Below are 57,671 nucleotides of genomic sequence, written 5' to 3' on the forward strand. Positions count from 1 at the left end.
TTGGAAAATATCGCTGATCTTTGGGAAAAAGCATTGTCCGTGATTGAAAAAAAGATCAGTAAACCCAGCTTTGACACCTGGCTGAAATCGACGAAGGCATACTCGCTCAAAAACGATACGTTTGTCATTTCCGTGCCGAATGAATTTGCCAGGGATTGGCTGGAGGGCCATTATATTCCGCTCATCACAACGGTCTTGTACGACATAACCGGAGAAGAGCTTGAAATTAAATTCGTTATTCCGCAACAGCAGGACAGTGATGAACCGGAACTGTTCCCGTCCCCGAAAAAATCAGCGGAAAAATTGAATGATACCCGCGACTATCAGAGTATGTTGATTCCAAAGTATACATTCGATACCTTTGTCATTGGTTCCGGTAACCGTTTTGCACACGCTGCTTCCCTTGCCGTTGCCGAAGCGCCGGCGAAAGCCTATAACCCGTTATTTATATACGGCGGCGTGGGCCTTGGAAAAACGCATTTAATGCATGCAATCGGGCACTATGTACTGGAGCATAATCCAAAAGCCAAAGTGGTGTATTTGTCTTCTGAAAAATTTACGAATGAATTCATCAATTCCATTCGAGACAATAAAGGAGGCGAATTCCGGAACAAATACCGGAATGTGGATATCCTTCTGATAGATGATATTCAGTTTCTCGCCGGAAAAGAATCCACGCAGGAGGAATTTTTCCATACCTTTAATGCGCTACATGAGGAGAGCAAGCAAATCGTCATTTCAAGCGACCGGCCCCCGAAAGAAATCCCGACGCTTGAAGAAAGGCTGCGTTCGCGGTTTGAGTGGGGATTAATTACGGACATCACGCCGCCTGACCTTGAGACACGGATCGCCATTTTGCGAAAAAAGGCGAAAGCGGACGGTTTAGATATCCCGAACGAAGTCATGCTTTACATCGCGAATCAGATTGACACGAACATTCGTGAACTAGAAGGGGCATTAATCCGTGTTGTCGCCTATTCTTCGCTTATTAACAAGGATATCAATGCCGACCTTGCTGCAGAAGCGCTGAAAGATATCATTCCAAGTTCCAAGCCGAAAACGATTACGATTGAGGACATCCAAAAAGTGGTCGGGGAAGAATACCATGTAAAAATGGAAGATTTTAAAGCGAAAAAGCGCACAAAATCGGTCGCATTTCCGCGCCAGATTGCCATGTATTTATCAAGGGAACTGACGGATTTTTCACTGCCGAAAATCGGGGAAGAATTCGGCGGCCGGGATCATACAACCGTCATCCATGCCCATGAAAAAATCGCCAATTTGATTCAAACGGATACGCAATTTCAAAAGAAAATTGAAGAACTGCAAAATTTGCTGAAAAACGGGTAGTCCACGTTTTAAAAGCGGGCTTGAGCATATTGTGCATAACAACGGATCATGTATGAACAGTCTGTCCACATGTGGATAGACTGTATTTCATTGTACCAGCAACGTTATCCACATGTTCACAACCTCTATTACTAGTACTACTGTTTTTTTAAAAAAAGATTAAGTATAAGTATATGCGTCACACGATGGAGGAATAACCATGAAATTTTCTATTTTGCGGAACCGCCTGATCGAAAGTGTCCAAGATGTGTCAAAAGCCATTACGTCCAGAACCACGATTCCGATTTTAACCGGTATTAAAATTACTGCTTCAGAAGAAGGCATTACTTTTACGGGCAGTGATTCCGATATTTCCATTGAGTCATTTGTGCCAAAAGAAGAAGACGGGGATGAAATGGCTGTGATTCAGCAAACAGGCGGCATTGTGCTGCAAGCAAAGATTTTCGGGGAACTGGTCAAAAAGCTGCCGATGGATATTGTAGAGATAGAGGTTGTCAATCAATTCCAGACCATCATTCGCTCAGGCAAATCGAACTTTAATTTAAACGGGCTTAATGTGGAAGAGTACCCGCATTTGCCGCAAATTACAGAAGACAAAGTGATCCGGATTCCGGCAGATATTTTAAAAAATTTGATCCGGCAAACGGTATTTGCCGTCTCCACCGCGGAAACCCGCCCGATCTTGACAGGTGTAAACTGGAGCATTAAAGGTAGCCGGCTGAACTGTATTGCAACAGACAGCCACCGCCTGGCGCAAAGGACAGCGGAAATCGAAACGGCTGCAGATGCCGAGTATAATATTGTAATCCCGGGGAAAAGTTTAAATGAGTTGAATAAAATTTTGCCGGATTCGAATGAACCAGTGGAAATTGTGATAACGGATAATCAGGTTTTATTTAAAGCAAAGCGTTTATTGTTTTTCTCGCGGCTATTGGAAGGAAATTACCCGGATACATCACGGCTGATCCCGACAGATGGAAAAACGGAAATCGTGGTGAATACAAAAGAGTTTTTGCAAGCCATTGACAGGGCGTCGTTACTCGCAAAAGAGGGGCAAAACGCAAATGTTGTGAAACTTTCATCCGTTACGGATATGCCGGGCACGATTGAAATCACCTCCAATTCGCCCGAAATCGGGAAAGTGACGGACAGAGTAAACTGCAAATCGATTGAAGGGGAAGAAGTAAAGATCTCGTTTAGTTCAAAATATATGATGGACGCGTTAAGAGCGCTCGAGGGAACGGAAATCACGATCCGTTTTACCGGTGCGATGAGGCCATTTGTCATCCGGCCGGTAAATGATGATACGACATTGCAGCTGATTTTGCCGGTAAGGACGTATTGATGAAAAATGCCTGTTGAAAAACAGGCTTTTTTCATCTCCGTTGCATGCGGAAAACAGCGGGCGGCAACGGGAATGCCTTGTTATGCTTTGTGTTTCTGCCTGATTTTTAGTAAAATAATATGTTAGTGAGTACATGAAAAGAGTGAAGAAATGGCAAAAAATGTAAAAATCTCAACAGATACCATTACGCTTGGCCAATTTTTAAAATTTGCGGATATCATTCAAAGCGGCGGAATGGCAAAATGGTTTTTAACCGAACATGAAGTGCTCGTCAATGGAGAACCGGAGCAAAGAAGAGGGCGGAAACTGAAAGAGGCGGACCGGGTTGAAATTGGCGGAATCGGTACGTTTCAAATTATCCGCGGTTGACCGGCGCTTTTTCCGCATAAAGGATGTTGGCATATGTACCTGCAGGAACTGGAACTTCACAATTACCGCAACTATGAAACATTGACCATTCCGTTTGAAAACAAAGTCAATGTGATCCTCGGGGAAAACGCCCAGGGAAAAACCAACCTGATGGAAGCCATTTATGTTTTGGCACTGGCGAAATCCCACCGGACGTCAAATGATAAAGAACTCATCCGCTGGGACGCAGAATATGCTAAAATAAAAGGGAGACTTCACAAAACGCATGGTTCTGTCCCCCTTGAATTGACCATCTCCAAAAAAGGCAAAAAAGCAAAGTACAATCATATTGAGCAAAAAAAACTAAGCCGGTATATCGGCAATATGAATGTGGTCATGTTTGCGCCCGAAGACTTGAATCTTGTAAAGGGGAGCCCGCAGGTCAGGCGCCGCTTTATCGATATGGAGATCGGGCAAATTTCGCCGGTTTATCTGTATGATATGAGCCGGTTTCAAAAAATATTGCAGCAACGGAACCATTATTTGAAGCAGCTGCAAATGAAAAAACAGACAGACCAGACGATGCTCGATATTTTAACCGAACAGTTGATTGAACAAGCCGCTAAAATTGTCATGCGGCGGTTTGAATTTGTGCGGATGCTCGAAGAATGGGCACGCCCGATCCACCATTCGATTTCCCGCGGCTTGGAACAACTTGAGATCCAATATAAACCCTCTGTGAATGTATCAGAAGAGCTCAATTGGTCAAAAATGATAAAATCATACGAAAATAAATTTGCTGAAATAAGGGAGCGGGAAATTGACAGGGGCGTGACGATGGCCGGCCCGCATCGCGATGATTTGGCTTTTGTCGTGAACGGCAGAGATGTCCATACATTCGGATCGCAGGGGCAGCAGCGGACAGCCGCATTATCTGTTAAGTTGGCTGAAATTGAACTGATTTATTCGGAAATCCGGGAATATCCGATCCTGCTACTGGATGACGTACTGTCGGAGCTGGATGACTACCGCCAGTCCCATCTGCTGAATGCGATTCAGGGAAGGGTGCAGACATTTGTGACAACGACAAGCGTGGATGGGGTTGATCATCAAACGTTACGGGAGGCATCCATGTATACAGTGAAGGCAGGACAAATTGTCAGGTGAGGTGTGCCTATGTATCTCCATCTCGCAGAAGATGTCATGATTCGAAGTGATGACATTATCGCTATTATGGACGAGAGATCGCTCAATAGCTCCGGGATCAACAAAGCTTATTTGCAGGCTTTCAAAAAAGCCACAGTCAATTTGGCAAAGGGCAGCTTTAAATCGGCCGTGATTACCCAAAATGCGGTCTATTTATCGCCTTTTTCCCCCGGCATTCTGTTCAAACGGGCAATCGGCCTTTCTCCGGCCGGGTTTATAACCGAACATTTTACCGGAAAACCGGTTTAACATACGAAAAAAAGCTGTTTTGTGATTCAACCGGTGGTGGCTTGTAACTTTAGTTATGAGTTGAACCGGCTTCATGCAAGGCGTGTTTTTTGGCACGTCTGTTTCCGGCTAACCGCAAAAAGTGGCGGGTGCAATCTGCCGGGATAACCAGTAGGTGCTAAAGTATCCGCAAATCCCGCAACATCCATCGTGAGCGGTTCAATTTAAGAGAGTGCAGGTGGTATAATTGGAACAAGAACAATTACAGAAGCAGTCTTATGATGCCGAGCAAATCCAGGTTCTTGAAGGGCTGGAAGCGGTGCGCAAACGTCCGGGGATGTATATTGGCTCGACAAGTGCGAGAGGTCTTCACCATCTTGTCTGGGAAATTGTCGACAACAGCATTGACGAGGCACTGGCCGGTTTTTGCGATGAAATCAATGTTTTTATTGAAAAAGACAACAGCATTACCGTGAAGGACAACGGACGCGGCATCCCGGTCGGCATCCAGGAAAAAGTGGGCAGGCCTGCCGTTGAAGTCATCATGACCATTTTGCACGCCGGCGGGAAATTTGGCGGTGGCGGATATAAGGTGTCCGGCGGTCTGCACGGGGTTGGTGCGTCTGTTGTGAATGCCCTGTCTACAGAGCTCGATGTCTATGTCCACCGCGACGGGCATATTTACTACCAAAAATACCGCCGCGGCAAACCTGCCTTTGACTTAAAAATCATTGGCGAAACGGATCGTACCGGCACAACGACTCACTTCAAGCCGGATCCGGAAATTTTTACGGAAACGACCGAGTTCGACTTTGATATTCTTACAACCCGGCTCCGTGAACTTGCCTTTTTAAATAAAGGGATCAAAATCACCATTGAGGACAAACGCGAAAAAAATCCGCGCAAACAAGAATACCATTACGAAGGCGGGATCAAATCGTACGTGGAGCATTTGAACCGCTCGAAAGAAGTGCTCCATAAGGAACCGATTTATGTAGAAGGCGAAAAAGACGGCATAACCGTTGAAGTATCCCTTCAATACAATGACGGGTTTGCCAGCAATATCTATTCTTTTGCCAATAATATTCACACCTACGAAGGCGGCACACATGAGTCCGGTTTTAAAACGGCTTTAACGCGCGTCATCAATGATTATGCCCGGAAAAACAATCTGATCAAAGAAAATGAAGCCAATTTAACGGGCGAAGATGTCCGGGAAGGCCTCACTGCGATTGTTTCCATCAAACACCCGGATCCGCAGTTTGAAGGACAAACGAAAACGAAGCTTGGAAATACAGAAGCAAGAACGATTACAGATGCGGTATTTTCCGAGACGTTTGAGAAGTTTATGATGGAAAATCCTCAAGTGGCGCGGAAAATTGTCGAAAAAGGGCTGATGGCTGCCCGGGCAAGGATGGCTGCGAAAAAAGCGCGCGAACTGACACGGAGAAAAAGCGCGCTCGAATCGACAAGCCTACCGGGCAAACTTGCAGACTGCACATCACGCGACCCGGCTGAGAGCGAGCTCTACATTGTCGAAGGAGACTCGGCCGGCGGTTCTGCCAAGCAGGGAAGGGACCGGATGTTTCAGGCGATCCTGCCTTTAAGAGGGAAAATTTTAAACGTAGAGAAAGCGCGTTTGGATAAAATTTTGTCAAATGCGGAAATCCGTACCATTATTACCGCGCTCGGCACAGGTGTCGGGGAAGATTTTGACATCTCGAAGGCGCGTTATCATAAAGTCGTGATCATGACGGATGCGGATGTCGACGGCGCCCATATCCGCACGTTATTATTAACGTTTTTCTACCGCTATATGCGCCCGTTAATCGATGCAGGCTATATTTATATCGCCCAGCCGCCGCTTTATAAAGTGCAGCAGGGAAAAAGGGTCGAATATGTATACAGCGACCGTGGCCTTGAGGAATTGCTTAATACGCTGCCCGCCCAGCCGAAGCCGGCCATCCAGCGTTATAAAGGCCTCGGTGAAATGAACCCGGAACAGCTTTGGGAGACGACGATGGAACCTGCCAACCGGACGATGCTGCAAGTGAGCCTTGACGATGCGATTGAAGCGGACGGCACGTTTGAAATGCTAATGGGCGATAAAGTGGAACCGCGGCGGAATTTTATCGAAGAAAATGCCATTTACGTGAAAAACCTGGACATTTAAAGAAAAGGAGGTTGCATAAATGGCTGACACACCTGAATCGAAAATTGTGGAAGTAAACTTAACCCAGGAGATGCGCACATCTTTTCTTGACTATGCGATGAGCGTCATCGTATCCCGGGCTATTCCGGATGTACGGGACGGATTAAAGCCTGTGCACCGGAGAATTTTATATGCGATGCACGATCTCGGGATGACCCCTGATAAAGCGTATAAAAAATCGGCGCGTATCGTCGGGGAAGTCATCGGGAAATACCACCCGCACGGCGATTCGGCCGTGTATGAAACCATGGTGCGGATGGCGCAGGATTTTAGCTACCGCTATATGCTGGTTGACGGGCACGGCAACTTCGGGTCTGTTGACGGCGACCCGGCTGCTGCCATGCGTTACACGGAAGCGCGCATGTCAAAAATTTCCCTTGAACTGCTGCGCGATATTAACAAAGATACGATTGATTTTCAGGACAACTACGATGGTTCGGAAAAAGAGCCGGCTGTCCTGCCATCCCGTTTTCCGAATCTGTTGGTGAACGGTTCCTCCGGGATTGCGGTCGGCATGGCAACGAACATTCCGCCGCATCAGCTCGGTGAAGTCATCGACGCGATTCTTGCTTTAAGCAAAGACCCGGATATTACGATTCAGGAATTGATGGAATATATCCCCGGGCCGGATTTCCCTACGGCCGGTTTAATTGTCGGAAGAAGCGGCATCCGCCGTGCTTATGAAACGGGAAGAGGCTCTATCACACTTCGCGCAAGGGTGGAAATTGAACAAAGATCAAACGGCAAAGAATCCATCATTGTGACCGAACTGCCTTACCAGGTCAACAAAGCCAAATTGATCGAACGGATTGCAGAACTTGTGCATGAAAAGCGGATCGACGGCATTACCGATCTGCGTGACGAGTCCGACCGCAACGGCATGCGGATGGTGATTGAAGTCCGCCGTGATGCAAATGCGAATGTGATTTTGAACAATTTGTACAAGCATACCGCCATGCAGACGACATTCGGTATCAACCTGCTGGCGCTTGTTGCAGGCCAGCCAAAAGTGCTGAATTTAAAACAGGCGCTTAAGTTTTACCTTGACCATCAGGAAGAAGTGATCCGCCGCAGAACGGCTTTTGAACTGAAAAAAGCGGAAGCGCGTGCCCATATTTTGGAGGGCCTGCGCATTGCACTTGACCATATTGATGCGATTATCCAGCTGATCCGTTCCTCGCAAACAACGGATATTGCCCGTACCGGCTTAATGGAGCAATTTTCCCTGTCCGAAAAGCAGGCACAGGCAATTCTCGATATGCGGCTGCAACGTTTGACCGGGCTGGAACGCGAAAAAATTGAAGAAGAATACCGGGGCTTGATCCAACTGATTGCAGAACTGAAAGCCGTTTTGGCAGATGAAGAAAAAGTGCTTGAAATCATCCGTGAAGAGCTGCTCGAAATTAAAGAACGGTTTAATGATGAACGGCGCACGGAAATTATAGCAGCAAGCGTTGACCAGATTGAGGACGAGGATTTGATCCCGCAGGAAAGCATCGCCATCACCCTGACCCATAACGGCTATATCAAACGCCTGCCGATTTCGACGTACCGGAGTCAGAAACGCGGCGGCCGCGGCGTGCAGGGGATGGGCACGAATGAAGACGATTTTGTTGAACATCTCTTAACGACATCAACACATGATACGATCCTTTTCTTCACAAATAAAGGAAAAGTCTATAAGAAGAAAGGATACGAAATCCCGGAATACGGCAGAACGGCAAAAGGCATTCCGATTGTCAACCTGCTTGAAATTGACAGGGATGAATGGATCAATACGATGATCCGTGTGGAAGATTTCGTAGAAGACTGGTTTTTATTTTTTACCACAAAAAAAGGCATTTCAAAACGCACGCCTGTAACTGAATTTGCCAATATCCGGACGAACGGCCTGATTGCCATTCATCTGAAAGAAGAAGATGAGCTGATTTCCGTAAAACTGACGGACGGCCATAAAGAAATCATTATCGGTACGAAGAACGGCATGCTGATCAGATTTCCCGAAACGGATGTCCGTTCAATGGGAAGGTCGGCAACAGGGGTAAAAGGCATTACCTTAAGCGGCGATGATGAAGTGGTCGGCATGGAGATTCTGGAAGAAAACGATGATGTGCTTATTGTGACCAAAAACGGCTATGGAAAACGGACAAAGGGAAGCGAGTACCGCATCCAGAGCCGGGGCGGAAAAGGTTTGAAAACCTGCAATATCACAAGCAAGAACGGCCCGCTTATTGCTGTGAAGACGGTAACGGGAGAAGAAGATGTCATGCTCATTACAGCGGGCGGCGTGCTGATCCGGATGGCTGTCGGGGATATTTCGGTGCTCGGCAGAAATACAATGGGCGTCAAACTGATCCGTCTTGGTGACGAAGAATATGTTGCCACAGTCGCAAAAGTGGAAAAAGATGAAGAAGAAAATCATGCTGATCCGGTGGAAGAAACCGGAGAGGAATAAGAAATCTCGGGAAGCATTGCACACAATGCTTCTTTTTTTTGATAAAATATGGGCAGCACAGTTGCTTGTTGACGGAGGGAGAAAAGCTTGAAGATAAAAGTATGCGATCTCGTCCCCGGCTATTGTTTGGCTGAGGATGTTATGGGGAAAACGGCTCACCCCATTATGCCAAAAGGAACCCTTTTAACGCAGAAAATGATTCATGTTTTGAAAGCATTCGGGATAGAAGAAGTGGATGTGGGCCGTTCCAATAGCCGTAAAGAGACGAAAGAGAGCACGAGGGAAGAAAGTCAGGAAACGGCAACAGTGCCAGAAGCATTCCGGGAGCAGTACACGGCTGCGGTTGGCAGTTACAAGAAAATGTTTCAAAGCTGGCAGTCCGGTTCCAAAGTCAGTGTAGGGGAAGTGAGGGATTTTTTTATTCCGCTTTTTGAATTGATCGAACAGGATCCCGGGAAAATCCGCATTATTCATCAATATGCAACAAAAGAGGAATACATCTATCATCATGCCGTCTCGGTCGGACTGTTAAGCGGCGCAATCGCCCAAAAACTGCAACTCGGGAAGGGAACTTGCTATCAGGCTGCATTGGCGGGCTGCCTCGCAGATGCCGGCATGGCAAAAATCCCTGCGCCTTTGCTGAGAAAATCAGCCTCCTTAACAGAAGAAGAATACGAAGAAATCAGGAACCATCCTGTATACGGGCTAAAAATGGTCCAGCACTCGCCCCTTTTGAAATCCGAAACGAAACTCGCAATTTTACAGCATCATGAACGTCTTGACAAAAGCGGCTATCCATTTGGTGAAAAACCGGACAGAATTCCGATCCTGTCAAGAATTGTGGCCGTTGCGGATGTATACCATGCCATCGTATGCGACCATATTTATAAAAAGAAGAAAATCCCGTTTCAGGCCATTGAAGAGCTGCTGGAGGATCACTTCGGAGAGTTCGATATTGCTGTGATCCATGCATTAATTAGCCTTGTTGCCCATTTAACGATTGGATCAAAGGTCTTTTTATCCAACAATGAAGAAGCAGAAGTGCTTTACATGAAACCGTCCGCTCCCATTAAACCGCTTGTAAAAATTTTTAGCAGCAATGAAATGGTGGATTTGGAAAGCCGGCCTGATTTGTTTATTACAGAATTAATCCGGTGAGGTTTGAAAAGCAGAAACCGGCCAAAATAGAAGCTTTATTATATTTTGTTTGGATAACCCTTAGACACCGATGCCGTATTTATTGTCGTACCAGCGGAAGCCTTCAGGAGAGATAAATTTATTACTTTATGTATTGCCAGAAACAATATCTATCCGGAGCATAATTGATTTTACGTAAAAACCTTAAGTTCAATTTATTTAGATTTTGTGCATTGTATAGGATTTTGTTGCGCGAACCGAAAAAAGTACTTGCAATTTACTGCATAACGAGTATAATAGAAATTGTGCTTTTTATGGTTGCTTGTTGATTTGCTTTTTTTGTTGACACAAGCTGCCGGATATGTTATGATATAAAAGTCGTCACAAGATGTGATTGTTCCTTGAAAACTGGACAAAACGAAACGTCAAATTCTTTTTGAGCTTTTATCAAACATCTTTACTGAGAGTTTGATCCTGGCTCAGGACGAACGCTGGCGGCGTGCCTAATACATGCAAGTCGTGCGGACCTTTTAAAAGCTTGCTTTTAAAAGGTTAGCGGCGGACGGGTGAGTAACACGTGGGCAACCTGCCTGTAAGATCGGGATAACGCCGGGAAACCGGGGCTAATACCGGATAGTTTTTTCCTCCGCATGGAGGAAAAAGGAAAGACGGCTTTTGCTGTCACTTACAGATGGGCCCGCGGCGCATTAGCTAGTTGGTGGGGTAACGGCTCACCAAGGCAACGATGCGTAGCCGACCTGAGAGGGTGATCGGCCACATTGGGACTGAGACACGGCCCAAACTCCTACGGGAGGCAGCAGTAGGGAATCTTCCGCAATGGACGAAAGTCTGACGGAGCAACGCCGCGTGAGTGAAGAAGGCCTTCGGGTCGTAAAACTCTGTTGCCGGGGAAGAACAAGTGCCGTTCGAACAGGGCGGCGCCTTGACGGTACCCGGCCAGAAAGCCACGGCTAACTACGTGCCAGCAGCCGCGGTAATACGTAGGTGGCAAGCGTTGTCCGGAATTATTGGGCGTAAAGCGCGCGCAGGCGGCTTCTTAAGTCTGATGTGAAATCTTGCGGCTCAACCGCAAGCGGTCATTGGAAACTGGGAGGCTTGAGTGCAGAAGAGGAGAGTGGAATTCCACGTGTAGCGGTGAAATGCGTAGAGATGTGGAGGAACACCAGTGGCGAAGGCGGCTCTCTGGTCTGTAACTGACGCTGAGGCGCGAAAGCGTGGGGAGCAAACAGGATTAGATACCCTGGTAGTCCACGCCGTAAACGATGAGTGCTAAGTGTTAGAGGGTTTCCGCCCTTTAGTGCTGCAGCTAACGCATTAAGCACTCCGCCTGGGGAGTACGGCCGCAAGGCTGAAACTCAAAGGAATTGACGGGGGCCCGCACAAGCGGTGGAGCATGTGGTTTAATTCGAAGCAACGCGAAGAACCTTACCAGGTCTTGACATCCTCTGACCTCCCTGGAGACAGGGCCTTCCCCTTCGGGGGACAGAGTGACAGGTGGTGCATGGTTGTCGTCAGCTCGTGTCGTGAGATGTTGGGTTAAGTCCCGCAACGAGCGCAACCCTTGACCTTAGTTGCCAGCATTGAGTTGGGCACTCTAAGGTGACTGCCGGTGACAAACCGGAGGAAGGTGGGGATGACGTCAAATCATCATGCCCCTTATGACCTGGGCTACACACGTGCTACAATGGATGGTACAAAGGGCTGCGAGACCGCGAGGTTAAGCCAATCCCAGAAAACCATTCCCAGTTCGGATTGCAGGCTGCAACCCGCCTGCATGAAGCCGGAATCGCTAGTAATCGCGGATCAGCATGCCGCGGTGAATACGTTCCCGGGCCTTGTACACACCGCCCGTCACACCACGAGAGTTTGTAACACCCGAAGTCGGTGAGGTAACCTTTACGGAGCCAGCCGCCGAAGGTGGGACAGATGATTGGGGTGAAGTCGTAACAAGGTAGCCGTATCGGAAGGTGCGGCTGGATCACCTCCTTTCTAAGGAAATTAAGGAAAACTTCGTTTTCCAAAATTAAGTTTGATGTTTCCGTTTTGTTCAGTTTTGAAGGTTCAATCCTTCCTTATATTTCCTTTCATTAAGGGCCTGTAGCTCAGCTGGTTAGAGCGCACGCCTGATAAGCGTGAGGTCGATGGTTCAAGTCCATTCAGGCCCACCATTCCTTAATGATCGGGGCCTTAGCTCAGCTGGGAGAGCGCCTGCTTTGCACGCAGGAGGTCAGCGGTTCGATCCCGCTAGGCTCCACCTTTATAAATGTGTTCTTTGAAAACCGGATAGGAGAAACAAACCAAGTAAACCGAGAATCGCTTATTTTTGGATTTAAACCTTTTTATGGTTAAGTTAGAAAGGGCGCACGGTGAATGCCTTGGCACTAGGAGCCGATGAAGGACGGTACAAACACCGATATGCTCCGGGGAGCTGTACGTAAGCTTTGATCCGGAGATTTCCGAATGGGGAAACCCCCTGTCTTTAATCGGACAGGATTCCTGCCTGAATCCATAGGGCAGGAAGGGCACACCCGGGGAACTGAAACATCTCAGTACCCGGAGGAAGAGAAAGCAATTGCGATTTCCCAAGTAGCGGCGAGCGAACAGGAAACAGCCCAAACCGGAAGGCTTGCCTTCCGGGGTTGTAGGACACTCATATGGGAGTTACAAAAGAACAGGTTAAGTGAAGCGGCCTGGAAAGGCCTGCCGGAGAAGGTAAAAGCCCTGTAACTGACACTTCGTTCTCTCCCGAGTGGATCCTGAGTACGGCGGGACACGAGGAATCCCGCCGGAATCCGGGAGGACCATCTCCCAAGGCTAAATACTCCCTAGTGACCGATAGTGAACCAGTACCGTGAGGGAAAGGTGAAAAGCACCCCGGGAGGGGAGTGAAAGAGATCCTGAAACCGTGTGCCTACAAGTAGTCAGAGCCCGTTAACGGGTGATGGCGTGCCTTTTGTAGAATGAACCGGCGAGTTACGGTCTCATGCAAGGTTAAGCTGAAGAAGCGGAGCCGCAGCGAAAGCGAGTCTGAACAGGGCGAAAGAGTATGAGGCCGCAGACCCGAAACCAGGTGATCTACCCATGTCCAGGGTGAAGGCAAGGTAACACTTGCTGGAGGCCCGAACCCACGCACGTTGAAAAGTGCGGGGATGAGGTGTGGGTAGCGGAGAAATTCCAATCGAACTTGGAGATAGCTGGTTCTCTCCGAAATAGCTTTAGGGCTAGCCTCAAGCGAAGAGTTTTGGAGGTAGAGCACTGTTTGGACGAGGGGCCCTCATCGGGTTACCGAATTCAGACAAACTCCGAATGCCAAAAACTTATGCTTGGGAGTCAGACTGTGAGTGATAAGATCCATGGTCGAAAGGGAAACAGCCCAGACCGCCAGCTAAGGTCCCAAAGTATACGTTAAGTGGAAAAGGATGTGGCGTTGCTTAGACAACCAGGATGTTGGCTTAGAAGCAGCCATCATTTAAAGAGTGCGTAATAGCTCACTGGTCGAGTGACGCTGCGCCGAAAATGTACCGGGGCTAAACGTATCACCGAAGCTGCGGATGGACACCGTATAGTGTCCGTGGTAGGAGAGCGTTCTAAGGGCGTTGAAGCCGGACCGGAAGGACCGGTGGAGCGCTTAGAAGTGAGAATGCCGGTATGAGTAGCGAAAGAAGGGTGAGAATCCCTTCCACCGAATGCCTAAGGTTTCCTGAGGAAGGCTCGTCCGCTCAGGGTTAGTCGGGGCCTAAGCCGAGGCCGAAAGGCGTAGGCGATGGACAACAGGTTGATATTCCTGTACCGCCTCTTCACCGTTTGAACGATGGGGGGACGCAGGAGGATAGGGCAAGCGCGACACTGGTTGATCGCGTCCAAGCAGTTAGGCCGGTGCGGAGGCAAATCCTTCGCGCCAAGGCGGAGCTGTGATGGCGAGGGAAATTTTAGTACCGAAGTTCCTGATTCCACACTGCCAAGAAAAGCCTCTAGTGAGGTGAAAGGCGCCCGTACCGCAAACCGACACAGGTAGGCGAGGAGAGAATCCTAAGGTGAGCGAGAGAACTCTCGTTAAGGAACTCGGCAAAATGACCCCGTAACTTCGGGAGAAGGGGTGCTTTTTGGGGTGTATGCCCCGGGAAGCCGCAGTGAATAGGCCCAGGCGACTGTTTAGCAAAAACACAGGTCTCTGCGAAGCCGCAAGGCGAAGTATAGGGGCTGACACCTGCCCGGTGCTGGAAGGTTAAGGAGAGGGGTTAGCCGTAAGGCGAAGCTCTGAACTGAAGCCCCAGTAAACGGCGGCCGTAACTATAACGGTCCTAAGGTAGCGAAATTCCTTGTCAGGTAAGTTCTGACCCGCACGAAAGGTGTAACGATCTGGGCACTGTCTCAACGAGAGACTCGGTGAAATTATAGTACCTGTGAAGATGCAGGTTACCCGCGACAGGACGGAAAGACCCCATGGAGCTTTACTGCAGCCTGATATTGAATTTTGGTACAGCTTGTACAGGATAGGTAGGAGCCTTGGAAACCGGAGCGCCAGCTTCGGCGGAGGCATCGGTGGGATACTACCCTGGCTGTATTGAAATTCTAACCCGCACCCCTTACCGGGGTGGGAGACAGTGTCAGGCAGGCAGTTTGACTGGGGCGGTCGCCTCCTAAAAGGTAACGGAGGCGCCCAAAGGTTCCCTCAGAATGGTTGGAAATCATTCGCAGAGTGTAAAGGCATAAGGGAGCTTGACTGCGAGACTTACAAGTCGAGCAGGGACGAAAGTCGGGCTTAGTGATCCGGTGGTTCCGCATGGAAGGGCCATCGCTCAACGGATAAAAGCTACCCTGGGGATAACAGGCTGATCTCCCCCAAGAGTCCACATCGACGGGGAGGTTTGGCACCTCGATGTCGGCTCATCGCATCCTGGGGCTGTAGTCGGTCCCAAGGGTTGGGCTGTTCGCCCATTAAAGCGGTACGCGAGCTGGGTTCAGAACGTCGTGAGACAGTTCGGTCCCTATCCGTCGCGGGCGCAGGAAATTTGAGAGGAGCTGTCCTTAGTACGAGAGGACCGGGATGGACGCACCGCTGGTGTACCAGTTGTCTTGCCAAAGGCATCGCTGGGTAGCTATGTGCGGAAGGGATAAGTGCTGAAAGCATCTAAGCATGAAGCCCCCCTCAAGATGAGATTTCCCACAGTTTATACTGGTAAGATCCCTGAAAGATGATCAGGTTGATAGGTCCGGGGTGGAAGCGCGGCGACGCGTGGAGCTGACGGATACTAATCGATCGAGGACTTAACCAAATAGAAAAGCGAAGGGCGCCTTGAAAAAGGTGCACTGGAGCTAGACAATTCTCAAAGTTAGAAACGCGTTCTCCGTTTACAGTTTTTTCTCCCATCCGGTTTTCAGGGAACACATCCCAAAAATTATACAGGTCCGGTGATGATGGCGGAAAGGTCACACCCGTTCCCATCCCGAACACGGAAGTTAAGCTTTCCAGCGCCGATGGTAGTTGGGGGTTTCCCCCTGCGAGAGTAGGACGTTGCCGGGCCAAAAGAGAACCGCAGACAAATGGTCTGTGGTTTTTTTATTTCTTTTACCATCCTCGCTTCAATCGTATGAAGGACGTAGCCCAACGATAAGGGAAGATAAATGCCGAGTATATGTAAAATTTTACTCGGAGGGGCAGATAAGTGAAAAAATGGGAAGACACTCTATTATCTAAATGTACACCTTGAAATGAACATCTAGAGAGAGGTTTCCCATGGATATGATATTACGTACAGGAACGGGAATTTTTAGAGTAACGAAAGGAATTAAGAAAACATCTCAAAAAGTGCAAAAAGTAAATTGAACATAGAGCCCGTCTACGTTAAGGAAGCGTCGAAAAACGAAGGCCTTTCTTTACATAGAGCCCCTCTATGTTAAGGAAGCAAACAAAAACGAAGATCTTCCTTCACTTAGAGCGCATCTACGTTAAGGAAGCGCGGAAAAAAGGCGGTCTTTCTTTACATAGAGCGCGTCTACGTTAAGGAAGCAAGCAAAAACAAAGGTCTTCCTTAACATAGGGCGCATCTACATTAAGGAAGCGCGGAAAAAAGGCGGTCTTTCTTTACATAGAGCGCGTCTATGTTAAGGAATCAAACAAAAACAAAGGTCTTCCTTAACATAGGGCGCGTCTACGTTAAGGAAGCAAACAAAAACGAAGGTCTTCCTTCACTTAGAGCCCGTCTATGTTAAGGAAGCAAGCAAAAACAAAGGTCTTCCTTAACATAGGGCGCGTCTACGTTAAGGAAGCAAGCAAAAACGAAGGCCTTCCTTAACATAGGGCGCGTCTACGTTAAGGAAGCGCGGAAAATTGAGGGCCCTCCTTCACATAGAGCGCGTCTATGTTAAGAAAGCAAGCAAAAAAGACGGCCTTCCTTCACATATAGCCCGTCTACGTCAAGGAAGCAAACAAAAACGAAGGTCTTCCTTCACTTAGAGCCCGTCTATGGATTAAGTCCGTATAATTGTGTAAAAAGAAGGAGTCATTTTATCAACTCTTGGCAACACTGTTTTCAACGACGATAAACTAATGAAAAGAGGAGATAAAATGACTCACTTACAGTTTAACTTAAATTTGGATGTTTTAAAAGAAGCCATCATGACTTCCGATCTTGACGCGGTAATTAAATCAGCGGTTGTCCTCGTGTTAAACGAGTTTATGGAAAAGGAAAGGGATGACTATTTAAAAACGAGCCCTTATGAACGCGCTGTTGAACGCCGGGATTACCGGAACGGTTACTATGAACGCGAGCTGTTGATGAGCATCGGCAATGTTACATTAAAAGTTCCCCGGACACGTAATGGCGAATTCTCAACTACCTTATTTGAAAAGTATGCCAGATGTGACCAAGCTTTCGTCCTTTCTATGTTGGAGATGGTCATCAATGGCGTCTCTACCCGTAAGGTCACAAATGTCGTAGAACAGCTTTGCGGTAAGAATGTATCCAAGTCGTTTGTCTCTTCCCTTACGCAAAAACTGGATCCCATTGTGAATGCTTGGGCCGAGAGACCGTTGAATACAACCTACTACCCTTATGTGTTTGTGGACGCCATGTATATAAAAGTACGGGAGCACCATAAGGTCATATCAAAGGCTGTTTATATTGCGACTGCCATTACAGAGAAGAATACACGTGAAATACTGGGTTTAAGCGTTGACCATGCAGAAAGTTTGGAGAGTTGGAGTTCATTTTTTAAACAACTTAAATCACGTGGACTCCAATCACCAAAACTCGTTATTTCCGATGCTCACATGGGCCTTCAGAAAGCAATACAACGGGAATTCATTGGCACTGCTTGGCAAAGGTGCAATGTTCATTTTAAACGCAATATCATTGAAAAACTGCCCAAAAAAGATACTGCAGAAATCCGGGTGATGATTAAGCGCGTGTTTGAGGCCGTTACGATTGAGGACATACGCAAGTTTAAAGATGAATTAATAAACAAATTTGGTACAGAAGCAAGATTTGAAAAAGCTCTGGCCATTTTAGATGAAGGTTTTGAAGATACTATCCAATACATGAACTTTCCTGAGAATATCCGTATGCACATACGGAGTACTAATTCCCTCGAGCGGCTTAACCAAGAGGTTCGTAGAAGGGAAAGGGTCATTCGCATTTTTCCTAATACCCAATCTGCTTTTCGTTTGGTTGGTGCCGTTTTAATGCAGTATCAAGATACAGAATACTCGAAGAGGAAGTCACTTATGGGAAAGAATAGTTAGCAGCATTTTCAGCTTAACTTCCATCATGGATGATTTCATCTCCGGGAAGGGATGTCAAATTGAAAGGCATTTGACATCCCTTCCCGGAGATGAAGAAAAAAATCCATGGAAGTTAAGCCGAAAAAATGAAGGGGTGGTTGAAAACATTTGCCCATAAATTTACACAATAACCTGGACTTGACTCGTCTATGTTAAGGAAGCAAGCAAAAACAAAGGTCTTCCTTAACATAGGGCGCGTCTACGTTAAGGAAGCAAACAAAAACGAAGGTCTTCCTTCACTTAGAGCCCGTCTATGTTAAGGAAGCAAGCAAAAACAAAGGTCTTCCTTAACATAGGGCGCGTCTACGTTAAGGAAGCGCGGAAAATTGAGGGCCCTCCTTCACATAGAGCGCGTCTATGTTAAGAAAGCAAGCAAAAAAGACGGCCTTCCTTCACATAAAGCCCGTCTTCGTTAAGGTTTGCTGAACGAATCCGATTCTGAGTTTGTACCCAATTTGTCAGCAAGCTCTTTCTTATCGCGTTCTTTTGAGACATACACACACCTGAAAAACCGGCATACGATACCATACATCATTTCGCTTTCTCGTTGCAACATTTGAAAAAATCTCTTTGATTGTGAATAGTCCGCGGAAATGATGGCAATTATAATGAGCAGGGGGTGGAGCAGATGGATCGGAGTGCCCTGAGACATGAACCGGAAATGTGCATTGTTTGTGAGAAATTGAAACATAACGGCATCCATCTTTATACATCATTTATCTGCAGTGACTGCGAAAAGGAAATGGTCCGTACCGATACGGGAGATCCGCGTTATTCCTATTTTGTCCGACAGTTGAAAGCAGTTCAAAGCCCAAAATGTATACATGACCAAGCATATTAAAACAGGCTTGGTTATTTTTTTGTTCTGCCCGTGTAAATGCTACTCTATGAAAAGATACTCGGACAATCGGAAAAACTTCAATCACCCATTTCCTGCCCGCTTTTACCCGTTTATAGTAAAATAGAATAAGTAAACTCGGGGCCGGTTTTTACAGGCGGCTCCGTATGATAAGGGGTACGGAGATGGATCAAAATCGAATGCCATTATTTGAAGCGCTATGCCGCTATCAACATAAAAATCCCGTTTCGTTCCACGTGCCGGGGCATAAAAACGGCTTGTTGATTGAGCCGTTGTTAAAAGAAAGCGCGTCTTTTTTACAATATGATGCAACAGAATTGTCCGGGCTGGATGATTTGCACCATGCTGAAGGAGCCATTCAAGAAGCACAGGATTTGCTGGCTGCTTATTACGGCAGTGAAAAGAGCTATTTTCTCGTAAACGGAAGCACCGTTGGCAACCTCGCCATGATCCTTTCTGTATGCCGGCCGGGGGATCGTGTGCTTGTGGACCGGAACTGCCATCAATCGGTTTTGCATGCCCTCAGGCTTGCCAGGGCAAATCCGGTTTTTGTTTTTCCTGAAATCGATAAGGAACGCCAAATGCCGGCAGGATTTTCAGAAAGATTATTTGTACAGGCGTTCAGGAAATACCGGGACGTGAAAGCGTGTATTTTGACTTATCCGACTTATTATGGCATCACCTACGATTTGCGGGCTGTGGCTGACATCGCACATCAAAACGGCGCTTATGTGTTGGTGGATGAAGCCCATGGTGCGCATTTTCAGATTGGCTCCCCGTTTCCGGAGACGGCGCTTCACCAGGGGGCAGATGCCGCTGTCCAGTCTGCCCATAAGATGCTGCCGGCTATGACAATGGGGTCTTTTTTACATATCCGTGCGCCGCATTTTCCGTTTGAAAGACTTGGATTCTATTTATCGGCACTGCAATCGAGCAGCCCGTCGTATCCCATTATGATGTCGCTCGATTACGCAAGGTGGTATGCCGCCAATTTCAGCCGTGAAGATATCTGCTATACCCTGACACAAAGGGAGCAATTTTCCGCGCGGCTCAGCAAGATGTTAAAATGGGAGAAAAAGGAGGGGCAGGATCCGCTGAAATTGCTGGCGACATTTCCCGGCCTCTCCGGGTTCAAACTTCAGTCCGTGCTTGAAGGTGCCGGTGTGTACACAGAAATGGCGGATTTACAACGGGTTGTCTTTGTGCTGCCGCTTTTAAAAAACGGTATGCCTTTTCCGTATGAGGATGCTGCCGGGCGGATCGAAGCAGCACTGTCCGGAGTATCTCCACAAGCCGAGAATGAATCCCTGCTGAAACGGGTGGAGCAAAAACAGGCGTCCGGATATAGCCGGATGGAAACAGCAGGCTTGGACGTCCTGCATGGGTTAACGGAACTCCACCTTGCTTATGATGAAATGGAAGAAAAAGAGGTAGAATGGGTATCATTTGCAGAAGCGAAGGGGCGGATTGCGGCAAAAATGGTTACGCCGTATCCGCCCGGTGTGCCGCTTCTTGTGCCGGGTGAACAGGTTAGAGACGCCCATATTTACCAAATCCAACAACTGCGCGCTTGCGGGGCAAGGTTTCACGCGGATGCTCCGTTTTTTGAAAACAGGCTGGCAGTTTATAAATAGAGAGGGAGAGAACATGAAAGGAATTTTTATTACAGCAGAAGGACCTGAGGGTGCGGGGAAAACGACCATTACCGGGATGATTGCCGCACACTTAAAGGAAAACGGCTATCCCGTTGTGTTGACGCGGGAACCCGGGGGCATTAAAATTGCCGAGCAGATTCGGCACATCATTTTGAACCCGGAAAATACGGAAATGGATGCGCGGACGGAAGCTTTGCTGTATGCGGCAAGCCGTCGCCAGCATCTAGCAGAGAAGGTCTTGCCGGCACTAGAACAGGGGCGCATTGTCCTGTGTGACCGGTTTATTGACAGTTCGCTCGCGTACCAGGGCTATGCGCGAGGAATCGGGATAGAGGAAGTATACCGGATCAATCAGTTTGCAACGGGCGGGCTGCTGCCGGATTTGACGCTCTATTTTGATGTAGAAGCAGAGACAGGCCTCAGCCGGATTGCCAAAAATCACAACCGTGAAGTAAACCGCCTTGATCTGGAAGCCATCGACTTCCATAGAAAGGTAAGAGAAGGGTTCCAAATATTGTTAAAACGGTTTCCGGAGAGAATACATGCCATTGATGCCAATAAAGAGGTAGAATATATATATCATACCGCTTTGCAAAAAGTGCTGGACGCCATTTTCCGACATTACGGGAAAAATTTCCTCGGATAAAAGGAAATTCACATACAGGAGCAGAATTTCATATATAACGGTAAATGGAAGATGATATAATGAGGGATAAATATACGGTTGAAAATTCAGGAGGGGAAAAAATGAAACTGATCGTCGCAGTCGTACAGGACCAGGACAGCAACCGGTTGATGAAAGCCATGGTTGATCATAATTTTCGTGTGACAAAACTTGCATCAACAGGCGGGTTTTTAAAATCAGGCAATACGACTTTTCTGATTGGGACGGAAGAAATTCGTGTCAATAAAGCGCTGCAGGTCATTAAGGAAAATTGCAAATCGAGGGAACAGTTTATTACCCCGGTTTCACCGATGGGCGGAAATGCCGACAGCTACATCCCGTATCCGGTCGAAATCGAAGTGGGGGGCGCGACAGTATTTGTCCTGCCAGTAGATGAATTTCACCAGTTTTAACGGGGGAATAAGGGATTGAAAATACAACAGGATTTGCGTATTGGTTTGGACAAAACGGCCCGCGAAGCAAAAAGCATGGTAACGGGCACAACAAATTTTGCCGAAATGATGGACACAAGCAGGGAAAAGCTGCAAATGAATGAATTTCACCAGCTATTGTCGCAAATTGACGAAGCCGGCAGCCGACTTGCCCGTTCGCGCAATCTTAAAGATTTGTCCAAATTCAAGTCGCTTGTAAAACAATTTGTGAAGCAAACTGTCGAATACGGGATGAAAAATAAACAGTCACAAAGCTTCGACCGGTTCGGGGAAAGCCGCAAATTGAATATAGTGGAAACCATAGACAAAAAACTGGCGGATCTTACCGACGCCTGTCTCAGAAAAGAGCAGCCCGCTCTCGATATACTGGGGAAAATCGGCGAGGTAAAAGGTTTGCTGATTAATTTATATACTTAAGAGAGTGGAAGAAGCCATGACATGGGAAGCATTTGAAAGTATTCAGCCTGTTGCAGCAACTTTGCTGAAACACAGCATCAGGCGCAGCCGGATGGCGCATGCTTATTTATTTGAAGGCGGACGCGGCACAGGGAAAAAAGAAGCTGCACAGCTACTGGCGAAAACATTATTTTGCCTGCAGCCTGTGGATGATTTTTTCCCATGCGAAAGCTGTTCGAATTGCTTAAGAATCAGCCACGGCACCCATCCTGACGTTCATCTGGTTGAACCGGACGGCCTTTCGATCAAGAAGGAGCAGATTAAAGCGTTGCAGCAGGAGTTTTCCAAACGGGCAGTGGAGTCGAAACGGAAACTGTATATGATTGTAGACGCTGAAAAAATGTCAACAGGCGCCGCCAACAGCCTGCTGAAGTTTCTGGAAGAGCCGAATCCTGGTACGACGGCTGTGCTGATGACAACCCAGCTGCACCGGATCCTGCCGACCATTTTATCCCGCTGCCAGGTTGTTTCATTCAAGCCGGTCCCACCCGCCATACTGAAAAAACAGCTGATTGAAAACGGGGTCAGCCCCGATTTGGCCCCGCTTCTTTCCCATATGACAAGCCACTTGGAAGAAGCGCTTGATTTAAGCAAAGATGAGTGGTTTGCACAAGCCCGAAAAATCGTGTTAAAATTGTATACAACCCTTTCAAAATCACCTTCCCACGCAATGGTTTTTTTGCAGGAAGCGTGGTTTGGGCATTTTAAAGAAAAAAATCAACTGGATCTCGGGTTGGATCTGTTGATATGGATTTATAAAGATCTTCTTTCCATCCATCTGGGAAAACAGGAAGATGTCGTTTATCCCGATCAGCTAAACCGTCTTTCTGCAGATATTCTTTCCTGCTCCCCGCGTTCTCTGGCTGAAAAACTGGCAGCCATTCTTGATGCAAAAAAGAAATTGGGTGCCAATGTCAATCAACAGCTGCTCATGGAACAGCTTGTTTTAAATTTGCAGGGGGGAACGGCCTTTGTTTAACGTAGTAGGAATCCGGTTTAAAAAAGCCGGCAAAGTATATTATTTCGACCCAGGCGATTTTCCCGTTAAAAAAAATGATGCCGTCATCGTCGAAACTGCGCGCGGCATTGAGTATGGCTTTGTTGTGACAAATCCCAAAGTTGTCGGGGAACATGATGTCGTGTTGCCGCTGAAAAAAATCATCCGGATTGCCGACCAGAAAGATCATATGACAGTGGATGAAAATAAAGCGGCAGCAAAAGAAGCATATGGGATTTGCATGAAAAAAATTGCGGAACACCAGCTTGAGATGAAGCTGGTGGATGTGGAGTATACATTTGACCGGAATAAGATTATTTTTTATTTTACCGCTGACGGGCGTGTCGATTTCCGGGAGCTCGTAAAAGATTTGGCGTCCATTTTCCGGACAAGGATCGAACTCCGCCAAATCGGGGTGCGGGATGAAGCCAAAATGCTTGGCGGCATCGGTCCTTGCGGCAGGATGCTGTGCTGTTCCACGTTTTTGGGTGATTTTGAGCCGGTATCGATCAAAATGGCAAAAGACCAGAATTTGTCATTAAATCCGGCGAAAATTTCTGGGCTTTGCGGACGTCTCATGTGCTGCCTGAAATATGAGAATGATGAATATGAAGCGGTAAAAGAAGCGTTTCCGGATGTCGGGGAAATGGTGAAAACGCCTTACGGAACCGGAAAAGTGACCGGCCTGAACATTTTGGAACGCGTTTTGCAAATTGAATTACAAAGCCAGGGGCGTACGATTGAGTATACGATGGAAGAATTTTTAAGTGCGGATGTTGTGTCAATTCAATCCACGGATTAATGAGGTGGAGAACTGATGGATAGGAAAGAATTATTTGAGGCGATACAGCAAATGGAAGTGCAGATCGGGGCGCTCCAGGAAAAGTTGGGGGAACTGAAACGGGATTTGACGGAAGTCATTGAAGAAAACAGCATTTTGAAAATTCAGAATGACTATTTCAGGCGCCAGTTGCAGCCCGAATCCGGCGGGGAAGGCACAGATTCGCATGAGGAACCGGCCGAGATTGTCCGGAAAATCAAGGAAAAGGGCGTGCCGCAGACGCTTCTTGATATCGGCGAAGGGTACGACAATCTGGCCCGCCTTTATCAGGAAGGCTTCCATATTTGCAATGTCCATTTCGGCAGCCCACGCAACGGGGAAGATTGCCTGTTCTGCCTTTCCTTTTTGAACAAGAAGTAACGAACGGTCCAAGATGAAAAGCCTTCCTTTTACCGGGAAGGCTGTTTTATGCAGCCGTTGTTTTTGGAGGCTACAGGGTATGGTGACATTATCAGGAGACGAACGATTGGATTATTTGCTTGCGGAAAATTTAAGGATTGTGCAAAGCCCGTCCGTGTTTGCTTTTTCATTGGATGCGGTGCTTCTGGCAAAGTTTGCATGGCTGCCGATCCAAAAAGGGAAAGTGCTTGATTTGTGCACGGGGAACGGGGTAATCCCGCTTTTATTAAGCAACCGTACGAAAGCGGAGATTACCGGGGTCGAAATTCAGGAACGCCTCTCGGATATGGCAAAAAGAAGCGTCGCTTATAACGGGCTTGAGGACAGGATCCGGATCATTCACGGCGATTTGAAGGAGATGCCGGATGTGCTCGGCTGCAGCAAATTTGACGTGGTAACGTGCAATCCGCCTTATTTTCCTTCGCAGACGAAGAATATTCAAAATGAAAATGAGCATTTTGCGATTGCCCGCCATGAAATTTTTTGTACATTGGAAGATGTCGTAAAAGTCAGCAGCAGGATGCTCAAGCAGGGCGGCAAAGCGGCGTTTGTGCACCGCCCGGGACGTCTGGTCGACTTGATTACGTTGATGAAAAAACACCGTCTCGAACCAAAACGGCTCCGGTTTGTTTATCCGAAAGCAGGCAAAGAAGCGAATACGATTCTGGTGGAAGGCATAAAAGACGGAAAACCGGATTTAAAGATTCTCCCACCGTTGTTCGTGTACGGGCAGGATGGCGAATATACGGAAGAAGTGAAAGAATTGCTGTATGGAAACAAAAACTAAATCATATTTTTACGTGCTTCTATGCTGTGACGGCAGTTTTTACGGCGGGTATACCGTTGATTTAAAACGGCGCTTCCGCGAACACAGCGAGGGCCGGGGCGCCAAGTATACGCGAACGCGGACACCGGTCAAGCTTTTGTATTTTCAGGAATATGCGACAAAAAGCGAGGCCATGAAAGCGGAATATGCTTTTAAAAAGCTTTCACGCCGGGAAAAAGAGCGATTTTTGGAGAAGGCAGGTGTCGACCTTGCACAGGCAGCAAAGTTTCCAGGATGAAAAAAATAAAGGGATTCTCTATTTGGTCCCGACCCCGATTGGCAATCTGGAAGATATGACATTCCGGGCGGTGCGCATTTTAAAAGAAGCCGATTTGATTGCTGCTGAAGATACGCGAAACAGCAAAAAGTTGTGCAGCTACTTCGATATTCACACGCCGTTTGTAAGTCATCACGAACATAATAAAGAAGCGAGCACACGCGATTTAATCATGAGGCTTACGCGCGGCGAAAAGATTGCCCTTGTAAGCGACGCAGGCATGCCGTGCATTTCGGATCCGGGTTATGAGCTTGCCACTGCCTGCATTCGCGAAGGGATCCCTGTTGTGCCGCTTCCAGGCGCAAACGCGGCACTTACGGCGTTAATTGCTTCTGGGATTGCACCGCAGCCGTTTACGTTTTACGGTTTTCTGCCACGGGAAAAGCAGGAAAAGCGGGCGGCACTGGAACGGCTCGCAAAAATTCCGTCCACTTTCATTTTGTATGAAGCACCGCACCGGCTGAAACATACGCTGCAAATGATGGCGGAGGTGCTGGGTGAGCGACAAATTTCCATCAGCCGTGAGCTGACGAAAAAATTTGAGGAATTTTTGCGGGGGACGATTCAAGAAGCGGTGGAATGGGTCGAAAACAATGAAGTGCGCGGCGAGTTCTGCCTGGTTGTGGAAGGTAGCCCTGAAACAGGGGAAGAAGACGACGATTTCTGGTGGACGGCGCTATCCGTTAAGGAGCATGTGGAAGCCTATATGCAGCAAAAACAGCTGCCGGCAAAAGAAGCGATCAAGCTTGCGGCAAAAGACCGGAAACTGCCAAAAAGGGAAGTCTACCAAATCTATCACGAACTGTGAATTAAAAACCTAGGGAGGATATTTGGCAACAAAGATCTGTCCAAGGCTTAAAAAAACCCCGCGTTTCAGCGGGGTTCCGGTTCCGGCTCAGGTTTGGATGCGAATGGATCTGCTTCGTCTTTTGCCTGTTCATTTTCTTCAGCCGGTTGATCTTCCAAATGAAAATTTTCTTTAATTTCTTGCATCAGCAATTCTGCGCCTTCACGGCTTAAAACAATTTTTCCGCCTGCCAGCTGGAGATTGTCATCCGAGACTTCCCCGGTAACGAGACAGGTCATATTGGGCTTGTACTTTTTCAAAATGATCTTGTCATCATCGACATAAATCTCCAATGCATCTTTTTCAGCAATGCCAAGATTTCTCCGCAATTCAATTGGAATGACAACACGGCCGAGCTCGTCGACTTTCCGTACAATGCCTGTTGATTTCATTAACGCTTTCCTCCCTTAAAGTAAATGTGAACCTGTACAAAACCCTGATACCAAACCCGGTTGCACAAATGCTGACCTTCTATATCTATCGAAAACTGGCGAATACCCCTGAATCTTCAAAAACTATACAACCTATCTAATTGTATTATAGAAGATAAATTGGAATAAAAAAACAAATTTGTTTAAAATATTTTTCGACAAGGATAAAAGTCACGGCCCTTGCACCGGTTAAACCGGCGGAATGCCGTCTATAATGGATAATGTGCTGTACCGGGCGCCATAAAGATGCAATGCATCCTGTTGATGCGGTATACTGAATATATGGGCCTTTTTTTCAAAAATCCACGTTTTTGCTTATTTTCACGAAAAGTTTTATACTTATTGTTTAGAAGTTCTAAGCAGCGCGCGAAATGTGCAAAAGAAATGTCTAATGTTATCGAAAGGTGGAGGCTGGTTTGGAAGAGAAACGGAAAACTTTTTATATCACAACGCCGATCTATTATCCGAGCGGAAATTTACATATCGGCCATGCCTATACAACCGTTGCAGGCGATGCGATGGCCCGTTATAAAAGGCTGCGCGGGTTTGACGTCATGTTCCTGACCGGCACGGATGAGCACGGCCAGAAAATCCAACGCAAAGCAAAGGAAAAAGACGTGACACCGCAGCAATATGTCGACGAAATTGTCGCCGGCATCCAGGATCTATGGAAAAAACTCGAAATATCCAATGATGATTTTATTCGCACGACCCAGGACCGCCACAAAAAGGCAGTGGAAAAGATTTTCAAGAAGCTGCTTGACCAGGGCGATATTTATTTGGGAGAGTACGAAGGCTGGTACTGTACGCCTTGTGAATCCTTCTTCACGGAACGCCAGCTTGTGGACGGCAAATGCCCGGACTGCGGCAGACCAGTAGAAAAAGTAAAAGAGGAATCGTACTTTTTCAAAATGGGGAAATATGTCGACCGGCTTTTGCAATACTATGAGGAAAATCCGGATTTCATTCAACCGGAAAGCCGGAAAAATGAAATGATCAATAACTTCATCAAACCGGGGCTTGAGGATCTTGCTGTATCGCGGACAACGTTTGACTGGGGGATAAAAGTGCCCGGGGATCCGAAACATGTCATCTATGTCTGGATTGATGCCCTGACTAACTATATTACAGCACTCGGTTACGGTAGTGATGACGATTCGAACTACCGGAAATACTGGCCGGCTGACGTCCATCTTGTTGGCAAGGAAATCGTTCGTTTCCATACGATTTACTGGCCGATTATGCTGATGGCGCTTGGCCTTCCGCTGCCGAAAAAAGTATTTGCACACGGCTGGCTCCTTATGAAAGACGGAAAAATGTCGAAATCAAAAGGGAATGTCATTGACCCGGTTACTTTGATTGACCGGTACGGGCTCGACGCACTCCGCTATTACTTGCTGCGTGAAGTGCCGTTTGGGGCGGATGGCATTTTTACGCCGGAAGGGTTTGTGGAACGGATCAATTTTGACCTCGCCAATGATCTGGGCAATCTGCTGAACCGTACGATTGCGATGATGAACCAGTATTTTGACGGTGTCATTCCAACGTTTGCCGGTTCGCACAATCCGTATTCCATCCAGCTTGTGACCGCATATAAAGAGGCTGTGAAAAAATACGAAGATGCGATGGAAAACATGCAGTTCTCGGTTGCACTCGCTTCTTTATGGGAATTTGTCAGCCGTACAAACAAATATATTGATGAAACAACTCCGTGGACATTGGCAAAAGATGAAACCAAACGGGCGGATCTTGCCGAAGTGATGGTCCATTTGGCGGAGTCGCTGCGCCATATCGCCATCCTTTTACAGCCGTTTTTGACATCAACGCCAAAGAAAATTTTTGACCAGCTGAACATTACGGATGAGAGCTTGCATACATGGGAAAGCCTGTCCTTATTCGGCAGCATTCCGGAAGGCACAAAGGTTGTGAAAAAAGGCAAGCCGATTTTCCCGCGTCTCGATATGGAAAAAGAAATTCAGTTTATCAAATCGCAAATGCAAGGTGCGGCTCCGAAAAAAGAAGAAACGAAAGAAGAAAAAGCGAAAGCGGAAGACACAAAAGCCGGGATCACGATCGATGATTTCGCAAAAGTGGAATTACGTGTCGCAAAAGTAACCGCTTGTGAGCCGGTAAAAAAAGCCGACAAACTGTTGAAACTGCAGCTTGACCTTGGAGATGAACAGCGCCAGGTTGTTTCCGGCATTGCGGAATATTACAAACCGGAAGAACTGGTCGGGCGCAGAGTCATTGTCGTGGCCAATCTGAAACCTGTCAAATTGCGCGGTGAATGGTCACAAGGCATGATTCTCGCAGGCGAAAAAGACGGCATATTGTCATTGGCAACCATTGATGAAAGCCTGCCGCTCGGCGCGATTGTCAAATAAAGGGACCAGATGAGATGAAAAACATAGAGATGTTTCACGTGGAACAAATTTCGACGGATCTCTCTATGTTTTTCTTTTACTTTTCAGGAAAAATAGATGTTTTTCCCGATCATATGTGAAAACAAACGTGAAGAATTTGAGGTGAAAAAGATGTTATTTGATACCCATGTGCATATCAATGATGAAGCGTTCAAAGACGATTTAGAAGCCACCATCGCGCGAGCACGGGAAGCCGGTGTGGAAAAGATGACGGTCGTCGGGTTTGACAGGCCGACCATCCAAAAAGCGATGGCGCTGATTGACCAATACCCGTTTCTGTATGCAGCGATCGGCTGGCACCCGGTTGATGCGATTGACATGAAAGATGAAGACCTGGACTGGATTGAATCTCTTGCCCATCATCCGAAAGTGGTGGCGATCGGCGAAATCGGGCTGGACTATCATTGGGATAAATCGCCGAAAGAGGTACAGCAGGAAGTGTTCAGGCGGCAAATCCGGCTCGCCAAAAAGCTTGATTTGCCCATTATTATCCATAACCGGGAAGCGACAGAAGACTGTGTGCAAATTTTAAAAGAGGAAAATGCACAGGAAGCAGGCGGCATTATGCACTGTTTCAGCGGCAGCCCGGAAACGGCGAAAGAATGCATCAAAATGAATTTCTACATTTCACTTGGCGGCCCGGTGACGTTTAAAAATGCAAAAAAACCGAAAGAAGTAGCTGCCGAGGTCCCGCTTGAAAAGCTTTTGGTTGAGACGGACTGCCCTTATCTTGCCCCGCATCCGTACCGCGGGAAACGCAATGAGCCGGCATATGTGAAACTGGTCGCTGAGCAGATTGCGGAAATTAAAGGCATTCCTTTTGAAAAAGTTGCCGAACAGACGATGTTAAATGCAGAAAAATTGTTTAGAATAAAAGATCATGCATAGAAAGCGAGTTTTATCCGCATGGCAAAATTAAAAGAGGTTATTGTCGTGGAAGGCAAAGACGACACAGCGGCCATTAAGCGGGCGCTCGATGCCGACACGATTGAAACAAACGGGTCGGCCATTTCGGAAAGTACGATTGAAAAAATCCGCCTTGCCCAGGAAAAAAGGGGCGCCATCATTTTCACCGATCCTGATTTTCCCGGCGAAAAAATCCGCAAAACGATCGCGGAAAAAGTGCCCGGCTGCAAACACGCATTTTTGGCCAAACAGGAGGCACGGGCGCCCGAGGACCGGGGAATCGGGGTTGAACATGCCCACCCTGCGGCGATCCGGCAAGCGCTACGGGAGGCGCATCAAATGGAGGAAGCCGTGCCGGAAGTCATCACAAGGGATGATTTAATGGCTGCCGGTCTGATTGCCGGCCCGCTGGCGAAACAAAGAAGGGCAAGAATCGGGGAACTTTTAAAAATCGGATACACGAACGGCAAGCAGCTCCATAAGCGGCTGATGGTGTTCCAAATCGATAAAGAAACGTTCCGGGATGCTCTGATGAAAGTGTTACAGGAGGAATCAACTTGCAAAAAGACATTGCCACCCCCATCCGGACAAAAGCGATTTTAAACCGGTACGGATTTTCGTTTAAAAAAAGCCTGGGCCAAAATTTTTTAATTGACCCGAACATTCTGCGGAATATTACGGATACGGCGGATTTAACGGAAGAGTCCGGCGTTGTTGAAATCGGTCCCGGCATTGGTGCGCTCACGGAACATCTCGCCCGCCGCAGCAAAAAAGTCGTGGCCTTTGAAATCGACAAAAGGCTTGCCCCGATCCTGAAAGATACGCTGGCGCCGTACCCGAATGTAAACGTGATCTATGAAGACGTGTTAAAGGCCGATGTTGGAAAAGTGCTGGAAACGGAATTTGCCGGCATAAACGATATCATGGTTGTCGCCAATCTGCCGTATTACGTGACGACCCCGATCATATTAAAATTTGTCACCGGCCTGTATCCGATCCGCGGCATGGTCGTGATGCTGCAAAAAGAAGTGGCCGACCGGATTTCGGCGGTTCCCGGCACGAAAAACTACGGCACGCTTTCCATTGCCATCCAGTATTATATGACGGCGGAAGTGGCGATGATTGTGCCGAAAACGGTTTTTATGCCGCAGCCGAATGTGGATTCCGCCGTGGTAAAGCTTGTGAAAAGGGACAAACCGAAAGTCGAGGTTAAAGATGAAGCGTTCTTTTTTCAGGTGGCAAAAGCTTCCTTTGCCCAGCGGCGGAAAACCTTGATCAATAATTTGACTGCTGGCCTTCCCGGCGGAAAAGACAAGAAAGAGACACTCCTTTCCGTACTCGAGCAGCTTAAAATTGAACCGTCAAGAAGGGGGGAAACGCTCAGCCTCGAGGAATTTGCCGCATTAAGCAATGCCTTGTTTCCCATTTTTCACACATCATCCTAAATGTCGCATCAGCCGGGGGAGCGCTTCCCCCGGCTTTTTCACCATTTCCGAAGGCAGTGCATATATAGTGTTATGCAGGCGAGAGATGGATACAAATGGAGTTGACGGCAATGGAAGCAAGGCTCAACGCAATTGTTGGAAGGAAGTCTTACAATTGTGATATTTTATTCCGGGTCATTGATATACAGGAGCAGAACGGGCGGAAAGTGGCTGTTTTGTACGGGGAGGACGTCCGGCTGATCGCGGATGCCCCGTTTGAAGACCTAGTCACCCTTGGCCCTGCGGAAAGATCGAAAATTACGCAGGCGTTTCGTTCTTTGGAAGAACAGTCATTTGAACTGTTTAAACAGGACATCGAACTGATGAAGGAAAAACGCGAGTACGAGGCCACCCACGGCTATAAAGAGGAACTGAGTTATTTCCAGCTACCGGGAAGAGTTTTGCATTTGGACGGCGATCCTCATTATTTAAAAAAATGCATGAACTTGTATGAAAAAATCGGCGTGACAGTTTACGGCGTCCATTGTTACGAAAAAGAAATGCCGGTTCGCATCCATGCGCTGCTTGACCAATACCGGCCGAATATTCTGGTGATTACCGGCCATGATGCCTATTCCAAATCAAAGGGGAAAAAAGCAGATTTAAATGCATACCGCCATTCAAAATCTTTTGTCAGAACCGTGATGGAAGCAAGGAAAAAGGTGCCGAATTTGGATCAGCTCGTCATTTTTGCAGGCGCATGCCAGTCCCATTTTGAATCGCTCATCCAGGCCGGCGCCAATTTTGCCAGTTCTCCGCTCCGGGTGAATATTCATGCGCTTGATCCGGTCTATATTGTGGCCAAGATCTGTTATACCTCGTTTATGGAACAAGTGAATGTTTGGGATGTGCTCCGCAATACACTGACAGGGCAAAAAGGACTGGGAGGCGTGGAAACAAAGGGCGTGCTGCGGACCGGGATGCCGTATAAGCCAATGGATGAGGACTGACGGGGTCCCATCCCGGTTCCTTAAAAATGGGCCGGGCTGCAGAATTTTACATAATTCGATTGCATTTGGCATATCCTATTGATAAGAATATGGGCCTGGATCAGTGGTACATTTCCCCAAGGCAGCCCCATACACTGAACATGCAAACCTTCACCTTGGAAAAACGGCAGGGAAGCAATGAAAAATGGTTGACAGACCGGCTTGATCACTGATAAAATATATGTTTTATTTGACCGGAAGCGCAAGCTGTGTTATAATTGAGACTAGTGAGGTGGAGCGAAATGCCAAAAACGTTAACAGACATTAAAAGATCCTTGGATTCAAACTTGGGAAAAAGATTAATGTTAAGAGCCAATGGTGGCAGGAGAAAGACGATTGAACGTTCCGGTGTTTTGGCAGAAACTTACCCAGCGGTTTTTGTCATCGAATTAGACCAGGAGGAAAATGCTTTTGAACGTGTTTCCTACAGCTATGCAGATGTCCTGACAGAAACAGTACAGCTTGTTTTTATGGATAAACAACAAGAGGTTTGATGAGCGGCAGCAGACATATGTTTGCTGTTTTCTATTTTATAGGCGGTAGCGGGAATGATCCTGCTGCTGCTTTTTTCATATTCTAACCTTGTTTCGTACATACTACAAAGAGGCGCATGCAGGGATATAACAACCAAATGAAAGGGAAGGCGGGGATTTTTTTGCCTTTCCCGTCAAAGGGGGAAATTTATCTAATGGGCCGAAGAAGAGGGATTATGTCTGAACGTTTTAAAGAAGAACTGGCGAAAGACCTCGGCTTTTATGATGTCGTCCAAGAAGAAGGTTGGGGCGGCATCAAAGCCCGGGATGCCGGGAATATGGTAAAGCGTGCCATTGAACTGGCTGAAGAGCACCTTGCTTCGGAAAAACAATCGGGCAACTCCTGACAATCTTTGCGACTGCTGCATGGCGCCGGGCCGGGGAATTTCCCCGGCTTTTTGCATATTCGAATGTTCGTCCTTTGAACAAGTTGGCGGCTTTACCACAATTTCCACAGCTTTTGCATATTTTGGATGATGCATGAGGCAATATTTCGATTTTTATTGTTCTACGAAATTTGCGTTTTGATGTAAATATTTGCTGGGCGTTATGTTAGAATAAGAAAAATGAAGCAGGAAATACGGCTGGATTGGATGTTGGAAGTAGGTGAAGGATTTGAAGTTGTTGGTCAAGGCACCGGCAAAAATTAATTTATCGCTCGATGTGCTTGGCAAACGGGAGGATGGCTATCATGAGGTGGAAATGGTCATGACAACCATTGACCTTGCAGATCATATCGAGCTCTCGGAGCGGCACGATCAGGAGATTAAAATTGTGTCGCAAAACCGGTTTGTGCCGGATGATGAGAGAAATTTGGCGTACCAGGCTGCAAGGCTTCTGAAAACGCGGTGCGGCGTCAGGCAGGGGGTCGAGATTGCGATTGACAAAGTCATTCCAGTGGCTGCCGGGCTGGCGGGGGGCAGCAGTGATGCGGCAGCTACTCTCCGCGGCCTGAATACGCTCTGGAATCTCGGCCTTTCCTTAGATGAACTTGCAACACTCGGCGCCGAAATCGGGTCGGATGTCTCGTTTTGCGTATACGGCGGCACTGCGCTCGCAAAAGGAAGGGGAGAAAATATTACAAAGCTGCCAGCACCGCCAAACTGCTGGGTCATTTTGGCGAAACCGTCCATCGGCGTGTCGACAGCAGAAATTTACCGCCAACTGGACTTAAATGAAGTGGTGCATCCAGATATTCCCGGCATGATCGCTGCCCTCTATACCCGTGATTATGCCGGCATATGCAAGCATGCGGGAAATGTGCTGGAAAGTGTCACATTAAAGGTGTACCCGCAAGTGGCGCAAATCAAAAAACAGATGCAGCGTTTCGGAGCGGATCTCGTTTTAATGAGCGGAAGCGGCCCGACAGTATTCGGGCTTGTGCGGCACGATTCGCGGCTGCAGCGGATTTATAACGGCCTCCGGGGATTTTGCGGCCAGGTATTTGCTGTCAGAATGATTGGAGAACGCGAACAATTTTAAATATAAAATAGTGATTGTACGGATTTTTGTTTTCAAAAAGAAAAAAATGCGGTATATTAATGTTATTGAATCCGTGTTTCCGGAGCCGCCGTGCGATTTGGTACGAAGAAGAGCGGGACCGGCATTTTTGACAGACCGGATTGTGACGGGGGTTTTTGACGTGAAATTTCGGCGAAGTGAACGTCTTGTAGATATGACACATTATTTGTTGGAAAAACCAAGGATTCTCGTTCCCCTCAGTTTTTTTGCCGATCGTTATCAGTCTGCAAAATCTTCCATCAGTGAAGATTTGACGATTATCAAAGAAACATTCGAGAAAAGGGGCATTGGGACTTTGCAGACGGTTCCCGGCGCGGCGGGTGGCGTTAAATTTATTTCGCGCACAGACAGGGCGGAAGCAAAAGAGGCCATCAGCGAACTTTGCACGCTGATGGAGAATCCGGACCGGCTTTTGCCGGGCGGTTATTTGTATATGACAGACCTGATCGGCAGCCCGCAGGTCGTCAGCAAAGTCGGGAAGCTTTTGGCAACCGCATTTGCGGACAGGGAGATTGACACGATTATGACGGTCGCGACAAAAGGAATCCCGATTGCAATGGCAACAGCGGCTTATTTAAATGTTCCGGTTGTGATTGTCCGCAATGACAGCAAGGTGACGGAAGGACCGACTGTCAGCATTAACTATGTTTCCGGATCGCAGAAACGGATCCAGACGATGGTCCTCTCGAAAAGGAGCCTGCGGGAAGGCGCAAACGTTTTAATTGTCGATGATTTTATGAAAGCAGGCGGAACGATTAACGGCATGATCAACTTGTTGAAAGAATTCGATGCTTCCGTTTCGGGCATCGGCGTTTTGGTTGAATCGGAAGACACGAAAGAACGGCTTGTCGATGATTATGTGTCGCTTGTGAAATTAAGGGATGTCGATGTCCGCAGTCAGCAGATCAAAGTAGTGGAAGGGAATTATTTTTCAAAAGTCAGCTTGTTCGGAGGGGATTAAAGGAATGAAAACCATCTCAACAAATCAGGCGCCTGCGGCAATCGGGCCGTATGCACAGGGCGTTGTAGCAGGAAATTTATTTTTCAGTTCGGGGCAGATTCCGCTAAGATCGGACGGCACGCTTGTGGAAGGCAGCATTGAAGCGCAGGCCCGCCAGGTAATGGAAAATTTAAAAGCGGTGCTTGAGGCAGCCGGGGCCTCTTTTGATACGGTTGTCAAAACGACAGTTTTTATTCAAAACATGGACGATTTTGCCAAAATAAACGATGTCTATGGCTCCTATTTTACGGACCATAAACCGGCGCGTTCCTGCGTTGAAGTGGCAAGGCTTCCGAAAAATGCCGGCGTCGAAATTGAAGTGATTGCGCTTATTCCGTGATCTTTATGCGCTTCCATTTTTTCACCTTATGAAAAATTTTAGAATTTTTTCCTGAAAAAGAAGGAAATTTTAAAAGGGTGTTGAATAATAAAGATGATCCTAAATCTTTTGAGGTGGTGAAAGAATGGAAGTGACGGATGTAAGGCTGCGCCGTGTCCATACGGAGGGCAGGATGAGGGCGATTGCATCAATTACCATGGACAACGAATTTGTCATTCACGATATCCGGGTGATTGATGGCAACAATGGCTTGTTTGTTGCAATGCCGAGCAAAAGGACGCCGGATGGCGAATTCAGAGACATTGCCCATCCCATTAATTCGGGTACGCGCAGTAAGATTCATGATGCAGTCTTGTCGGAATATCACCGTTTAGGGGAATTGGACCAAGTGGAATTTGAAGAAGCTGGCGCGTCCTGATAGATTTTTGCAACAAGAGCCTACTTCAACAGTAAGGCTCTTCTTTTTTGCCCTCGTTGACCTATTTGGCAGCCTTGGACGAATAGGATTTTTACATAACTGATTAAATATTTCCATATGTATGTTAATATGGTAGAAGGAGAGGCAGCCAAATGATAAATGAGCCTGTACGGGTTATTGTTCTGGTTGTGATGGACGGGTACTTGATAACATTACAATCAGACTCTAAGCGTACACTGGACGGAGCCAGTCTGCAACAAGCCCTTCCCCGCAGCCTAAAGATCAAGCGCAACAAAAGGATAGATGAATCAGCTCGTACAACTTCGGGTTCAACAATGAATAGTTGGTATTTATTGCTACGGAGGGGTAGTTTTGAAAACGGTTAAATTTACGATCAGCTTCTTTCTGCTATTTACAGGCATGATGATCATTAGTGAAAGTCACGTCTTTTATCTGAATGATTTTTACACCCCATTTGATCATACGACCCTGTATTTGCAGCCGAACACAACAGAGAAAGAAATGATACACGATATCATCGATTCCGCCAACCGTAATCATGTTGAAGTGTTTACTTACACCAGTTCCCCTCGTACTACTTTTCTTACTGAATTTGATATTTACGGAACAACCGGCGTCCAGCCATACATAAAACGTCATCTCAACATATCTGAAAAAAATACAAAAGCCTATTTCTTGAAGATATGGTGTTCCATTTTCGCCATCTGAAAAATATCAACGGAATTGATCGTTTCAATCCATTTTATCTCATTGGAAGCAAAAAAAATATTAAGTAGTTTAAAATCGATTTAATTGACAAATATGCCGGCAACTTTCCCCAAGATGGTTTTAAAAGCAACGAATTAAGGAATGAAGCCCTGCTCATATGGTTGCTCGTGATCAGTGTGATATTATTGCTAACTTTTTATGACTGCATGTTGCAGAAAAAAGAAAATATCATCCGGTTTACTTTGGGAGAAAAAATAAGCAGTATGGTTTGGAAAAATATCGTGATAGATACATGTTTCTATATATTATTATTTCTGTTAGTTTACTTTGTTCTCTCCAAACTTACATGTGTTTTCTTTATGTTTCGCCTTTCCCTGTTCATGTTTATGATTTTACTTATATTGAATGCCCTGATTTATTTCAATTTATATTTTTTCAATTTAAAGGAAGCTTTTTCTAACGCCATGGGTCCGTAAAATTATTATCCATGAATTATGTCTTAAAATTAGCAACTACGGTCATGACAATCATTATCATTTCCAGCAATATTGCTGTGGTGTATGACGCTTATCAATATTACAAACAAAAACCATTTTTTGAGCGTCATCGTGACTATTATTACACCCAACTGGATTATAAAATTACTGATAACAATAGTTCTTCCGATAATACGCTGGAAAAAAGTGCGAGTGTACAATATAAGTTCTACAAACAATTTTATGATAAATTCAACGCAACTTTATTGGCAGATATTTCAAACCTTTTACATTACCCGGGAATTTTAGCCAACAGCAATGCTTTTCACTATTTATCAAGTCAAATTACAGAATTAAGAGACAAACCATTGAAAAAAGAAATTTATTTTATTGTCCCTGTCAAAATGAAAGATAATCCTCATTTGATTGAACAATTAAAAGGCCATACACAATTTTATGAGGGGGAGGAACAAAAATATGACTACGGCGTCCTATATTATAACGAAAAGACAAGTCTGATCAGTATTGATGAAAATGCACTCTATGGCAGTCAACTGGTTCATAATCCCATTATTATTTACCATAATATTTCGCCAGAACAACTGAAAAAAGAGCAGGAAGCGAATGTCATTTCAAAATTAACTTATGTACACGATATTATGTACAAAATCTCGGACAAAGAATTTAATACTTTTGTGAAAAATAATCATCTGACCAATGGGATCGTATCAAAAACAAATGTCATGGAAAAATTCGAACATAATTGGAAATTAATCAAAAGAATTTTAATTATGAACTTTATTTTTAGTATTTTAGTACTTTTATTAGAAGGAATGATTATTCATACCATTATTAAATTGGAGTATGAAGTAAACGCTATTGAACACGCTCTGAAAAAAGTGTTTGGATATAGCTTATTTCAGAAAAACAGGAAAATGATTCTTATTACCTTTGTTACGTCACTATTAAGCATCATAACGGCAGCCACTTGTGCAATCGTTTTAAACCTTGGCAGCATTGGATATATGATTGTAGGTGGCATCATCATTCTCATTTTAGAATTGCTTTTAATTTCCTTCAACATACGAAGGGTGGAAAATGCAAAAATACAAACGATCCTAAAAGGTGGAAATATATGATTCAAATACGAAACTTAACAAAAAAATTCAATGAAAAAACCTTGTTTTCAAATTTCAATCTTGATATTGAAAGCGGCGATTTTGTCATCGTTTCCGGGCCGAGCGGATGCGGAAAGACAACTTTACTAAATATGATTGGGGCAATTGAAAAATTTGACGGCGGCACGATTATCGTTGACGGGATTGACATTAAAAATAAGAAGAATCACCTGCATTATTTTAGAACCAAGATTGGCTTCTTATTCCAAAATTTTGCGTTGGTTGATCATAAAACCGTCAAAGATAATCTGAAACTGATTCGCAAAGATTGCAAAACGAACCTATCAATGGAAGAAGCTTTGGCGTTAGTCGGAATAAAAAATAAAATAAATCAAAAAGTCTTTACTTTATCTGGAGGAGAACAACAAAGGGTAGCTCTGGCACGATTAATGTTAAAAAAATGCGATATCATCCTTGCCGATGAGCCGACTGGTTCTCTTGATAAGAAAAATGCAGAAGCTGTATTAAACATTTTAAAGCAACTGAATAGACAGGGTAAAACCATTATACTTGTGACGCACGATGAAACATTAAAAAAACAAGGCAACAGGGTGGTGAATTTATGAAAAGGAAATTTCGATTAAAATATATTTTTATCATCGTCATTACATTGTTTGTATTATGGAATTTATGCTGGTTCACGATCACGACCATCCAATATCATAAATATGTTAAAGCCGTACCGAAAAATAAATGGGGGACGCACGCGATGCGGAAAGGCAACTATACGTACAGCGTGAAAAAGCCTAATTATTTAAGCTTCACTGGGAACCTGGCTGTTTCCCGTGAGGACCAAAAAGATAAAATGGAAGATTTGATCATTTGGCCAACCATGACAGGCGGTTATAAATACGGGGTTCGGTTGCAAGAAAATGGAGAAGCCTATGAAATTTATGTGAATGAAAAACTGGAACCTGTAGATAAAAGTGACGCGATAGCCAAGAAAGTCATTATGGAAAATAAGGAAGACTTGAAAACGTTATTTTCGAATGCAAACAAAGTATGGGATTTAAATGAATAGAAAGGGCTAACAATTCCCCCCCGTCCTTGCTCCAACATTCCCAATAATTGTAATTTGCTGCCTTTCCTTGAAATATGCCCTTATTTACGATATATTTTTTTATGGATAATAAGGTTTATTGGGGGATCATAAATGACAAACAGATTCGCTGTAATCTTGGCTGCCGGCCAGGGTACTCGCATGAAGTCGAAATTGTACAAAGTGCTGCATCCTGTTTGCGGGAAACCCATGGTTGAACATGTTGCAGACCAAGTTTTACAGCTTGAAACGGATAAGATTGTGACGGTTATCGGGCATGGTGCAGAACAGGTCCGCTCCTGCCTGGAAGGAAAAACCGCTTTTGTCCTGCAAGAAGAACAGCTGGGCACAGGGCATGCCGTCCTGCAGGCAGAACCGGTTCTCGGCAACAAGGACGGGACTACCTTGGTGGTTTGCGGGGATACGCCGCTCCTTCAGGCGGAAACCTTAAAGGCTCTGTTTGAGGAACACGAACGGAAACAGGCAAAAGTGACCATTTTAACAGCAACGGCCCCCGACCCTGCCGGATACGGACGGATCATCCGCAATGCGGCAGGCTTCGTGGAAAAAATTGTCGAACATAAAGACGCGAGCCCCGAAGAACAGCAGGTAAAGGAAATCAATACAGGCGTTTACTGCTTTGACAATCGGGCGCTTTTTGAAGCATTGAAACATGTTTCAAACGACAATGCTCAAGGCGAATATTATCTTCCTGATGTCGTAGGCATTTTAAAATCGCAAGGGGAAACAGTTGTGGCTTACAAGACAGAAAGTATCGAAGAAACGTTAGGTGTCAATGATCGGGTGCAACTTTCGGAAGCGGAAAGGATCATGAGAAAGCGCATCAACGAACGCCATATGCGAAACGGCGTGACCATCCTCGACCCTCGGCAAACTTACATTGAAGCGGATGTTGAAATCGGGCAGGATACGGTGATCTACCCGGGGACAAAGCTGTCCGGCAAAACGGTCATCGGGGAAGACTGCAAAATCGGCCCGAATTCCGACATTACAGATTGCGTGATCGGAAACGGAACAGAAGTCAGGCAGTCTGTTGCGGAAAATAGTGAAATTGGCGCTTCTGTCCATGTCGGCCCGTACGCCCATATCCGGCCGGACTCCTCGATTTCCGATGAAGCGAAGATCGGCAATTTTGTGGAAGTGAAGAAATCAACCGTCGGCAAGGGCAGCAAAGCATCCCATTTGACGTACATCGGCGATGCGGAAGTCGGGGCAGGTGTCAATATCGGCTGCGGCACGATCACAGTGAATTATGACGGGAAACATAAATTTAAAACGGTTATTGAAGACGGCGCGTTTGTCGGGTGCAACTCCAATCTGATTGCGCCGGTTACGGTCGGGGAAAATGCTTATATTGCAGCAGGCTCGACCATTACAGACGATGTACCGGGCGAAGCATTGTCGATTGCGCGCGCACGCCAGGTGAACAAGGAAAATTATGTCCAGAAGTTAAAACATAAACAACAATAATTGGAGGTCCATCATGTCTAACCAGTATTTAGATCCGAATTTAAAGATTTTCACCCTGAACTCCAACCCGAAACTTGCCAGGGAAATTGCCAACGTTGTCGGAGTTGAACTTGGAAAATGTTCCGTTTCACAATTCAGCGATGGGGAAATCCAGATCAATATTGAAGAAAGCATCCGCGGTTGCGATGTTTATGTGATACAGTCGACAAGCGATCCTGTCAATGAACATATGATGGAACTTCTAATTATGGTTGATGCTTTAAAACGGGCGTCGGCGCGGACCATTAATCTTGTGATCCCTTACTACGGATATGCACGGCAGGACAGAAAAGCGCGTGCACGTGAACCGATTACCGCAAAACTGGTGGCGAACCTTCTCGAAACAGCGGGTGCAACAAGGGTCATTACCCTCGATCTGCACGCCCCGCAAATCCAAGGGTTTTTTGACATTCCGATTGACCACCTGATGGGCGTTCCAATTATTGCAAAGTATTTTGAAGATAAAGGATTTCAGGCGGAAGATATCGTGGTCGTCTCCCCTGACCATGGCGGTGTCACCCGTGCGCGCAAACTGGCTGAACGTTTAAAAACGCCGATCGCCATTATCGACAAACGCCGCCCGCGCCCGAATGTGGCCGAAGTGATGAATATTGTTGGAAATGTGGACGGGAAAATTTGCATCATTATTGATGATATTATTGACACGGCAGGCACGATTACGCTTGCGGCAAAAGCGTTGATTGAAAGCGGCGCAAAAGAAGTGTACGCCAGCTGCACACATCCGGTTTTATCCGGGCCGGCAATTGAACGGATTAACAATTCCCCGATTAAAGAACTGGTGGCGACCAATTCCATTAACATTCCGGAAGAAAGAAAAAGTGAAAAACTGGTTGAATTGTCTGTAGCTCCGCTTTTGGGTGAAGCGATTATCCGTGTGCATGAAGACCAGTCCGTAAGCCCGCTGTTCGATATTTGACAGCATTCCAGCGAAAATTATTTCAGAAAGCAGTCCAAGTATTCACAAGAAGAGCACGCAATCTGCAAATCGGGAAAAGCCTGCGTTATATCGGTAATTTTAAGCTATTTTTTCAAAACAGGTTTATAATGGATAATGACAGGGTAAAGATATATTTGATGTTTGCTTAAACATTAGGAGGTCAACATTTATGGCAGAGGTACTTGAAGCAAAAAAAAGAGAGGATAAACACCATTCTTCCAGCCGCCGGTTAAGAAGAAACGGCTACATACCGGGCGTTGTTTACGGCTACCAGACGGAAAATACACCGGTTTATGTCAATGACACTGAGTTTGAAAAATTATTGCGTGAAAACGGAAGAAATGCGGTGCTTTCCTTGAATGTGAACGGGACACAGCGGAATGTGATGGTCCATGAAGTACAAACCGATCCTTTGAAAAATAAAATCATTCATGTCGATTTTCTTGCCGTAAATATGTCGGAAGATGTCGATGCTACTGTGCGCGTCGTCCTTACGGAAGAAAGTGCCGGCGTAAAAGACGGTGGCGTGCTGCAGCAGGCACTGCATGAATTGTCGATTACGGCAAAACCGGATGAAATTCCTGATGCCATTACGGTGGATGTTTCCAATTTGCAAGTGAATGAAAACATTACGGTTGCGGACATCCGCGGAAAGTATGGATTTACCATCAATCATGAAGATACGGAAACGATTTGCTCCGTTCTGCCGCCTCGTCAGGAAGAAGAAATCAGCACTGGCGAACAGCAGGAGTCAGGGACGCCTGAAAATCTTGAAGGACGGGAAACAAGCGAAGCATAACATCCGGGTTTATGAAAAAAGGCGTATGAGGATACGCCTTTTTTTGCCGTTATGCCAAATCCTTTGCTAAGAAAGCAATGCACCCGACCTATTATGCATGAATTTTTAAAAAAGTTTGCCATTCCTTTAGCACAGCGCAAGCTTGCCGGGGGAAATGATTGGGGCACAAAAATGCGCCACTTGTTCCGTTCCTTTATTTTCAAGGGCATGGAAGATCATGTCTTGCATTGTTCCCGTCATTCCGGGAAAAACTTGTCATATGCCCGTAGTCCGGCCTGCTTGCACTTTTATCTGTCTTCGTGGATAATTAAAATAGGGTTTTTACGTATAGAGAAACCGGCACGAAGAAAACGGGCGCGCTTGTTTTTTGCCCGAAACGGATTGCCTGTTTGCTAAAAAGGCATCACGGTATACATGATGCCTGGTCTTGCTGTCCCTTAAAAACGCTACAGGTGGTTTTCCTCAGCAGCTTATTTCATTTCAGCAAGGAATGAATCAATCGGGGTGTGAATATGAAATGTATTGTCGGGCTTGGAAATCCGGGAGCCCAATATGAACATACAAGGCATAATATCGGTTTTGAAGTGGTCAATCTGCTTGCAGAACGGCTGCAGGCCCCTTTTAAACAGTCGAAATTCAAGGGGCTGTGTGCAGAAACAACTGTAAACAGCGGGAAAGTGCTGCTTTTAAAACCGATGACATATATGAATTTATCCGGTGAGTCGGTCAAAGCAGTCATGGATTATTACCGCCTTGGCACCGGAGATTTACTCGTCGTCTACGATGACCTTGATCTTCCGCCCGGCAAAATCCGCCTGCGGCAAAAAGGAAGCGCCGGCGGCCATAACGGAATCAAATCCATCATCCACCATCTTGGAACACAGGAATTTAACCGGATTCGCATCGGTATCGGGCGGCCGGACAGAGATGCCTATATGCCGGATTATGTGCTCGGCCGTTTTTCAAAAGAGGACCGGGAGAAAATGCAGCTGGCGGTTGAAAAAGGCGCCGATGCTTGCGAAGCCTGGTTGGAAAAGCCGTTCCCGGTCGTGATGAACCTTTATAATTGAGTCGTATCGATGCGGAATATGGGGAATCTGCGCGAAATTCCGCGGCCATTTCTTCCGTTTTTATAAAAAAACGAATAACCCCTTCCCGTTGCGCCCATACTATATAAGGACGATATGAAAAAGGGGGCCGGAAGATGGCCGTTCATTACTATTGCCGGCACTGCGGCACAAAAATTGGCACCATCACGGACATCGAAGCAGACCGGATGGGACTTTTCTTTTTGACGGATGAGGAGCGGCAGGAAATGGTACTTCCTCAAGAAGACGGGAGCGTCCGCATCCAGTCAATTTGCGAAGAATGCCAGGATTCATTTGAACGCGAACCCGCATTTCATCAATACGGCTATTTAATCCAATAATCCGCTTTGGAAGGAGTCCAAAGCATTTTTCTGTTTTGCTGCAGGAACATTTATGCTTTCTGCAGCCCCTTCCTGTTTAAATTTTACAAAACAGTGTGAATAGTAGAGAAAGGGAAATCGGATCAAGAGAGGAGTTGGCCCTTTTTGGACGGAATACAAAAAATGATCCTTGAACACAAGGAAGCAGAATCGGTCATAAGCGGTACAACGGCCGGCCTGAAAGAGCAGCTTGTTTCCGGGTTGTCCGGTTCCGCCCGTAGCGCTTTTATTGCTTCGGTCTATCAAAAAACGGAACAGCCGGCCATTGTGTTAACTTATAATCTATTACAGGCGCAAAAGTTGTATGATGATCTCCTGCAATTTGTGGATGAAAGCGCCTTATTTCTGTATCCCGCAAATGAACTGATTGCGGCCGAACTGGGTGTGGCAAGCCCCGAGCTGATGGCCCAGCGGATAGAGGTGCTGAATGCGTTGCTATCGGGGAAAAATTGCCTGATCGTTGTCCCGATGGCCGGATTGCGGAAAATTTTGCCGCCGAAAACGGTTTGGGAAAAGTACCAGCTGCACGTCGAAACAGGAAAAGAAATTGAGCTTGATCACGTATTGGAAATGCTTGTGGAAATGGGTTACACCCGGTCGGATATGGTCGATTCACCGGGAGATTTTAGTGTGCGCGGCGGGATTCTTGATATATACCCGCTGACAGAAGAAGACCCCGTCCGGATCGAATTATTTGATACGGAAGTAGACTCCATCCGGACGTTTTCCGCTGACGACCAGCGTTCCCGGGATAAACTTTCTGCTGTCTCCATCGGACCGGCGACGGAATATCCGGCAGACCGTCTTTCGCTTATGAAAGCGGCTGAAACGGTAAAAGAAGGGCTCAGCAAAACACTTGCAAAAATTAAAGATGATCAGGTAAAACAACTGCTTGCCCAAAATATTAGTTTTGACATTGAAAAGCTGAAAAACGGGGAAAAACCCGATCAAATCTTTAAATACTTATCGATTCTATATGACCAGCCTGCCAGTCTCTTAGACTATGTGGAAACAGCCGGCATTTTATTTTTGGATGAGTTCGGCCGGATTCAGGAAATGCAGGAGCGCCTCGATAAAGAAGAAGCTGAGTGGTATACGGCGATGGTGGAAGAAGGCAAAATGATTTATGATTTGGCCGTTTCCCACGCCTTAGATACACTGCTGTCGGGAAAAAAATGGAAGAAAATCTATTTGTCACTGTTTTTGCGTCATATCCAAAATACAAATCCGCAAAACATTGTGAATATCGCTTGCAAGCCGATGCAGTCGTTCCACGGGCAGATGCATGTGCTGAAAGCGGAAATCGAACGTTGGAAGAAAGGCCGTTTTACGGTAGTTTTCCTTGGTGCGGACAAAAACCGGGCTGAAAAAATCCAAAGTGTGCTGGAAGATTATGAGATTGAAGCTGCTTACGTGGCGGAAGATCTTATCCCGGGGCATATCCAGGTGGCGGAAGGGAACCTGAACACCGGTTTTGAGCTGCCAATGTGCAAGCTTGCCGTTATTACGGAAGAAGAACTTTTTAATAAAAAGGCGAAGAAAAAAACGCGCCGGCAAAAGTTGTCCAATGCTGAGCGGATTAAAAACTATTCCGAGCTGAATGTTGGGGACTATGTGGTTCATGTCAACCACGGGATCGGGAAATATTTAGGGATTGTGACGCTTGAAATCAACGGCGTCCATAAAGACTATCTCCATATTAAGTACCAGGGTTCGGATAAGCTGTATGTGCCGGTTGACCAGATCGACCTTGTCCAAAAATACGTCGGTTCGGAAGGAAAAGAGCCGAAACTTTATAAGCTGGGCGGCAGCGAATGGAAACGGGTCAAACGGAAAGTCCAGTCATCCATCCAGGATATCGCGGACGACCTTGTCAAATTGTATGCGGAGAGGGAAGCATCAAAAGGGTTTGCCTTTTCTCCGGATGGGGATATGCAGCGTGAATTCGAGGCGGCTTTTCCATATAAAGAAACGGAAGACCAGCTCCGGTCGATCCAGGAAATCAAGCGGGACATGGAAAAAGAGAAGCCGATGGACCGTCTGTTGTGCGGGGATGTCGGCTACGGCAAGACAGAAGTGGCGATCCGCGCCGCTTTTAAAGCAATGATGGACGGCAAGCAAGTGGCCATGCTTGTACCGACCACCATCCTTGCCCAGCAGCATTTTGAAACGGTCACGGAAAGGTTCCATGGCTATCCGATAAAAGTCGGGCTGTTGAGCCGTTTCCGGACGCGTAAAGAGCAGAATGAAACGATAAAAGGCTTGCGCAACGGGACAATTGATATGGTGATCGGGACGCACCGGCTGCTTTCAAAAGATATCCAGTTCCATGATCTGGGCCTTTTGATCATTGACGAAGAGCAGCGGTTCGGTGTCAGCCATAAGGAAAAAATCAAGAAATTAAAGACGAATGTCGACGTGCTGACCTTGACCGCAACACCAATCCCAAGGACGCTGCATATGTCCATGGTCGGCGTACGCGATTTGTCTGTAATTGAAACGCCGCCTGAGAACCGTTTCCCGGTACAAACTTACGTGCTGGAGTATAATGACCAGATGGTGCGGGAAGCGATCGAACGTGAACTGGCACGGGACGGGCAGGTTTACTTTTTGTATAACCGGATTGAAGATATTGAGCGGAAGGCGGAAGAAATTGCACGGCTTGTTCCCGATGCGCGCGTGGCGTATGCCCACGGCCGGATGACAGAATCTCAGCTCGAATCGGTCATTTTTGGTTTTCTTGAAGGCGAATACGATGTGCTTGTGACGACGACAATTATTGAGACGGGCGTGGACATCCCGAATGTCAACACCCTGATCGTCAATGATGCGGACCGGATGGGACTGTCGCAGTTATACCAGCTGCGCGGGCGTGTCGGGCGGTCCAACCGGGTGGCATATGCTTATTTTACGTACAGAAAAGACAAAGTGCTGGCGGAAGCGTCGGAAAAAAGGCTGCAGGCGATTAAAGAATTCACGGAACTCGGATCCGGCTTTAAAATTGCGATGCGCGATTTGTCCATCCGCGGCGCCGGCAACTTGCTGGGCGCACAACAGCACGGGTTCATCGATTCAGTCGGTTTCGATTTGTATTCGCAAATGTTGAAGGAAGCGATCGAAGCGCGGAAAGGGGCAGACGGCGAAGAGGAAAAATTGCCGCCATTTGAAGTCGAACTCGAAATTGATGCGTATATTCCGGATGCCTATATAAAAGACGGATACCAGAAAATTGAAATGTATAAACGTTTCAGGGGCATCGAGACGCTTGAAGATATCGAAGAATTAAAAGAAGAGATGATTGACCGTTTCGGCGATTATCCGCAGCAGGTAAGCGACCTGTTTACGATTGCGGAAATGAAAGTATACGCCAAAGAAGCGATGCTTTCATCGATTAAACAAAACAAACAACTGATCACGATTTTAATGTCCGAAAAAGGCTCGAAACAGGTAAACGGCCCGAAAGTCGTGGACATTGTAAGAAAATACGGGCGTTCGGCCGGATTCGGCATGGAAGGCAACCAGCTGAAAATTACGCTGGATATTAAAAAAAGCAAGGGCCATGAGTGGCTTTACACCTGCACGGAAATGATCCGGGAACTGCGGGGCGCCTTTCTAAGGGCCGAAACGACGAGCGCTTCCCGGTAAGATGCAAGCAAAAAACTAAAGGGCTGGCGGTTTTTTGGTAAAGGCCCGTTTGTAAAAGCACGGAACAATGGTTTCTTTTGTTCCGTGCTTTTTACGGTTCTTTAGGTTTGCCAGGGAAAATTTTTGGGAAAAAGATAGAGAAGAATTGGAAATCAATCCAATCGATAGCAATTGTACAAAAAACGTTCATGATGTATAGAACTTGCCAGATGAAAGATACTAATGTCAACGCAGGTAAAGGATTCAAGAGCCATCTGAGGATGGAAAAAAATCATCTGATGAAAGTGAGGGCAACTTTAAATGAAAGCAACTGGTATTGTTCGTCGTATTGATGATTTAGGCAGAGTTGTCATCCCGAAAGAGATACGAAGGACGCTTCGTATCCGTGAAGGGGACCCGCTTGAAATTTTTGTGGACCGCGACGGGGAAGTCATTTTGAAAAAATATTCGCCGATCAGTGAATTAAGTGATTTTGCCAAGGAGTATGCCGAAGCGCTGTATGACAGTTTAACGAGCCCTGTCCTGATCTGTGACCGGGATGCCGTGATTGCAGTCAGCGGCGGTTCAAAAAAAGAATATTTAAATAAAAGAAACGGTGAAGTGATCGAAAAAGTCATGGAGGACAGAATGCCGGTTTTATCAAAAGAAAAAGGAAAAACGGCGCTGGTGGACGGTGTGGAGGAGGAACTGGCTTCTTATACGATTGCTCCAATTGTCGCAAGCGGCGATCCGATCGGTGCTGTCGCCATTTTTTCTAAAGACCGCACGCTCGGGGAAGTGGAACAGAAATCGGCGGAAACGGCTGCCGGATTCCTGGCCCGCCAGATGGAACAATAAGGCTTTTCTCCCGTTTTTTCCACGACTCTTTTGTCATCATTTATTTTCACGTACGCCAAAAAAACGCAGGCAAAGGGTCTGCGTTTTTTGATCTGTTTTTTTGCAGGTTGTCTGTAAGGCGCGTCTTGTATCCCTTTTTATGGTATAATACATTCGATTTTATTCTACGTACGGTGTGGCGGCCGTGTGAAAGGCAGAAAAGACGTGCAGCAGGATCATGAGTCAAAAAAGCTTTTTCAAGGCATTCTGATTTTAACCTTGTCATCCGTCATTACAAAAATCCTCAGTGCAGTTTACCGCGTGCCGTTCCAAAATATTGTCGGCGATGTCGGTTTTTATATTTATCAGCAAGTATATCCGATTTACGGGATTGTGATGGCACTCTCCTCTTCCGGTTTTCCGGTTGCCGTTTCCAAAATGGTGGCGGAACGGGAAGCAGCGGGCGAAAACAGCCACCGCACATTTTTAAACGCGGTGTTCCTCATCCTCGGTTTATTCGGTGCCGGATTGTTTCTTGCCGTTTTTTTCACTGCAGGGAAGCTGGCGGCATGGATGGGGGATCCCCGTCTTTCTCCGCTTATCCGGACGGTTTCCTGTTCCTTTTTGCTGATGCCGTTGATTTCCGCGATCAGGGGTGTTTATCAGGGACAGGGAAGGATGGTGCCGACTGCGCTCAGCCAGGTACTCGAACAGACGGTCCGGGTTGCGGCCATTCTTCTTCTTTCCTTTTGGCTGGTCCGCGGCGGTTTTTCGCTTTATGCAGCCGGACAAGGGGCCGTGTTCGGTTCCGTGCTGGGAGGTGCGGTGTCTGCGGCAGTGCTTGTATTTTATCTGGTAAAGGGCGGCAGACAGGAAAAGGCAGCCCAGCTCCTTGAATGGAACGACGTAAAGCAGGCGGCCCGCTCCCTGTTTTGCAGCGGGATTGCGGTCTGTATCAGCGGCCTTGTCCTCGTTTTGTTCCAATTTGTCGATTCCCTCCATCTTTACGCGTTGTTAAAAGACGCCGGCTGGGGGGCGGAAGCGGCAAAAAAACTGAAAGGCATCTACGACCGCGGACAGCCGTTTTTGCAGCTTGGAACAGTGGCAGCGTCCTCCTTTGCCCTGAACCTTGTCCCGGTAATTGCACTTGAATATAAGAAGGGCAGGCGAAAAAGCCTTGAAAAACAGGTACAGGCTGCTTTAAAAATCAGCACGGCGATCGGCGCGGGCGCTGCAGTTGGACTGATTGGGATCATGCCGTTTGCCAATACGATGTTGTTTGAAAGCAGCGCGGGAACAGCTGTGCTGTCTGTTTTTTCGGTTTCCATCTTATTCAGCACCTGGATTTTAACCTTTTCAGGCATCCTGCAGGGAATGGGCAAGGTGTACACCCCTGCAGTTGCCATTACAGCAGGCGTCTTGTTGAAATATGGGTTAAACGAGGTGTGGGTTCCCCGTTTCGGGACGATGGGCGCTTCCGCTGCCACCGTCGCCGCTTTAGGGTTTATTTCGCTTATATTGATGATAAAATTGGGTAAAGCATATGTTAAAATGCTGCCGGCTCTATTTTTCGGCAAGCTCGCTCTCTCCCTTTTTGCCATGTCCGCTTGTTTGCAGCTTTGGCTCCGCCTGTTTGCCTACGGGCTTTCGGGCAGGGCAGCAAGCGTCCCGGCTGCTTTGGGGGGGACGGCGATCGGTGCGGCTGTTTTTCTATTTTGTGCCGCCCGGCTGCGTTTGCTGACGGATGAAGAATGGGGGCTTGTGCCTTTTGGAACAAAATTAGCCGGCCTGAAAGGAAAGAATTGGATTGGAAAACAAAAAACATAGCATCACTGTTGCCGGTCTCGGGGCCGGGGATATGGGCCAGCTTCCGCTCGGTGTATACAGACAGCTGAAAGCAAACCGGAAAATTTTTCTGCGGACAAAAGAACATCCGACCGTGTCGGAACTTGAACGGGAAGGGATGAAGTATACGGCTTTTGATGACGTATACGAGCGCCACGATCAATTTGAAGCGGTATACGAAGAAATTGTGGAGATCCTTTTCCGGGAAGCGGAACAGGAGGATATTCTTTATGCCGTACCTGGCCATCCGTTTGTGGCGGAACGGACAGTCCAGCTTCTGCTCGAACAAAGCGCGGCTAAACAGATGGAAATCAAAATCGCAGGCGGGCATAGTTTTATCGATGCGCTGTTCGCTTCTGTCAGGGCGGATCCGATTGAGGGCTTTCAGCTTGTAGACGGCACTGCTTTAAACCCGCACGACATCCAGGCGGACCAGCATCTCGTAGTCGGGCAGGTGTATGATGCGTTGGCGGCTTCTGAAGTCAAGCTGGCCCTCATGGAAAAATATCCGGATGAACACCGGGTGGCAATCGTCCGCGCTGCCGGCAGTACGGACGAAACTGTCAAATGGCTGAAGCTGTATGAACTGGACCGCGGATTTGAGCTCAATAATTTAACGAGCGTCTACGTTCCGCCGCTTAAAGAGCAGGATTTGCGGGATTTCGCCGAGCTGCGGCAAATCATCGCGGCTTTGCGTGCGCCGGATGGTTGTCCATGGAATCGGGCACAAACCCATCTCTCGCTGAAAAAATATTTGCTTGAAGAGTGCGAGGAAGTGCTTGCCGCGATTGACAATGAAGATGAGGACAATCTCGTTGAAGAGCTTGGCGATGTGCTGCTCCAGGTTTTGCTGCATGCGCAAATTGGCGAAGAGGAAGGCATGTTTACGATGGAAGATGTGATAGAAGGGCTTGCTTCAAAAATGATCCGGCGCCATCCGCATGTGTTCGGCAATGTGAAAGCCGAAAGCGCTGAAGAAGTCGCGCAAAACTGGGAGCGGATAAAAGCTGCCGAAAAACAGGAAAAACGGGAGTGAGGGATGGATATGGAAAACACGACAATGCGTCTCGATAAATTTTTAAAAGTCTCACGGCTGATCAAACGGCGTACGCTTGCAAAAGAAGTTGCCGACCAGGGCAGAATCGAGATCAATGGCGTCCAGGCAAAAGCCAGTTCAAACGTGAAGACAGGGGATGAACTGACCATCCGTTTCGGCCAGAAAGTGGTCAAGGTGAAAGTGGAGAATTTAAGGGAGTCGACAAAAAAAGAAGACGCCGCTGGCATGTACACGATGATCAGTGAAACGCGGGTCAATGAATAAAAATGTTTCAGGGTGTCCGAAGCTATGAACCGGCTATGGACGCCTTTTTTATTTTTTTGCAGAATGTGCGCCCTGGGGATGTGCGGGAGAGGATCACACACCCGAAAAGTTCTAGAATAGAAGCTTTACGGGAAGGCGTTTCCGGAGGTCCGTGCGAATTTCGTATGGCCGTGCTTTAGTTTCGTGTGCTGTTCCCTTTTGGTCTTTTTTTGTCCGGACGGGCATAGTATAGTACAAAGTTTGGACAAGGAAAGTGGGGATCAGGATGAGTGACTTTTATAATACACCGCAAGCAAGCAAACCGGTTCTCCAGGAACACGATGTGATAATGCGCGGCCGCAAGCTGCTGGATATTACCGGCGTGAAGCAGGTGGAAAGCTTTGACAATGAGGAGTTTTTGCTGGAAACGGTGATGGGCTTTCTCGCCATTCGCGGGCAGAATTTGCAAATGAAAAACCTGGATGTTGACAAAGGGGTCGTCTCGATAAAAGGAAAAGTGTTTGATCTTGTTTATTTGGATGACCATCACGGGGAGAAAGCTAAGGGACTCTTTAGCAAGCTGTTTAGATGAGCCTGAGCGTGCAATTTTATACGATGCTTGCCATGATCGCGATGGGAAGCTTTTTCGGCGGCACCCTTGATACGTATAACCGTTTTTTGCAAAGGCGGAAAAGAAAGCGCTGGGTTGTCTTTGTCCATGATGTTCTTTTTTGGCTGTGCCAGAGCCTGCTGCTATTTTATGTCCTGTTCCTGGTAAACGCCGGGGAAGTCCGGTTTTATATTTTTATTGCCCTCCTGTGCGGGTTTGCCGCTTACCAGGCATTATTCAAAAACGGATACTTGAAGCTGTTGGAATGGTGCATCCAGGCAGCACGCCGCATCGGCCGGTTTACAGCCGGCATGTTCCGGCTTCTTGTTTTCCGCCCGGCCAAAGGATTTGTCCTTCTTTTGTTTGCCCTTTTTCTCGGCGCGGGGCGATTGCTTTATACGATTGTAAAAATGATGGCAAAAATGGTAATATGGATATTAAAGACTGGGCTTAAACCGTTTTCCGTACTGGGTGTTTTTTTATGGCGCATCAATCCGCTGCGCGCCTCTTTTGAACGTTTTTTTAAGAAAACGGCAGGATTATGGAAAACAATCCAGAATAAGTTTATCAAACTGAAAAACCGGATCGGCAGGTTTTTTTAAAGATAAGCCCGGTGGCTATACTTTCCGCTCTGCCTAGGGCTTTTTAGGAGGGAGTATGTTGGGACGCAATATTGCTTCAATGGACAATGCTTATATAAAACAGCAATCGGTCAAAGAAAAAGTACTGGCGAGAAGGCGTAAGCTGCTTTTCCGGCGATTGGCGCTTTTCGGTGTTATGGCAGTGCTTGTTTCCGCACTGCTCGTCTCCACCCTGGTCTCACGGAACGCACAGCTCGCGGCAAAAAAAGAACAAAAAGCAAAGCTAGTGCATCAAGTAAGGGACATTGACAAGCAGCAGGCGATGCTCAGAAGCGAGATTAAGAAACTGAAAGATGATGACTATATTGCAAAACTCGCCCGTAGCGAATATTTCCTTTCCAAAAAAGGGGAGATCATTTTTAATTTGCCTGATTCCAAAAAGAATACTCAAGAAGAAGACGTGTCTTATTGACACTCTTTTTTCATGTTCGTTATAATATGTTAAAGGTTGATTTTTTATCTTTTAAGGAGGAAAAATTTTTTTATGTCAATTGAAGCAGGCAGCAAGTTACAAGGTAAAGTAACAGGCATCACGCATTTCGGGGCTTTCGTCGAATTGCCGGACGGCTCAACCGGGCTGGTTCATATCAGTGAAGTTGCTGATAACTATGTAAAAGACATTCATGACCATTTAAAAGTCGGCGATATCGTTGAAGTAAAGGTGCTGAATGTCGAAAAAGACGGGAAAATCGGTTTGTCGATCCGCAAGGCGAAAGACCAGGCGCAGCAATCCCAATCCCAGTCCCATTCCCATCGGCCGCAAAGGCATGGTCGGGGAAATAACCGCGGAAAAGAAGATTTTGAATCCAAAATGGCGCGCTTTTTGAAAGACAGTGAAGATCGCCTGTCTTCGCTCAAACGAAATACAGAATCAAAACGCGGCGGCCGCGGCGCGAGAAGAGGCTAACTTGCTGTCTAGTTGACTCATATATCCGTATCATTTGCTTTAAATTGGAGGGCGGAACCGGTTCAAACAGAAATGTTTGTCGGATCCGCTTTTTCTTTTTGCTGTTTCGGACAAAAATCGCCGAATCACACGAAAAAAACCGGCCTTGAACGGGCCGGTTTTTTTTCAAAACAGATATAGCGGCGGAGGGGATCGAACCCCCGACCTCACGGGTATGAACCGTACGCTCTAGCCAGCTGAGCTACGCCGCCATGGCTTAAATGAAAAAGCACATTTTCTATAATAACGGCACTGCCCCCATTTGTCAACTTCTCTTTTTGAAAAAAATTGTAAAATACATCGCATATTTGTGGAAAAAGTCGAACTTTTCTTTTGGACTGCATTGGAATTTTGACAAACTTTTAAAACTTGTCCTTTTATAATTGCTTGTAACAAAGTGATGAGGGGGAGTTTATGATGAATTTGGGGAAAGTTGAGCGCGGGATGATGGAACAGGGGGGCCATGTGGATCTTGAGGAAACAAAAAAAGAGTTTGCAAAAGGATGGAAGCAGCTCCGGGGGAAATTTGAATCTTTGTTTATCCAAAAAGGGATCAGTCTTTTGATCATTGGCTTTTTATTGGGAAGGGCCCTTATCTTGTCGCACTTTACGCCGTTTGCATTGCCGTTTTTCGCAGCTGTCTACGTGATGAAGCGGGATAAGGCGCCCATCACGCTGCTCGGGCTCACTGCGGGCGGATTAACATTATCTGTTGCGAACGGGATGTACACGCTGGCTTCGACCATCCTCTTTATTCTTGTATTCAGATTGTTCGGCAAATACCATAAAGAGGAAACCCGGGTGCTGCCCTTTTACATCTTTGCTGTCTCGCTTGTTTCAAAATGCGCTTACCTTTATCTTCAGCAGCAGTTCCAGCTCTCTTTTTATGACGGCCTGATGGCGGGTGTGGAATCGTGCTTAACCTTTATCCTTACCATGATATTTATGCAAAGCATTCCAATCTTATCACAAACAAGACGAAAAAAAACATTAAAAACGGAGGAAGTCGTCAGTCTCATCATTGTGCTCGCGTCCGTTTTGACCGGGACAATCGGCTGGACGGTGAACGGGTTGTCCGTTGAGCATATTTTTTCGCGCTATCTTGTCCTCCTGTTTGCGTTTGTCGGCGGCGCGACGGTCGGTTCCACTGTCGGGGTTGTGACCGGTCTCATTTTCAGCCTTGCCAACGTGTCCAGCTTTTATCAAATGAGCCTGCTTGCGTTCGCAGGGCTCCTGTGCGGATTGTTAAAGGAAGGGAAGCGCGGGGGGGCGGCTGCCGGGATGCTTGTTGCGACCCTGCTGATTACGATGTACGGCGAGTCCGGGGCGTCTTTAAGCGCCGCGCTGTATGAAACATGCGTGAGCATTGCCCTTTTCTTTTTAACGCCGTCCCCGTTTACGGCAAAAATGGCGCGGCATATCCCGGGGACAGCCGAATATATGAAGGAGCAGCAGCAGTATTTAAGGAAAGTGCGCGATGTGACGGTTCACCGCGTGGAGCAGTTCTCGTCCGTTTTCCAGGCGCTTTCCAAAAGCTTTTCGCAGTATGACCATACGAAAGAAGAGGAGGACCGTGAGCGGGATCTGGATTATTTTTTCAGCAATGTCACGGAACGGACATGCCAGACCTGCTTCAAAAAAGAGCAGTGCTGGGCGAAAAACTTTGATAAGACGTATGATTTGATGAAAATGACGATGGAGGACCTGAGTGAAAGGGACGGCGCGGTTTCGAGGCGTGCTCATCGCGAATTGGAGAAACATTGTGTCAGGGCCCAAAAAGTGGAAGATGCGATCAACCAGGAATTGACATTTTACCAGGCCAATCAAAAATTCAAAAAAATGATCAAAGAAAGCCGGAAAATTGTCGCAGAACAGCTGCAGGGCGTTTCGGAAGTCATGGGAGATTTTGCAAAGGAAATTCAGCGGGAGCGCGAGAACCACCAGCGGCAGGAAGAAATGATCCTCGAGTCATTACAGGATTTCGGGCTCGATATTGACCAGGTCGAAATTTACAGCCTAGAGTCGGGCAATATTGACATTGATATCACCTTGCCGCAGTACAGTGGCTACGGCGAATGCGAAAAGATCATCGCGCCGATGCTTTCCGATATATTAGGAGAAACGATTGTTGTCCAGAAAGAAGAGTTCAGTTCGCAGTCGGGCGGGCTTGGCTATGTGACATTCCGTTCGGCCAGGGCATTTGTCGTCGACACCGGTGTGGCGCATGCCGCAAAAGGAGGCGGTTTTATATCCGGTGACAGTTATTCGATGATCGAGCTTGGCTCAAGAAAGTACGCCATTGCTATCAGCGACGGCATGGGAAACGGCGAGCGTGCCCATCATGAAAGCAATGAGACGCTCAGGCTCTTGCGGCAGATTTTAGAATCGGGCATAGAAGAAAAGATTGCCATCAAATCGGTGAACTCCATTCTGGCGCTAAGGACGCAGGAAGAAGTGTTTTCCACGCTTGATCTGGCGATGATCGACCTGCAGGATGCAAGCAGCAAATTTTTAAAAATTGGATCAACGCCGAGCTTTATTAAACGCGGCGATAAAGTGATCAAAATTGAATCTGGGAACTTGCCGATGGGCATGATCCAGGAATTTGATGTGGATGTCGTTTCCCGGCAGCTGAAAGCCGGTGATATTTTAATCATGATGAGTGACGGGATTTTGGAAGGCCCGCGTTACATTGAAAACCCGGAATTATGGATCAAGCGGAAAATCCGGGAGCTGGAAACGGAAAATCCCCAGGAAATTGCCGACCTGCTCATAGAAGAAGTGATCCGCTCGCGATCCGGTTTAATTGAAGATGATATGACGGTCGTCGTTGCAAAAATCAAACACAACACGCCGAAATGGGCGGCCATCCCCGTTAGCAAAGGGAAAAAAATGATCTCTTAAATGTCCGTGCCATATAGAAGAAGCGGAAGGCAACGGTATATATTTTCTCCCGATTGTCGATGATGGTAAAAACGAAGAAATGCCGTCAATGACAAGGAGGAGAAAAAATGAATGCAGGCACTTTAAAACAGATTTTGCTGATTACGGACGGATGTTCAAACCAGGGGGGTGATCCGGCTGCAGCTGCGGCATTGGCAAGAGAAGCAGGCATCACCATTAATGTAATTGGCGTCATGGAACGGGATATCATTGATGAAAAAGGGGCAGCGGAAATTCAAAATATCGCCATGTCGGGGGGTGGCGTCAGCCAGATCGTCTATACGAAACAATTATCGCAAACCGTGCAAATGGTCACTCGGAAAGCGATGACCCAGACGATTCAGG

At 46.8% G+C, this 57,671-nt stretch carries 51 protein-coding genes, 3 tRNA genes, 3 rRNA genes and 1 pseudogene (1 of these 58 running past the window's edge); 56 read left to right on the plus strand and 2 right to left on the minus strand.

Annotated features, from left to right (window positions below; translation table 11 throughout):
- The 25 genes from dnaA to rsmI all read left to right on the plus strand — a co-directional run bounded on the left by dnaA (position 1) and on the right by rsmI (position 26,319).
- Positions 1–1,350, plus strand: coding sequence for a chromosomal replication initiator protein DnaA (gene dnaA, locus NST70_RS00005; RefSeq protein ID WP_026683507.1), 1,350 nt, complete (start codon positions 1–3; stop codon positions 1,348–1,350).
- Positions 1,351–1,549: 199 nt separating this feature from the next.
- Positions 1,550–2,695 (plus strand): DNA polymerase III subunit beta, encoded by a 1,146-nt coding sequence (gene dnaN / locus NST70_RS00010; protein ID WP_071452209.1) that lies wholly within the window; start codon positions 1,550–1,552, stop codon positions 2,693–2,695.
- 150 nt (positions 2,696–2,845) lie between these two features.
- Positions 2,846–3,064, plus strand: a complete 219-nt coding sequence (gene yaaA, locus NST70_RS00015; RefSeq protein WP_071452210.1) for a S4 domain-containing protein YaaA — start codon at positions 2,846–2,848, stop codon at positions 3,062–3,064.
- Positions 3,065–3,097: 33 nt separating this feature from the next.
- On the plus strand, positions 3,098–4,210 hold the full coding sequence (gene recF, locus NST70_RS00020; protein WP_035183060.1) for a DNA replication/repair protein RecF: 1,113 nt from the start codon (positions 3,098–3,100) through the stop codon (positions 4,208–4,210).
- 9 nt (positions 4,211–4,219) lie between these two features.
- Complete coding sequence (locus NST70_RS00025) at positions 4,220–4,498, plus strand: extracellular matrix/biofilm biosynthesis regulator RemA family protein (RefSeq protein WP_014096599.1); 279 nt, start codon at positions 4,220–4,222, stop codon at positions 4,496–4,498.
- A gap of 226 nt (positions 4,499–4,724) precedes the next feature.
- Entirely contained in the window at positions 4,725–6,650 is a 1,926-nt protein-coding gene (gyrB, locus tag NST70_RS00030; protein ID WP_035183056.1) for a DNA topoisomerase (ATP-hydrolyzing) subunit B, read from the plus strand.
- Positions 6,651–6,669: 19 nt separating this feature from the next.
- Complete coding sequence (gene gyrA, locus NST70_RS00035) at positions 6,670–9,144, plus strand: DNA gyrase subunit A (RefSeq protein ID WP_035188777.1); 2,475 nt, start codon at positions 6,670–6,672, stop codon at positions 9,142–9,144.
- Positions 9,145–9,231: 87 nt separating this feature from the next.
- Positions 9,232–10,302, plus strand: coding sequence for an HD-GYP domain-containing protein (locus tag NST70_RS00040; protein ID WP_035188778.1), 1,071 nt, complete (start codon positions 9,232–9,234; stop codon positions 10,300–10,302).
- A gap of 435 nt (positions 10,303–10,737) precedes the next feature.
- Positions 10,738–12,291, plus strand: a 16S ribosomal RNA gene (locus NST70_RS00045).
- A gap of 102 nt (positions 12,292–12,393) precedes the next feature.
- Positions 12,394–12,470 (plus strand) — tRNA-Ile (locus NST70_RS00050).
- 13 nt (positions 12,471–12,483) lie between these two features.
- Positions 12,484–12,556 (plus strand) — tRNA-Ala (locus NST70_RS00055).
- Positions 12,557–12,645: 89 nt separating this feature from the next.
- Positions 12,646–15,578 (plus strand): 23S ribosomal RNA (locus tag NST70_RS00060).
- A gap of 132 nt (positions 15,579–15,710) precedes the next feature.
- Positions 15,711–15,826 (plus strand): 5S ribosomal RNA (rrf, locus tag NST70_RS00065).
- Together the 16S, 23S and 5S rRNA genes with 2 tRNA genes alongside form the textbook arrangement of a ribosomal RNA operon.
- Before the next feature lie 1,044 nt (positions 15,827–16,870).
- Positions 16,871–18,046, plus strand: coding sequence for an IS256 family transposase (locus NST70_RS00070; RefSeq protein ID WP_017551449.1), 1,176 nt, complete (start codon positions 16,871–16,873; stop codon positions 18,044–18,046).
- Between the two features lie 667 nt (positions 18,047–18,713).
- Complete coding sequence (locus NST70_RS00075) at positions 18,714–18,926, plus strand: sigma factor G inhibitor Gin (protein WP_014096595.1); 213 nt, start codon at positions 18,714–18,716, stop codon at positions 18,924–18,926.
- A gap of 182 nt (positions 18,927–19,108) precedes the next feature.
- Positions 19,109–20,578: an aminotransferase class I/II-fold pyridoxal phosphate-dependent enzyme gene (locus tag NST70_RS00080; RefSeq protein WP_017550884.1), complete on the plus strand. Its 1,470-nt coding sequence runs from the start codon at positions 19,109–19,111 to the stop codon at positions 20,576–20,578.
- Positions 20,579–20,591: 13 nt separating this feature from the next.
- Positions 20,592–21,245 (plus strand): dTMP kinase, encoded by a 654-nt coding sequence (gene tmk / locus NST70_RS00085; RefSeq protein ID WP_035190701.1) that lies wholly within the window; start codon positions 20,592–20,594, stop codon positions 21,243–21,245.
- Between the two features lie 101 nt (positions 21,246–21,346).
- Positions 21,347–21,676: a cyclic-di-AMP receptor gene (locus NST70_RS00090; RefSeq protein WP_013857978.1), complete on the plus strand. Its 330-nt coding sequence runs from the start codon at positions 21,347–21,349 to the stop codon at positions 21,674–21,676.
- Between the two features lie 15 nt (positions 21,677–21,691).
- Positions 21,692–22,132, plus strand: coding sequence for a YaaR family protein (locus NST70_RS00095; protein WP_014096592.1), 441 nt, complete (start codon positions 21,692–21,694; stop codon positions 22,130–22,132).
- A 16-nt stretch (positions 22,133–22,148) separates the two neighbouring features.
- Positions 22,149–23,150 (plus strand): DNA polymerase III subunit delta', encoded by a 1,002-nt coding sequence (gene holB / locus NST70_RS00100; protein WP_014096591.1) that lies wholly within the window; start codon positions 22,149–22,151, stop codon positions 23,148–23,150.
- Complete coding sequence (locus NST70_RS00105; RefSeq protein WP_013857981.1) at positions 23,143–23,970, plus strand: stage 0 sporulation family protein; 828 nt, start codon at positions 23,143–23,145, stop codon at positions 23,968–23,970. The genes holB and NST70_RS00105 overlap by 8 nt, the downstream gene beginning before the upstream one ends.
- A 15-nt stretch (positions 23,971–23,985) precedes the next feature.
- Positions 23,986–24,369 carry a DNA replication initiation control protein YabA gene (gene yabA, locus NST70_RS00110; protein ID WP_014096590.1) on the plus strand — a complete coding sequence of 128 codons (384 nt, stop codon included), beginning with the start codon at positions 23,986–23,988 and terminating at the stop codon, positions 24,367–24,369.
- A gap of 79 nt (positions 24,370–24,448) precedes the next feature.
- Positions 24,449–25,195: a tRNA1(Val) (adenine(37)-N6)-methyltransferase gene (locus NST70_RS00115; RefSeq protein WP_017550882.1), complete on the plus strand. Its 747-nt coding sequence runs from the start codon at positions 24,449–24,451 to the stop codon at positions 25,193–25,195.
- The gene (locus tag NST70_RS00120) at positions 25,179–25,472 is read left to right on the plus strand and encodes a GIY-YIG nuclease family protein (protein WP_014096588.1); all 294 of its coding nucleotides are present in this window, start codon (positions 25,179–25,181) and stop codon (positions 25,470–25,472) included. The genes NST70_RS00115 and NST70_RS00120 overlap by 17 nt, the downstream gene beginning before the upstream one ends.
- Complete coding sequence (gene rsmI, locus NST70_RS00125; RefSeq protein ID WP_017550881.1) at positions 25,435–26,319, plus strand: 16S rRNA (cytidine(1402)-2'-O)-methyltransferase; 885 nt, start codon at positions 25,435–25,437, stop codon at positions 26,317–26,319. The genes NST70_RS00120 and rsmI overlap by 38 nt, the downstream gene beginning before the upstream one ends.
- 170 nt (positions 26,320–26,489) lie before the next feature.
- Here rsmI and NST70_RS00130 read toward each other — a convergent pair.
- Positions 26,490–26,750, minus strand: a pseudogene (locus NST70_RS00130) (AbrB/MazE/SpoVT family DNA-binding domain-containing protein); the annotation flags it as partial.
- A gap of 455 nt (positions 26,751–27,205) precedes the next feature.
- Here NST70_RS00130 and metG point away from each other — a divergent pair.
- The 29 genes from metG (at position 27,206) to NST70_RS00275 (ending at position 54,344) form a co-directional block, all read left to right on the plus strand.
- Entirely contained in the window at positions 27,206–29,173 is a 1,968-nt protein-coding gene (metG, locus tag NST70_RS00135; protein ID WP_260832189.1) for a methionine--tRNA ligase, read from the plus strand.
- Positions 29,174–29,323: 150 nt separating this feature from the next.
- Positions 29,324–30,100, plus strand: a complete 777-nt coding sequence (locus tag NST70_RS00140) for a TatD family hydrolase (protein ID WP_179234116.1) — start codon at positions 29,324–29,326, stop codon at positions 30,098–30,100.
- 18 nt (positions 30,101–30,118) lie between these two features.
- Complete coding sequence (gene rnmV, locus NST70_RS00145; protein ID WP_014096583.1) at positions 30,119–30,721, plus strand: ribonuclease M5; 603 nt, start codon at positions 30,119–30,121, stop codon at positions 30,719–30,721.
- Positions 30,676–31,563: a 16S rRNA (adenine(1518)-N(6)/adenine(1519)-N(6))-dimethyltransferase RsmA gene (rsmA, locus tag NST70_RS00150; RefSeq protein ID WP_014096582.1), complete on the plus strand. Its 888-nt coding sequence runs from the start codon at positions 30,676–30,678 to the stop codon at positions 31,561–31,563. Before rnmV ends, rsmA begins: the two co-directional genes overlap by 46 nt.
- A 110-nt stretch (positions 31,564–31,673) precedes the next feature.
- Complete coding sequence (gene yabG / locus NST70_RS00155) at positions 31,674–32,552, plus strand: sporulation peptidase YabG (protein WP_014096581.1); 879 nt, start codon at positions 31,674–31,676, stop codon at positions 32,550–32,552.
- Between the two features lie 281 nt (positions 32,553–32,833).
- The gene (locus tag NST70_RS00160; protein WP_013857992.1) at positions 32,834–33,085 is read left to right on the plus strand and encodes a Veg family protein; all 252 of its coding nucleotides are present in this window, start codon (positions 32,834–32,836) and stop codon (positions 33,083–33,085) included.
- A 194-nt stretch (positions 33,086–33,279) separates the two neighbouring features.
- Positions 33,280–33,471, plus strand: a complete 192-nt coding sequence (locus tag NST70_RS00165) for a small, acid-soluble spore protein, alpha/beta type (protein ID WP_026104557.1) — start codon at positions 33,280–33,282, stop codon at positions 33,469–33,471.
- Between the two features lie 268 nt (positions 33,472–33,739).
- Positions 33,740–34,606, plus strand: coding sequence for a 4-(cytidine 5'-diphospho)-2-C-methyl-D-erythritol kinase (gene ispE, locus NST70_RS00170; protein WP_035190721.1), 867 nt, complete (start codon positions 33,740–33,742; stop codon positions 34,604–34,606).
- A gap of 160 nt (positions 34,607–34,766) precedes the next feature.
- Complete coding sequence (gene purR / locus NST70_RS00175) at positions 34,767–35,606, plus strand: pur operon repressor (protein ID WP_035183040.1); 840 nt, start codon at positions 34,767–34,769, stop codon at positions 35,604–35,606.
- Positions 35,607–35,610: 4 nt separating this feature from the next.
- The gene (locus NST70_RS00180; RefSeq protein ID WP_035190717.1) at positions 35,611–35,985 is read left to right on the plus strand and encodes a RidA family protein; all 375 of its coding nucleotides are present in this window, start codon (positions 35,611–35,613) and stop codon (positions 35,983–35,985) included.
- Positions 35,986–36,109: 124 nt separating this feature from the next.
- Entirely contained in the window at positions 36,110–36,403 is a 294-nt protein-coding gene (spoVG, locus tag NST70_RS00185; RefSeq protein WP_014096576.1) for a septation regulator SpoVG, read from the plus strand.
- 372 nt (positions 36,404–36,775) lie between these two features.
- The gene (locus NST70_RS00190; RefSeq protein WP_017550873.1) at positions 36,776–37,132 is read left to right on the plus strand and encodes a hypothetical protein; all 357 of its coding nucleotides are present in this window, start codon (positions 36,776–36,778) and stop codon (positions 37,130–37,132) included.
- 520 nt (positions 37,133–37,652) lie between these two features.
- Complete coding sequence (locus NST70_RS00195) at positions 37,653–38,747, plus strand: DUF1430 domain-containing protein (protein ID WP_061565044.1); 1,095 nt, start codon at positions 37,653–37,655, stop codon at positions 38,745–38,747.
- Positions 38,744–39,352, plus strand: a complete 609-nt coding sequence (locus NST70_RS00200) for an ATP-binding cassette domain-containing protein (RefSeq protein WP_061565045.1) — start codon at positions 38,744–38,746, stop codon at positions 39,350–39,352. The genes NST70_RS00195 and NST70_RS00200 overlap by 4 nt, the downstream gene beginning before the upstream one ends.
- On the plus strand, positions 39,349–39,807 hold the full coding sequence (locus NST70_RS00205; protein WP_014096572.1) for a hypothetical protein: 459 nt from the start codon (positions 39,349–39,351) through the stop codon (positions 39,805–39,807). The genes NST70_RS00200 and NST70_RS00205 overlap by 4 nt, the downstream gene beginning before the upstream one ends.
- Positions 39,808–39,939: 132 nt before the next feature.
- The gene (gene glmU / locus NST70_RS00210) at positions 39,940–41,316 is read left to right on the plus strand and encodes a bifunctional UDP-N-acetylglucosamine diphosphorylase/glucosamine-1-phosphate N-acetyltransferase GlmU (RefSeq protein WP_014096571.1); all 1,377 of its coding nucleotides are present in this window, start codon (positions 39,940–39,942) and stop codon (positions 41,314–41,316) included.
- 13 nt (positions 41,317–41,329) lie between these two features.
- Complete coding sequence (locus NST70_RS00215) at positions 41,330–42,292, plus strand: ribose-phosphate diphosphokinase (protein ID WP_014096570.1); 963 nt, start codon at positions 41,330–41,332, stop codon at positions 42,290–42,292.
- Between the two features lie 190 nt (positions 42,293–42,482).
- Positions 42,483–43,112: a 50S ribosomal protein L25/general stress protein Ctc gene (locus NST70_RS00220; RefSeq protein ID WP_014096569.1), complete on the plus strand. Its 630-nt coding sequence runs from the start codon at positions 42,483–42,485 to the stop codon at positions 43,110–43,112.
- A 512-nt stretch (positions 43,113–43,624) separates the two neighbouring features.
- Entirely contained in the window at positions 43,625–44,182 is a 558-nt protein-coding gene (pth, locus tag NST70_RS00225) for an aminoacyl-tRNA hydrolase (RefSeq protein WP_014096568.1), read from the plus strand.
- A gap of 134 nt (positions 44,183–44,316) precedes the next feature.
- Positions 44,317–44,541 (plus strand): anti-sigma-F factor Fin family protein, encoded by a 225-nt coding sequence (locus tag NST70_RS00230; protein WP_014096567.1) that lies wholly within the window; start codon positions 44,317–44,319, stop codon positions 44,539–44,541.
- Between the two features lie 144 nt (positions 44,542–44,685).
- Positions 44,686–48,225 (plus strand): transcription-repair coupling factor, encoded by a 3,540-nt coding sequence (mfd, locus tag NST70_RS00235; RefSeq protein WP_035183018.1) that lies wholly within the window; start codon positions 44,686–44,688, stop codon positions 48,223–48,225.
- 300 nt (positions 48,226–48,525) lie between these two features.
- A complete protein-coding gene (spoVT, locus tag NST70_RS00240; protein WP_014096565.1) occupies positions 48,526–49,062 on the plus strand; it encodes a stage V sporulation protein T in 537 nt (178 codons plus the stop codon).
- A gap of 186 nt (positions 49,063–49,248) precedes the next feature.
- The gene (locus NST70_RS00245; protein WP_014096564.1) at positions 49,249–50,868 is read left to right on the plus strand and encodes a polysaccharide biosynthesis protein; all 1,620 of its coding nucleotides are present in this window, start codon (positions 49,249–49,251) and stop codon (positions 50,866–50,868) included.
- Positions 50,849–51,922 (plus strand): MazG family protein, encoded by a 1,074-nt coding sequence (locus tag NST70_RS00250; protein ID WP_342475473.1) that lies wholly within the window; start codon positions 50,849–50,851, stop codon positions 51,920–51,922. Before NST70_RS00245 ends, NST70_RS00250 begins: the two co-directional genes overlap by 20 nt.
- Positions 51,923–51,946: 24 nt before the next feature.
- The gene (locus NST70_RS00255; protein WP_282098237.1) at positions 51,947–52,207 is read left to right on the plus strand and encodes an RNA-binding S4 domain-containing protein; all 261 of its coding nucleotides are present in this window, start codon (positions 51,947–51,949) and stop codon (positions 52,205–52,207) included.
- A 265-nt stretch (positions 52,208–52,472) separates the two neighbouring features.
- Positions 52,473–52,778 carry a sporulation protein YabP gene (yabP, locus tag NST70_RS00260; protein ID WP_014096561.1) on the plus strand — a complete coding sequence of 102 codons (306 nt, stop codon included), beginning with the start codon at positions 52,473–52,475 and terminating at the stop codon, positions 52,776–52,778.
- Complete coding sequence (gene yabQ, locus NST70_RS00265; protein WP_168985802.1) at positions 52,775–53,398, plus strand: spore cortex biosynthesis protein YabQ; 624 nt, start codon at positions 52,775–52,777, stop codon at positions 53,396–53,398. Before yabP ends, yabQ begins: the two co-directional genes overlap by 4 nt.
- Before the next feature lie 55 nt (positions 53,399–53,453).
- A complete protein-coding gene (locus NST70_RS00270) occupies positions 53,454–53,849 on the plus strand; it encodes a septum formation initiator family protein (RefSeq protein WP_026684009.1) in 396 nt (131 codons plus the stop codon).
- 72 nt (positions 53,850–53,921) lie between these two features.
- Entirely contained in the window at positions 53,922–54,344 is a 423-nt protein-coding gene (locus NST70_RS00275; protein ID WP_014096558.1) for a S1 domain-containing RNA-binding protein, read from the plus strand.
- A gap of 177 nt (positions 54,345–54,521) precedes the next feature.
- Here NST70_RS00275 and NST70_RS00280 read toward each other — a convergent pair.
- A tRNA-Met gene (locus NST70_RS00280) sits at positions 54,522–54,595 on the minus strand.
- 205 nt (positions 54,596–54,800) lie between these two features.
- Here NST70_RS00280 and spoIIE point away from each other — a divergent pair.
- Both spoIIE and NST70_RS00290 read left to right on the plus strand, forming a co-directional pair.
- Entirely contained in the window at positions 54,801–57,287 is a 2,487-nt protein-coding gene (spoIIE, locus tag NST70_RS00285; RefSeq protein WP_014096557.1) for a stage II sporulation protein E, read from the plus strand.
- Positions 57,288–57,394: 107 nt separating this feature from the next.
- Positions 57,395–57,671 carry the start of a VWA domain-containing protein gene (locus tag NST70_RS00290; protein WP_014096556.1) on the plus strand. Its footprint extends 461 nt past the window's final position, so only the first 277 of its 738 coding nucleotides appear in the window; the start codon lies at positions 57,395–57,397; the stop codon falls past the right edge of the window.

The organism is Weizmannia sp. FSL K6-0777, assembly GCF_038593185.1.
Taxonomy (GTDB): Bacteria; Bacillota; Bacilli; order Bacillales; family Bacillaceae_C; genus Weizmannia; species Weizmannia faecalis.

Bases quoted from the DNA above. Each gene is read 5' to 3' on its own strand.
- tmk (WP_035190701.1), top strand. From the start codon at position 20,592: ATGAAAGGAATTTTTATTACAGCAGAAGGACCTGAGGGTGCGGGGAAA.
- spoIIE (WP_014096557.1), top strand. From the start codon at position 54,801: ATGAATTTGGGGAAAGTTGAGCGCGGGATGATGGAACAGGGGGGCCAT.
- NST70_RS00180 (WP_035190717.1), top strand. From the start codon at position 35,611: ATGAAAACCATCTCAACAAATCAGGCGCCTGCGGCAATCGGGCCGTAT.
- NST70_RS00205 (WP_014096572.1), top strand. From the start codon at position 39,349: ATGAAAAGGAAATTTCGATTAAAATATATTTTTATCATCGTCATTACA.
- yabQ (WP_168985802.1), top strand. From the start codon at position 52,775: ATGAGCCTGAGCGTGCAATTTTATACGATGCTTGCCATGATCGCGATG.
- yabP (WP_014096561.1), top strand. From the start codon at position 52,473: ATGAGTGACTTTTATAATACACCGCAAGCAAGCAAACCGGTTCTCCAG.
- dnaN (WP_071452209.1), top strand. From the start codon at position 1,550: ATGAAATTTTCTATTTTGCGGAACCGCCTGATCGAAAGTGTCCAAGAT.
- spoVG (WP_014096576.1), top strand. From the start codon at position 36,110: ATGGAAGTGACGGATGTAAGGCTGCGCCGTGTCCATACGGAGGGCAGG.
- NST70_RS00090 (WP_013857978.1), top strand. From the start codon at position 21,347: ATGAAACTGATCGTCGCAGTCGTACAGGACCAGGACAGCAACCGGTTG.
- yaaA (WP_071452210.1), top strand. From the start codon at position 2,846: ATGGCAAAAAATGTAAAAATCTCAACAGATACCATTACGCTTGGCCAA.
- NST70_RS00160 (WP_013857992.1), top strand. From the start codon at position 32,834: ATGCCAAAAACGTTAACAGACATTAAAAGATCCTTGGATTCAAACTTG.
- NST70_RS00255 (WP_282098237.1), top strand. From the start codon at position 51,947: ATGCGTCTCGATAAATTTTTAAAAGTCTCACGGCTGATCAAACGGCGT.
- yabG (WP_014096581.1), top strand. From the start codon at position 31,674: ATGGAAGCAAGGCTCAACGCAATTGTTGGAAGGAAGTCTTACAATTGT.
- NST70_RS00230 (WP_014096567.1), top strand. From the start codon at position 44,317: ATGGCCGTTCATTACTATTGCCGGCACTGCGGCACAAAAATTGGCACC.
- glmU (WP_014096571.1), top strand. From the start codon at position 39,940: ATGACAAACAGATTCGCTGTAATCTTGGCTGCCGGCCAGGGTACTCGC.
- NST70_RS00120 (WP_014096588.1), top strand. From the start codon at position 25,179: ATGGAAACAAAAACTAAATCATATTTTTACGTGCTTCTATGCTGTGAC.
- pth (WP_014096568.1), top strand. From the start codon at position 43,625: ATGAAATGTATTGTCGGGCTTGGAAATCCGGGAGCCCAATATGAACAT.
- NST70_RS00195 (WP_061565044.1), top strand. From the start codon at position 37,653: ATGACAATCATTATCATTTCCAGCAATATTGCTGTGGTGTATGACGCT.
- rnmV (WP_014096583.1), top strand. From the start codon at position 30,119: ATGGCAAAATTAAAAGAGGTTATTGTCGTGGAAGGCAAAGACGACACA.
- NST70_RS00270 (WP_026684009.1), top strand. From the start codon at position 53,454: ATGTTGGGACGCAATATTGCTTCAATGGACAATGCTTATATAAAACAG.
- spoVT (WP_014096565.1), top strand. From the start codon at position 48,526: ATGAAAGCAACTGGTATTGTTCGTCGTATTGATGATTTAGGCAGAGTT.
- NST70_RS00115 (WP_017550882.1), top strand. From the start codon at position 24,449: ATGGTGACATTATCAGGAGACGAACGATTGGATTATTTGCTTGCGGAA.
- NST70_RS00165 (WP_026104557.1), top strand. From the start codon at position 33,280: ATGGGCCGAAGAAGAGGGATTATGTCTGAACGTTTTAAAGAAGAACTG.
- NST70_RS00200 (WP_061565045.1), top strand. From the start codon at position 38,744: ATGATTCAAATACGAAACTTAACAAAAAAATTCAATGAAAAAACCTTG.
- NST70_RS00275 (WP_014096558.1), top strand. From the start codon at position 53,922: ATGTCAATTGAAGCAGGCAGCAAGTTACAAGGTAAAGTAACAGGCATC.
- recF (WP_035183060.1), top strand. From the start codon at position 3,098: ATGTACCTGCAGGAACTGGAACTTCACAATTACCGCAACTATGAAACA.
- NST70_RS00140 (WP_179234116.1), top strand. From the start codon at position 29,324: ATGTTATTTGATACCCATGTGCATATCAATGATGAAGCGTTCAAAGAC.
- yabA (WP_014096590.1), top strand. From the start codon at position 23,986: ATGGATAGGAAAGAATTATTTGAGGCGATACAGCAAATGGAAGTGCAG.
- gyrA (WP_035188777.1), top strand. From the start codon at position 6,670: ATGGCTGACACACCTGAATCGAAAATTGTGGAAGTAAACTTAACCCAG.
- NST70_RS00220 (WP_014096569.1), top strand. From the start codon at position 42,483: ATGGCAGAGGTACTTGAAGCAAAAAAAAGAGAGGATAAACACCATTCT.
- NST70_RS00075 (WP_014096595.1), top strand. From the start codon at position 18,714: ATGGATCGGAGTGCCCTGAGACATGAACCGGAAATGTGCATTGTTTGT.
- NST70_RS00080 (WP_017550884.1), top strand. From the start codon at position 19,109: ATGGATCAAAATCGAATGCCATTATTTGAAGCGCTATGCCGCTATCAA.
- NST70_RS00025 (WP_014096599.1), top strand. From the start codon at position 4,220: ATGTATCTCCATCTCGCAGAAGATGTCATGATTCGAAGTGATGACATT.
- NST70_RS00070 (WP_017551449.1), top strand. From the start codon at position 16,871: ATGACTCACTTACAGTTTAACTTAAATTTGGATGTTTTAAAAGAAGCC.
- NST70_RS00215 (WP_014096570.1), top strand. From the start codon at position 41,330: ATGTCTAACCAGTATTTAGATCCGAATTTAAAGATTTTCACCCTGAAC.
- holB (WP_014096591.1), top strand. From the start codon at position 22,149: ATGACATGGGAAGCATTTGAAAGTATTCAGCCTGTTGCAGCAACTTTG.